At 50.1% G+C, this 57,671-nt stretch carries 49 protein-coding genes and 3 pseudogenes (2 of these 52 running past the window's edge); 43 read left to right on the top strand and 9 right to left on the bottom strand.

Annotation, left to right across the window (positions count from 1 at the left end):
- A protein-coding gene (locus tag NQU17_07250; GenBank protein UUM13345.1) for a hypothetical protein crosses the window boundary here: on the bottom strand, positions 1-716 show its 5' portion. It extends 247 nt beyond the left edge of the window; 716 of the gene's 963 nt are visible here — the first part of the coding sequence; its start codon is at positions 714-716; the stop codon falls past the left edge of the window.
- 331 nt (positions 717-1,047) lie between these two features.
- Here NQU17_07250 and NQU17_07245 point away from each other — a divergent pair, with 331 nt between their 5' ends.
- The 15 genes and pseudogenes from NQU17_07245 to NQU17_07175 all read left to right on the top strand — a co-directional run bounded on the left by NQU17_07245 (position 1,048) and on the right by NQU17_07175 (position 18,754).
- Positions 1,048-1,497, top strand: a complete 450-nt coding sequence (locus tag NQU17_07245) for a GNAT family N-acetyltransferase (GenBank protein ID UUM13344.1) — start codon at positions 1,048-1,050, stop codon at positions 1,495-1,497.
- A gap of 336 nt (positions 1,498-1,833) precedes the next feature.
- The gene (queD, locus tag NQU17_07240) at positions 1,834-2,271 is read left to right on the top strand and encodes a 6-carboxytetrahydropterin synthase QueD (GenBank protein ID UUM13343.1); all 438 of its coding nucleotides are present in this window, start codon (positions 1,834-1,836) and stop codon (positions 2,269-2,271) included.
- Positions 2,258-2,925, top strand: a pseudogene (queE, locus tag NQU17_07235) (putative 7-carboxy-7-deazaguanine synthase QueE). Before queD ends, queE begins: the two are co-directional and overlap by 14 nt.
- Positions 2,926-2,968: 43 nt before the next feature.
- Positions 2,969-3,691, top strand: a complete 723-nt coding sequence (gene queC / locus NQU17_07230) for a 7-cyano-7-deazaguanine synthase QueC (GenBank protein ID UUM13342.1) — start codon at positions 2,969-2,971, stop codon at positions 3,689-3,691.
- Positions 3,688-4,185: a preQ(1) synthase gene (gene queF, locus NQU17_07225; protein ID UUM13341.1), complete on the top strand. Its 498-nt coding sequence runs from the start codon at positions 3,688-3,690 to the stop codon at positions 4,183-4,185. Before queC ends, queF begins: the two co-directional genes overlap by 4 nt.
- A 386-nt stretch (positions 4,186-4,571) precedes the next feature.
- Positions 4,572-5,656 (top strand): annotated as a pseudogene (locus NQU17_07220) (IS3 family transposase).
- Positions 5,657-5,871: 215 nt separating this feature from the next.
- Positions 5,872-7,122, top strand: coding sequence for an MFS transporter (locus tag NQU17_07215; GenBank protein UUM13340.1), 1,251 nt, complete (start codon positions 5,872-5,874; stop codon positions 7,120-7,122).
- A gap of 4 nt (positions 7,123-7,126) precedes the next feature.
- On the top strand, positions 7,127-7,564 hold the full coding sequence (locus NQU17_07210) for a hypothetical protein (GenBank protein UUM13339.1): 438 nt from the start codon (positions 7,127-7,129) through the stop codon (positions 7,562-7,564).
- Positions 7,565-7,994: 430 nt separating this feature from the next.
- Positions 7,995-8,686 (top strand): annotated as a pseudogene (locus NQU17_07205) (response regulator transcription factor).
- On the top strand, positions 8,683-10,059 hold the full coding sequence (locus NQU17_07200) for a HAMP domain-containing histidine kinase (protein ID UUM13338.1): 1,377 nt from the start codon (positions 8,683-8,685) through the stop codon (positions 10,057-10,059). Before NQU17_07205 ends, NQU17_07200 begins: the two are co-directional and overlap by 4 nt.
- 119 nt (positions 10,060-10,178) lie before the next feature.
- Positions 10,179-11,030, top strand: a complete 852-nt coding sequence (locus NQU17_07195; GenBank protein ID UUM13337.1) for a 4Fe-4S binding protein — start codon at positions 10,179-10,181, stop codon at positions 11,028-11,030.
- Positions 11,027-11,818, top strand: coding sequence for a hypothetical protein (locus NQU17_07190; GenBank protein UUM13336.1), 792 nt, complete (start codon positions 11,027-11,029; stop codon positions 11,816-11,818). The genes NQU17_07195 and NQU17_07190 overlap by 4 nt, the downstream gene beginning before the upstream one ends.
- Before the next feature lie 225 nt (positions 11,819-12,043).
- Positions 12,044-12,760 (top strand): DUF554 domain-containing protein, encoded by a 717-nt coding sequence (locus NQU17_07185; protein ID UUM13335.1) that lies wholly within the window; start codon positions 12,044-12,046, stop codon positions 12,758-12,760.
- Positions 12,761-13,489: 729 nt separating this feature from the next.
- Entirely contained in the window at positions 13,490-16,924 is a 3,435-nt protein-coding gene (locus NQU17_07180; GenBank protein ID UUM13334.1) for a [FeFe] hydrogenase, group A, read from the top strand.
- Between the two features lie 561 nt (positions 16,925-17,485).
- Positions 17,486-18,754, top strand: a complete 1,269-nt coding sequence (locus tag NQU17_07175) for a DEAD/DEAH box helicase (protein UUM13333.1) — start codon at positions 17,486-17,488, stop codon at positions 18,752-18,754.
- A gap of 86 nt (positions 18,755-18,840) precedes the next feature.
- Here the strand turns inward: NQU17_07175 and NQU17_07170 are convergent, their stop codons facing one another.
- Positions 18,841-19,050, bottom strand: coding sequence for a hypothetical protein (locus NQU17_07170; protein UUM13332.1), 210 nt, complete (start codon positions 19,048-19,050; stop codon positions 18,841-18,843).
- A gap of 49 nt (positions 19,051-19,099) precedes the next feature.
- On the opposite strand from NQU17_07170, the gene NQU17_07165 reads away from it, so the two are divergent.
- The 16 genes from NQU17_07165 to NQU17_07090 all read left to right on the top strand — a co-directional run bounded on the left by NQU17_07165 (position 19,100) and on the right by NQU17_07090 (position 35,881).
- Positions 19,100-19,936 carry an ADP-ribosylglycohydrolase family protein gene (locus NQU17_07165; GenBank protein UUM13331.1) on the top strand — a complete coding sequence of 279 codons (837 nt, stop codon included), beginning with the start codon at positions 19,100-19,102 and terminating at the stop codon, positions 19,934-19,936.
- A 243-nt stretch (positions 19,937-20,179) separates the two neighbouring features.
- The gene (locus NQU17_07160) at positions 20,180-20,815 is read left to right on the top strand and encodes a flavodoxin family protein (protein UUM13330.1); all 636 of its coding nucleotides are present in this window, start codon (positions 20,180-20,182) and stop codon (positions 20,813-20,815) included.
- A gap of 101 nt (positions 20,816-20,916) precedes the next feature.
- Complete coding sequence (locus tag NQU17_07155; protein ID UUM13329.1) at positions 20,917-21,999, top strand: beta-lactamase family protein; 1,083 nt, start codon at positions 20,917-20,919, stop codon at positions 21,997-21,999.
- A gap of 70 nt (positions 22,000-22,069) precedes the next feature.
- The gene (locus NQU17_07150; protein UUM13328.1) at positions 22,070-22,669 is read left to right on the top strand and encodes a GNAT family N-acetyltransferase; all 600 of its coding nucleotides are present in this window, start codon (positions 22,070-22,072) and stop codon (positions 22,667-22,669) included.
- Between the two features lie 98 nt (positions 22,670-22,767).
- Positions 22,768-24,012 carry a polysaccharide deacetylase family protein gene (locus NQU17_07145; GenBank protein UUM13327.1) on the top strand — a complete coding sequence of 415 codons (1,245 nt, stop codon included), beginning with the start codon at positions 22,768-22,770 and terminating at the stop codon, positions 24,010-24,012.
- A gap of 415 nt (positions 24,013-24,427) precedes the next feature.
- Positions 24,428-25,204: a GNAT family N-acetyltransferase gene (locus NQU17_07140; protein ID UUM13326.1), complete on the top strand. Its 777-nt coding sequence runs from the start codon at positions 24,428-24,430 to the stop codon at positions 25,202-25,204.
- A 44-nt stretch (positions 25,205-25,248) separates the two neighbouring features.
- Entirely contained in the window at positions 25,249-25,620 is a 372-nt protein-coding gene (locus NQU17_07135; protein UUM13325.1) for a DUF5655 domain-containing protein, read from the top strand.
- Between the two features lie 26 nt (positions 25,621-25,646).
- Positions 25,647-27,593, top strand: a complete 1,947-nt coding sequence (locus tag NQU17_07130; protein ID UUM13324.1) for an amylo-alpha-1,6-glucosidase — start codon at positions 25,647-25,649, stop codon at positions 27,591-27,593.
- 226 nt (positions 27,594-27,819) lie between these two features.
- On the top strand, positions 27,820-28,470 hold the full coding sequence (locus NQU17_07125) for a phosphoribosyltransferase family protein (protein UUM13323.1): 651 nt from the start codon (positions 27,820-27,822) through the stop codon (positions 28,468-28,470).
- Between the two features lie 320 nt (positions 28,471-28,790).
- The gene (locus NQU17_07120; GenBank protein ID UUM13322.1) at positions 28,791-29,525 is read left to right on the top strand and encodes a hypothetical protein; all 735 of its coding nucleotides are present in this window, start codon (positions 28,791-28,793) and stop codon (positions 29,523-29,525) included.
- The gene (gene ppsA / locus NQU17_07115; protein ID UUM13321.1) at positions 29,522-31,153 is read left to right on the top strand and encodes a phosphoenolpyruvate synthase; all 1,632 of its coding nucleotides are present in this window, start codon (positions 29,522-29,524) and stop codon (positions 31,151-31,153) included. Before NQU17_07120 ends, ppsA begins: the two co-directional genes overlap by 4 nt.
- A 443-nt stretch (positions 31,154-31,596) precedes the next feature.
- Entirely contained in the window at positions 31,597-32,298 is a 702-nt protein-coding gene (locus tag NQU17_07110; protein ID UUM13320.1) for a hypothetical protein, read from the top strand.
- A 133-nt stretch (positions 32,299-32,431) separates the two neighbouring features.
- Positions 32,432-32,686, top strand: coding sequence for a hypothetical protein (locus NQU17_07105; protein ID UUM13319.1), 255 nt, complete (start codon positions 32,432-32,434; stop codon positions 32,684-32,686).
- 12 nt (positions 32,687-32,698) lie between these two features.
- Positions 32,699-34,561: a DUF4153 domain-containing protein gene (locus tag NQU17_07100; GenBank protein ID UUM13318.1), complete on the top strand. Its 1,863-nt coding sequence runs from the start codon at positions 32,699-32,701 to the stop codon at positions 34,559-34,561.
- Positions 34,562-34,687: 126 nt separating this feature from the next.
- Positions 34,688-35,446, top strand: a complete 759-nt coding sequence (locus tag NQU17_07095) for a SagB/ThcOx family dehydrogenase (protein UUM13317.1) — start codon at positions 34,688-34,690, stop codon at positions 35,444-35,446.
- 114 nt (positions 35,447-35,560) lie between these two features.
- Positions 35,561-35,881, top strand: coding sequence for an antibiotic biosynthesis monooxygenase (locus NQU17_07090; GenBank protein UUM13316.1), 321 nt, complete (start codon positions 35,561-35,563; stop codon positions 35,879-35,881).
- Between the two features lie 370 nt (positions 35,882-36,251).
- Here the strand turns inward: NQU17_07090 and NQU17_07085 are convergent, their stop codons facing one another.
- Positions 36,252-36,860 carry a 5-formyltetrahydrofolate cyclo-ligase gene (locus NQU17_07085; GenBank protein UUM13315.1) on the bottom strand — a complete coding sequence of 203 codons (609 nt, stop codon included), beginning with the start codon at positions 36,858-36,860 and terminating at the stop codon, positions 36,252-36,254.
- A 225-nt stretch (positions 36,861-37,085) separates the two neighbouring features.
- Here NQU17_07085 and NQU17_07080 point away from each other — a divergent pair, with 225 nt between their 5' ends.
- Both NQU17_07080 and rsmH read left to right on the top strand, forming a co-directional pair.
- Positions 37,086-37,781 carry a hypothetical protein gene (locus tag NQU17_07080; GenBank protein UUM13314.1) on the top strand — a complete coding sequence of 232 codons (696 nt, stop codon included), beginning with the start codon at positions 37,086-37,088 and terminating at the stop codon, positions 37,779-37,781.
- Between the two features lie 311 nt (positions 37,782-38,092).
- A complete protein-coding gene (gene rsmH / locus NQU17_07075) occupies positions 38,093-39,196 on the top strand; it encodes a 16S rRNA (cytosine(1402)-N(4))-methyltransferase RsmH (protein ID UUM13313.1) in 1,104 nt (367 codons plus the stop codon).
- Between the two features lie 392 nt (positions 39,197-39,588).
- On the opposite strand, the gene NQU17_07070 is transcribed toward rsmH, so the two are convergent.
- Positions 39,589-41,946, bottom strand: coding sequence for a hypothetical protein (locus NQU17_07070; GenBank protein ID UUM13312.1), 2,358 nt, complete (start codon positions 41,944-41,946; stop codon positions 39,589-39,591).
- A gap of 1,146 nt (positions 41,947-43,092) precedes the next feature.
- Between NQU17_07070 and NQU17_07065 the strand changes: the two genes are divergently transcribed.
- Positions 43,093-43,452 carry a hypothetical protein gene (locus tag NQU17_07065; protein UUM13311.1) on the top strand — a complete coding sequence of 120 codons (360 nt, stop codon included), beginning with the start codon at positions 43,093-43,095 and terminating at the stop codon, positions 43,450-43,452.
- Positions 43,453-43,598: 146 nt separating this feature from the next.
- Here the strand turns inward: NQU17_07065 and NQU17_07060 are convergent, their stop codons facing one another.
- Complete coding sequence (locus tag NQU17_07060) at positions 43,599-44,306, bottom strand: hypothetical protein (GenBank protein UUM13310.1); 708 nt, start codon at positions 44,304-44,306, stop codon at positions 43,599-43,601.
- 201 nt (positions 44,307-44,507) lie between these two features.
- Here NQU17_07060 and NQU17_07055 point away from each other — a divergent pair, with 201 nt between their 5' ends.
- Positions 44,508-45,347 (top strand): zinc ribbon domain-containing protein, encoded by an 840-nt coding sequence (locus tag NQU17_07055; protein UUM13309.1) that lies wholly within the window; start codon positions 44,508-44,510, stop codon positions 45,345-45,347.
- Between the two features lie 11 nt (positions 45,348-45,358).
- Complete coding sequence (locus NQU17_07050; protein ID UUM13308.1) at positions 45,359-45,589, top strand: hypothetical protein; 231 nt, start codon at positions 45,359-45,361, stop codon at positions 45,587-45,589.
- A 115-nt stretch (positions 45,590-45,704) separates the two neighbouring features.
- On the opposite strand, the gene ligD is transcribed toward NQU17_07050, so the two are convergent.
- The 4 genes from ligD to NQU17_07030 all read right to left on the bottom strand — a co-directional run bounded on the left by ligD (position 45,705) and on the right by NQU17_07030 (position 50,846).
- Positions 45,705-48,683 carry a DNA ligase D gene (ligD, locus tag NQU17_07045; GenBank protein UUM13307.1) on the bottom strand — a complete coding sequence of 993 codons (2,979 nt, stop codon included), beginning with the start codon at positions 48,681-48,683 and terminating at the stop codon, positions 45,705-45,707.
- A complete protein-coding gene (locus NQU17_07040; protein ID UUM13306.1) occupies positions 48,683-49,573 on the bottom strand; it encodes a Ku protein in 891 nt (296 codons plus the stop codon). Before NQU17_07040 ends, ligD begins: the two co-directional genes overlap by 1 nt.
- Before the next feature lie 302 nt (positions 49,574-49,875).
- Positions 49,876-50,457, bottom strand: coding sequence for a HutD family protein (locus NQU17_07035; GenBank protein ID UUM13305.1), 582 nt, complete (start codon positions 50,455-50,457; stop codon positions 49,876-49,878).
- Between the two features lie 128 nt (positions 50,458-50,585).
- A complete protein-coding gene (locus NQU17_07030; protein ID UUM13304.1) occupies positions 50,586-50,846 on the bottom strand; it encodes an HPr family phosphocarrier protein in 261 nt (86 codons plus the stop codon).
- 330 nt (positions 50,847-51,176) lie between these two features.
- Here NQU17_07030 and NQU17_07025 point away from each other — a divergent pair, with 330 nt between their 5' ends.
- From NQU17_07025 to lipA, 7 genes are all read left to right on the top strand, one after another.
- Positions 51,177-52,304 (top strand): aminotransferase class V-fold PLP-dependent enzyme, encoded by a 1,128-nt coding sequence (locus NQU17_07025; protein ID UUM13303.1) that lies wholly within the window; start codon positions 51,177-51,179, stop codon positions 52,302-52,304.
- Positions 52,305-52,343: 39 nt separating this feature from the next.
- Positions 52,344-52,880, top strand: coding sequence for a hypothetical protein (locus NQU17_07020; GenBank protein ID UUM13302.1), 537 nt, complete (start codon positions 52,344-52,346; stop codon positions 52,878-52,880).
- A 636-nt stretch (positions 52,881-53,516) separates the two neighbouring features.
- A complete protein-coding gene (locus tag NQU17_07015) occupies positions 53,517-55,007 on the top strand; it encodes a DUF1538 domain-containing protein (GenBank protein ID UUM13301.1) in 1,491 nt (496 codons plus the stop codon).
- Positions 54,997-55,689 carry a P-II family nitrogen regulator gene (locus NQU17_07010; protein ID UUM13300.1) on the top strand — a complete coding sequence of 231 codons (693 nt, stop codon included), beginning with the start codon at positions 54,997-54,999 and terminating at the stop codon, positions 55,687-55,689. The genes NQU17_07015 and NQU17_07010 overlap by 11 nt, the downstream gene beginning before the upstream one ends.
- A gap of 232 nt (positions 55,690-55,921) precedes the next feature.
- Positions 55,922-56,848, top strand: coding sequence for a lipoate--protein ligase (locus NQU17_07005; GenBank protein UUM13299.1), 927 nt, complete (start codon positions 55,922-55,924; stop codon positions 56,846-56,848).
- Between the two features lie 170 nt (positions 56,849-57,018).
- Complete coding sequence (locus NQU17_07000) at positions 57,019-57,213, top strand: lipoyl domain-containing protein (protein UUM13298.1); 195 nt, start codon at positions 57,019-57,021, stop codon at positions 57,211-57,213.
- A gap of 2 nt (positions 57,214-57,215) precedes the next feature.
- On the top strand, positions 57,216-57,671 hold the 5' portion of the coding sequence (lipA, locus tag NQU17_06995) for a lipoyl synthase (GenBank protein ID UUM13297.1). 420 nt of this gene lie beyond the right edge of the window; 456 of the gene's 876 nt are visible here — the first part of the coding sequence; its start codon is at positions 57,216-57,218; its stop codon lies off the right edge, out of view.

The following is a 57,671-nucleotide window of genomic DNA, read 5'->3' as shown; positions in this document are numbered from 1 at the left end:
TTCCCAAGAATGACACCGAACACTGAGGTGATGATGACAATCGCGATTTTTCCTTTGCCATATCGGCCTCCTGCCAGGTCATAACCCTTCTGAGCCAAAAATCCAATGACAAAGCCGAGCATGGAGACAAAGAATCCGAAAAAGAGAGCTACTGCCCAGGGGATGGCACCCAGAATAGCACCGGCCAAAGCTCCGAGAAAGCCCCGGCCATAGCTGCCGGTATCTTCTGAAATGAATTGCTCAACCAGGTTGGCAGACTGCATTTCCGCAGCAGATGAACAGCCTGGATGGACGTGGTGTGCCACCATCTCATCCAGTTTCCAGGGATCGGAGGGGCTGATGGAAGATCCGCATAACGGACAATACCCACTGCCAGTAAAACCATAGGATTTCAGCTGGGGCAGGATCCAGTTCAGAGCATCACGGAACTTATTCATGGTACCCGGATTATCGTGAAAGTTCACGACGACCGCGTCCTCATGAATATTCAGTGCGTTGATTCGGAAATTTTTCAAAAGCGAATCATCGTCCGGCAGGCTCGCCAGGAATGCATCAACCTTCTCAGCGTCAGGGGACTTGGTTGAGATACCAAGCAGCTTGTAGCCCATTCCTTCGGAAAACGTCACATTAAATCCAAGATATTCGCCATAGGCAACACCCTGATCGGTTTTTAAACCGAGTTCTTCTGCCAGCTTTTTTAAACCAGTTCCTACCATCAGTAACCTCACATAAAATAATTTCGATGTTCTCGTTTACTTCCAATCAATCCAGCGACTCATTGTGTTTTCATGTGTATATTATAACTGAAAATAAGCTTAATAAGTCTGATGAAATCCAATTATCATTTATTCTTCCTCATTAAACTGAAAAGATAGTAATCCAGAAGTTCAGGTTCTGATCCTCGAGCATGATATTGGACGGGAATAAGATGTCCGTTTCTGCAGAATGTTTCCTAACAATGAATTTATAATAGTGATAGAATGTTGGAGGAATCAGAGAACGATAGTAGGATGAGAATTATGCTGAGAAATTGTGGGAGGAATTCATTTGAACGTCTTTAACCTTATCGACGAGCATGTGCCTGCATGTGCTGAAATGATGTGCGATGTATACAATAACGAAATGTGGCAATGCCATTGGGACCTGGAAACCGCCTCTGAGTATCTGATGGATCTGGTGGAGTCGAACAAGTTTGTCGGCTTTGTGGTCGAGGATCAGAATGAGATTGTGGGCGCGATGTTCTGTAAGGAAAAGATCTGGTGGAATGCCAGTGAGCTGTATATTGAAGAAATGTTTGTCACTCCCAAACTGCAGCGGCAGGGGATTGGAACCATACTGATCCAGGAAGCAGAAAAATATGCGGTAGAACACAGTCTGGCCGGATTTACTCTGAATACCAATCGATTCGCACCTGCTCCGAAATTTTATGAAAAGAATAGATTTCAAACGAATGAAGCAGTTATTCTGATGTACAAGGAGTGCTCCCCTGAGGCGTAATCCCGTTTGATCCTTCGGTAAGTCGAATGCGATGGCTTGACACCTACATTCCCTGTAACTTATACTTCCATAGAATAAATAAGACAGTTCATTTGCACCATCCTGTCTCAAATCAAAACTAGGGCTTATGAGGATCTTAGGTGGCTGGTCGGTTTTTGGATCGATCAAATCACAGTTCGGATTTTTGAGGCGTAGTTTTTGCGCCTCTTTTTTATTAGGTTTTAGTTTTTGACATTTGCAGTCAGATGTCGGCGGGCAGATGACAGCGGGCAGATGACAGCAGGCAGATAAACTGTAGGATGGCAAGGGACTGTCAAGCGAAAGGAACAAATTAAGATGTATTATCTGAAGTCTGAGGAAAGTTTTGATTCAGCCCATTTTCTGGCAAATTACGAGGGCAAATGTAAAAATATCCATGGGCATCGCTGGCGCGTCCAGGTGGAGATCATGGAGGGTTTACTGCACACCGGAAATCACTTGGATGGCATGGTGGTGGATTTTAGAACGCTAAAGAGGGATCTCAAGAAAGTTGTGGAGGGCCTGGATCATGCCCTGATTATTGAAAAAGGATCGCTGAAGCCCTTAACCCTGTCAGCTTTACGAGAAGAAGGCTTCTGCGTCGCAGAGCTGGACTTTCGTCCCACGGCGGAGCGGTTGGCCAAATACTTCTTTGATCAGATGGCTGGCAGCGGATACCGCGTCAAGTCGGTCACGGTCTTCGAGACACCCAATAACTGCGCATCCTATGAGGAGAATCCGAATGACAAGATATAGAGTGGTCGAAAAGTTTGTCAGTATCAACGGGGAAGGACCCCGAGCCGGCCAGCTGGCAGTCTTTATCCGATTTCAGGGCTGCATCTGAACTGCACGTATTGCGATACCGCGTGGGCAAACCATGCAGAGGTTCCGTGTACACTGATGAATACAGAGGAGATCTGCCGGTATATCAAAGAAACCGGCATCCATCATGTAACACTGACCGGAGGGGAGCCGCTGCTCCATTCCGATCGACGAGAACTCATCGAAGCGATGTCAAGAGACCGCGAACTGTCTGTTGAGATTGAAACCAATGGGAGTATGGATCTGTCAGAAATTTCCCGGATCGACAATCCACCGGCCTTTACCATGGACTATAAGCTCCCGGGAAGCGGGATGGAGGGAAAGATGCTGGTTTCGAATTTTTCATGGCTGACAGCCAAAGATACCGTGAAATTCGTTGCCGGAAGTAGATTGGATCTGGACCGAGCCAGGGAAATCATCGATCAATACCAGTTGACCAGCCGGTGTCAGGTCCATATCAGTACCGTTTTTGGGCAGATTGAATGGTCAGAAGTTGTGGATTACATGAAAAACCACTTGATGAATAATGTTGTGCTCCAGATCCAGATGCATAAGGTGATCTGGCCGCCGGATCAACGAGGAGTCTGAAGCTGTGAAGGATTGTGAACCGATCATTTTTGGGGGGATTTGAATGAAAGCGTTGATTTTAATGAGCGGTGGCGTTGACAGTGCGACCTGCCTTGGGCTGGCCATCAGGGAATATGGCAGGGAGAATGTGCTGTGCCTGTCAATCTTCTATGGCCAGAAGCATACCAGAGAGAATGAAGCGGCTTTCCGTATAGCCAAGCACTATCAGGTGGAACTGATTCAGCTGGATCTGGCCAGAATATTCGAGTACAGCGACTGTTCCCTGCTCCGTCATTCTGATGGGGTAATACCTCATGAGTCCTATTCAGCTCAATTAGACAGAACCGGAGGCGCGCCGGTTTCCACTTATGTACCCTTCCGGAACGGTCTGTTTTTGTCGGTGGCTGCCAGTCTCGCCTTGTCCAGAGGCTGCAGCGTCATCTATTACGGAGCCCATGGAGATGATGCCGCCGGTAATGCTTACCCGGATTGCAGCCAGGCATTTAACCAGTCAATGAATCAGGCCATTGTGGCTGGCAGCGGGGAACAGGTAGAAATCATCGCTCCCTTCGTTTCCTGGAATAAGGCTGAAGTGGTTCAGAAAGGACTGGAACTGGGCGTACCCTTCGAATTGACCTGGAGCTGCTATGAGGGAGGAGAGGAACCCTGCGGAAGCTGCGGAACCTGCCGGGATCGGCAGAAAGCTTTTGAGAGCAACGGCGTGCCGGATCCGGCAATGAAAGGGAATAGCCAAGAAAAACAATTGAAGGAGGCAGCAGGCCAATGACAGGCAGAAGCGAATCTGATATGAATGGGATAACATTGCTGGGAAATCAGGGGACAAAGTACAGCATGGATTATATCCCCTCAGTCCTGGAAGTCTTCGACAACAAACACCCGGGGAATGATTATTTCGTTAAGTTCAATTGTCCGGAATTTACCAGCCTTTGTCCAATTACCGGACAGCCTGACTTCGCGACCATTACCATTTCCTATGTTCCGGATTTAAAAATGGTGGAGAGCAAGTCGCTGAAGCTCTATCTATTCAGCTTCCGCAACCATGGAGACTTCCATGAAGACTGCATCAACATCATTATGAAAGATCTGATCAATCGGATGGATCCCAAATATATTGAGGTCTGGGGTAAATTTACGCCGCGCGGCGGCATATCCATTGACCCCTACTGCAATTACGGCAAAGCGGATACCAGGTGGGAGGAAGTTGCCTGGAACCGACTGGTCAACCACGACCTTTACCCGGAAAAAGTTGACAACCGATAAGTCAAAGATACCAGCGCAAGTTTTTTCACTCGCCAGCATTTATGGGATTGCCCTGATCGACCGACCGCTCGCACTCACACAGAAAGAGAAATCTCCATGAATCAACCTGCAGCTCAGGATTTTCTGCTGAACTGCAGGTTGCTCCATTTCGTGAGAGAATCATTTGATTGAATCTGAGCTCTTTCAGCGATGAAACGCAGGATGTATAGTTAAATTAAACTGGAAACAATGTTCAGTGACAGCAGCAGTGACAGCAGCGGTGACAGCAGCGGTGACAGCAGCGGTGATGGCAGCGGTGATGGCAGTATATAATGGTCCCAGGAATTGAGACACGACAAACCGGTTCCATCCGAATTGAATGGAGAGTATGAGTAAGAAGAAAAAAAATCTATTGCCCTGATTTTAAAGCAAAGGTTGTGCTGGAGCTCTTAAGCGGACAGCATTCGCTCAATGAACTAGCCCAGATCCATCAAATCGCACCTGCCACGTTGAGCAGCTGGCACCGCCAGTTCCAGGAACGGGCAGCCCAGATCTTCCAGAGCAGACCGTCCGATCAGGAAGAGGCGCTCGCCCAAAAAGAGGAAGAGATCGCGGTCCTGCAGCAAAAAAGTCGGTCAGCTCAGCATCGAGTGTGACTGGCTAAAAAAAAATATCTGACGAAGTCTTTGGACCACAAGGAGCGCACCGAACTCGTAACCTCAGAAAATGAGACCCTGACCGTCAAGCGTCAGTGCGAATTGCATGACGTTAACAGGACCAGCGTCTACCGTACAAAGGAGGACCGGATAGACCACGGGGAATCAGAAGAGAATCTTACCCTCATGACGATCATCGACAAGATCCATCTGGAGCACCCGGCCTGGGGTTACCGCAAGATAGCCCACTATCTGCGCAATTCCGGCCACGACATCAACCGTAAGCGGTTTCGGCGCCTGATGCGCCTGATGGACATCCAGGCCCTGTATCATGGCCCGAACCTCTCCCGACGTTACCACTTGCAATACGTCCGGCCCTACCTTTTGAGGAACCTGGTTATCGAGCGAATCGACCAGGTATGGGGGATCGACATCACCTATGTTCCCCTCAAGAAAGGCTTCTTATACCTGTTCGTCATCATCGACTGGTTCAGCCGCAGGATCGTCGACTATGAGATCAGCTATAGCCTCGAGAAGGAGTTTGTCCTGCGCTGCCTTAGGCGTGCCTTGTGCGAGCGAAAGCCCGAGATCATGAACTCGGATCAGGGGAGCCACTTCACCTGTCCCGCCTACCTTAAGCTCCTGGACTCCTGCGGTGTTAAGGTCTCCATGGATGGCAAAGGACAGGCACTGGATAATGTACGGACCGAGCGGTTCTGATCACAGGGATCAGAAAGTACATCCACACCTACAACACCATTCGTCCGCATGCATCCCTGGGGGGCCTTACCCACTATGCTTTCTGCCAGAACCAATCAACCTATCACGCAGCCTGAACAAGGTGTTCGGATGAAATCAAAATCCGTGTCTTGACAATAGGGGGGCACTTTAGTAGTCATCACATCGGTGATCTCTGTGATGGAAAACCGGAAGGGGCTAACATCGATTTGCAGCGGAAGAATCTGTTCTGCTGCGAATGGAATCCAAACCTGAAAGGGTTGTTTCGAATACATTAGCTGCGATCATGCAGGTCAAGCAGCAAAGGGGACTTATGAAAGACAAAAAATCACTCTCAGTCAATGTCGTTGTTCTAGGAATCGTCAGCTTTTTTAATGATGTGGCATCAGAGATGGTTTATCCCATCATCCCCATATTCCTTACTTCCGTTTTGGGAGCCCCGGTTGAGCTGGTAGGGCTCATCGAAGGAATTGCAGAATCCACCGCCAGCTTTCTTAAGGTTGTATCCGGCTGGCTGTCAGATCGATTCCAAAAGCGAAAGATCTTTACAGTATTGGGCTACTCACTGTCCACGATCTCCAAGCTGGTTCTCGGACTAGCGCTGGGCTGGCCGATGATCCTGCTTGGGCGATTTCTGGACCGATTCGGAAAGGGCATCAGAACGTCAGCCAGGGATGCACTGATCGCGGAAAGTTCAGCCAGGGAGAATGTGGGAAAGGCTTTTGGATTTCACCGTGCGCTGGACACCGCCGGGGCTGCGATCGGTCCGTTGGCGGCAATCCTGCTGATGAATCGCTTCGGTGGGAATAACCTGCGGTCCATCTTCATTCTTGCCCTGATCCCAGGAATCATTGGGGTGATTCTGCTGGTGATATTTGTTCGAGAGAAGGCACCGGCCTCCTGTCAACATCCGCCTCAGTTCAGACTTTCGAATCTGACTTTTGAATATAAGGTGTTTCTGATTGTCAGCGCGGTGTTCGCCATCGGAAATAGCTCAGACGTTTTTTTAATCCTGCGGGCACAATCCTTGGGCATGTCCACCACTTCAACCATTCTGGCGTATGTCGTATTTAACCTGGTTTATTCGCTCCTGTCTTATTTCACCGGATCATTAAGCGATGCGCTGGGGGCTGGGAAATTGCTGGCAGGAGGCTTCTTCCTGTTTGCGGTCACTTATTTCCTGTTGGGAATCAATCAGTCCACCACGATGATCTGGTTCCTCTTTGCATTGTATGGTGTCTATATGGCCCTGACCGAAGGGATCAGCAAGGCTTATATCACTCAGACAGCCAGTCAAGAGGTGATTGCCACATCCTTTGGGGCCTACCAGACAATCATGGGCATCTGCACATTCTTTTCCTCATTGCTTGCGGGACTTTTAAGGACCCATATAGATCCCAGTGCCCCGTTTCTCTTTGGGGCGATTCTGGCAGTCTGCGCCGGTTTCCTGTTTATCTTCTTTGGGAAGGTGAAGGGATCCGGGAACAGGGATCACCACAGCGGATCAGGCGCTGGGTTGTCTGCAAATGAAGCTGAGCACATTAAACGAAACAGAAAGGAATGATCTGATGAAAGAACTTCAACTCACAATTCATATACAGGCTTCCAAAGAAAGCGTCTGGGCAGTTCTCTGGAACGACGAGACGTTCCGGGACTGGGCAAATATCATCGACGAAGGGACGTATCTGGAAGGAGAGATGGAGCTGGGAAATCAAATCCAGTTCATTTCCTCTGTGAATGGCTATGGGGTAACCAGTTTGATTGAACAGCTCCGTCCTTTTGAATATGTCCTGTTCCAGCATGCGGCAGACACCCAGGGAAACGGGATCGAAGATCGCGAGAAAGAATGGACCGGAGGGAAAGAAAGCTACTCATTGACAGAACATCATGGAATAACCACATTGGTTCTGAGGACTGATGTTCCTGAGGAGCTGGTGGAAATTTTTGAGACCAGACTTCCACTGGTGATGGAGCGGATTAAGCAGCTGGCAGAATCCAGGGCATAATTGATTCAGTCGAATGAAAGATCATTTGATCATCCCCACCTTCTGATCATTGCTCACTGATCAGGAGTTGGGGATTCTTAATTTGACTATTTATGGATTCATCGGCTGTTGGAGGAGGCCGTATTTCCATTGGTTAAACGAATAAGACTCTCAGTTTGATTATGAAGCGATCACTTAGAATCACAGTAGATCGATAAAACAGATGGAACGCCCTGAATGAAGCGATTTTCTGGGTTATCACTTGTTCCGGGCGATGAGGGGAAATCCTGGAACCCATGAAATGGTCTGCCGGATGATTTGCAATGAAATCCACCGAGAGTAGAGCAAATGATGGGCTGAGCCATTCGTATAAGAATGGCATCTTCCGGAGCAGGGTACTGATGATTTGAGGGGAAAGTGGTGTTATCATCAGGAGAAAGGGGGAAGGGATATGGCTGGTTTGAAAGTTCTGCTGGTGGATGATGAGGCGGGGATCCGGGATCTGATCAGGGAATATATGGCGTCAGGAGACTATCAGGCGCGGATGAAGCGTCAGATGGGGTCATGGCATTGGAAATGCTGACATTGAAAGACTACGACATCGTGGTTCTGGATATCATGATGCCCGGGATGGATGGCTGGTCCGCAACCAGAAGCATTCGAAGCATCTCGGATGTCCCTATCATCATGCTGTCGGCTCGGGGAGAGGAATACGACAAACTGCTAGGCTTTGAGATGGGCATTGATGACTATATGGTCAAGCCCTTCAGCCCCCGTGAGCTCCTGGCCCGGATCCGGGCTATTACTTCCAGGAAAGCGCAGGCAGGCCTGTCCTGGGGCTCATGGCTTGCCATTGGTGAGCTCAGGATTGATCCGGATAGTCGCAGGGTGCTCCTGGGCGGAGAGGCTGTTTCGCTGACACCGAAAGAGTTTGATCTCCTTTATTTTTTAGCAAAGCACCCAGGAAAGGCATTTTCCAGAGAGCATCTCCTGACGGCTGTCTGGGGGGTGGATTTTCAGGGGGACAGCCGGACAGTTGACACTCACATCAAACAGCTCCGCGAGCGTCTGCAGGAGGAGCGAAGGCTCATCGTCACCGTCTGGGGCCATGGTTATCGGCTGGATCCGGAGGTGAAACCATGAAGGGCATCTCGCTGAAGCTTTTTCAGGGCATGATGATTCTGGTCACGATCATGCTGGCCTGCCTGTGGCTCTTCCAGATCGTATTTCTGGAGGACTTTTACAGCACCCGACAGATCCGGCTGATGCAGGATAAGGTATCCGCCGTCGCGGCTCGAATCAATACCGTGGGGTGGGAGGAACCGGGACTGACCATAGAAATTCAGGAGATAGCCGAGGTCTACCATTCAGTGCTCGGTCTCTATGACAGCCAGGGAACGGTAATCTTGGAGGCTGGCCGCGAGTCAGGCGAAGGAACCGGTAAGTTTTACGATAAACACATGAGAGAACTGGCCGAGCAAACCATCCAGACCAAAACCGTGACGGTAAAGGAAGAGCGGACGCGGACCGGGGCTCACTTTCTGGTAGTGGCCTGTCCCTCTGGCGACGGGGTCCTGGCCGCCGCTGTTCCTCTGGCTCCGGTGGCAGACACCGTATCCATCCTGAAAAGTCAGCTCGCCTATGTCACCGGTATTTTGCTGGTCATAGCTTTTCTCCTGTCACTGGTTCTTTCCAGACGTTTTGTCAGGCCGATTCAGAACCTGTCAACCTATACCCGGGCCATTGCTCAGGGGGGCTTCGCTCAGGATTTCGCAGTGACAGGAAACGACGAGATCGCTGCTCTGTCCCGCGATATCAGGGAGATGGGGCATGAGCTGGGACGAACTGAGCAGCTCCGGAAGGAGCTGATCGGCAACATCTCGCATGAACTTCGCACACCGCTGAGCCTGATTAAAGGGTATGCCGAAACCTTGCGGGACGTCACCGGTCATGATTCAGACAAGCGAACCAGGCAGCTGGGGATCATCATCCAGGAGACTGACCGGCTGTCCCGGCTGGTGGATGACATTCTCAGCATGTCACGTCTGGATTCCGGTGTTGTGACGCTCTCGCTTGACCGGGTGGATCTGTCGGAACTGGCCCGTCAGATATCAGAGCGCTTCATGGATCTCTCGGACCGTTCCGGAATCCGTCTGACGCTCGAACTGGAGACTGGCTGCACCATTCGAGCTGACCGGCGGTATATGGAACAGGTTTTAGTCAACTTGCTGAGCAATGCCATTCGCTATGCCCGCGAGACGGTCACAATTTCGGTTTCTAAGAAGGAGGATCAGGTCGAACTGCGGGTAGCAGATGACGGTCCGGGGATCCCGCCGGAAGAACTTGCCCGGATCTGGGAAAGATATTACAAAGGTGCCAAATCCACGAACATCGGAACCGGCCTTGGCCTGGCCATCGTGAAAAGCATCCTGGAGTCCCATGGATTCTCCTATGGTGCACAGAATCTGGATACCGGCGGAGCCAGCCTGTTCTTTGCTGCCCGCATAGCCCGCTGATCCCGCCGGCTGACATCACAATCGCTCAGTTTTGACGAAAACACCTCACAGATCCATCACATATTCGCGATATGATTTGAATGTAAAAGAAACGGATTCGATCATGTGGGGGAATCATTATGAAACGAAAACCAAAACTCAGACTTTATGTCCAGATCTTCTTTTTCACGCTCATCGGCCTCATCGCCGTCAATCACACCCTGGCAGAAGCCGGCCGGGGAATTCCATTGTTAGCCGATGCTTCGCTGCATGCCCTTTGTCCCTTCGGCGGCGTGGTGACCCTGTATAATCTGGGTACCCTCGGAACCTTCGTCCAGAAAATCCATATGTCCTCCGTGATCCTGATGGTGCTAGTCTTTCTCCTGGCGATCCTGTTCGGGCCTGTCTTCTGTGGTTGGGTCTGCCCCCTGGGATCCTTTCAGGAGTGGATCGGCAAGCTTGGAAAAAAACTCCTTGGGAAACACTTCAGTCAGGTGATCCCGGCAAGCGTCGACAAGGTTTTAAAATATGCCCGCTACCTCGTGCTCATCTGGGTCGTTTATGTTACCGCCCGGTCGGGATACCTTATGTTTGCGGAGATTGATCCCTACAATGCGCTCTTCTCGTTCTGGTCCTCGGAAGCAGCGATCCCCGGACTTATCATTCTGCTCATTACCATGGCGGCTTCACTGGCCGTATCCAGGCCCTGGTGCCGGTATGCCTGCCCCTATGGGGCTTTGCTGGGGCTGTCCAATAAAGTCAGGATCTTCAGCATCCGGCGGAACGATTCGACCTGCATCAGCTGCCACCAGTGCGACAAAAGCTGCCCCATGGGAATCGTGGTATCGAACAAGGGAAAGGTCACAGATCTCCACTGCATCAGCTGTCTGGAGTGCACCTCGGAGCAGGCTTGTCCAGTCCCTGACACCGTAAATCTGATGAATGGCATCTTCATGATCCAGCCAGACACGAAGGGGGAGGAAAAAGCATGAAAAAGATCACTTCAAGATTTCTCGCGCTGACTGTATTCCTGCTGATCTTTGGCGGGATTGGGGCAACCATCCTGACAGATCTCTGGACCACGAAATCCACGAAAACCCCGGTGACCTTTCCGGACGGGGAGTTTAAGGGACAGTATAATCCCGCCGATATCCGAGGCTCCTACACCTTTACGGAAGTAACGGAGCTGTTCCAAGTCAAACTTTCGGATCTTTATGACGCCTTTGGCATACCGGCAGGGACGGACGGTACCACCATACAGACCAAGGTTCTCGAAGAAATGTATCCGGATCTCCCCCATGAGATCGGCAATGGGTCGGTTCAGCTGTTCGTTGCACTGTATAAAGGACTGCCAGCGGAACTGGATGGCGATACGTATCTGCCCGCACCGGCCCGGGAGATTCTCCTGAAGTCCAACAGCAGGCTCACCAGTGAGCAAAAGGAATACATCGACGCTCATCTCCAGGACCTTTCCCAACCGACTGTTGATGGGACGGACACCACACCATTGAGTGGGTCCGGCATTTCCACCACATCACCCAGTGGGTCGGGCAGTTCCACGACACCAAAAACCACGGCGGCGGATCATGTGGAACCTTTAGTAAAGGGAGCCACGACATTCCAGCAAGTCCTGGATGCAGGCATCACCCAAGTTCAGATTGAAACGATCCTTGGGGCTGCGATGCCCCCCGGCAATACCACAATCAAGGCTTACTGCCTGGAACAGGGGATTTCCTTCTCGGAAATCAAAGACCAGCTGAACGCCCTGGCTGACCGATAATCAGACCCCAGCCGAACCGGGAGACCCGGAGCGGCTGGGTTTCCTTAATTCTGTGGCTGAACTGACGAAATCGGGTTGCGTCTGAATTTTTCACTGAGCTTCAGAATTTTGTTCTGACCTTGTTGTCGACAACGGCATTAATGATATCATGGATTATAAAACGGTAAGAAATCGGATTGCGATCCTTGAAAATCGCAAAATAACAGCTTAAGGCGAGGACCACAGGTGAGAGGGTTAGGAACACTGTTTAATGTCATAGGCATCATGGCAGGGGGAATTGTCGGAAATTTGATCGGACACCGCTTAAAGTCCAAAATGCAGGAAACATTACTGACGATGACCGGAATCGGAGTTGTCATCCTGGGGATCGGTGGCGCGTTGAGTCAGATGCTTTCAGTGGTTGACGGGAAGCTGACCTCCAGCGGTTCGATGATGATGATCATCAGCTTAGCCGGCGGAGCCGTCATGGGAGAGCTCCTGCAAATTGAGAATAAGGTATTCCAGTTCGGTGACTGGCTGAAGCGAATCAGTCACAGTGGTGAAGACAATCGATTTATGTCCGGCTTTGTTTCCGCCTCCTGTACCGTGTGTATCGGAGCCATGGCGGTGATAGGTTCGATCCAGGACGGGGTCAGCGGTGATTACTCGGTGCTTGTCGCCAAGGGAGTCATTGACGCGATCATAATTTTCGTCATGACAGCAGCTCAGGGGAAAGGGAGTATTTTCTCGGCGGTACCAGTCGGCCTGTTCCAGGGGAGCATCACGCTACTGGCATATTTTGCAGGTGATTTTCTGCCGGCTCAGGCCATCAGCAACCTGTCCTTCGTCGGTTCCATCCTGATCCTCTGCGTCGGTTTGAACCTGGTTCGCGAGAAGCAAATTCGCGTAGCCAATACATTGCCGGCTGTGGTCATTGCAGTGGTCTTTGGGTATTTCCAATAGCCGGTGCCATGTTTCAGGCCTGACCTGACCCACAGGAATCCAGGGCAGCCATGCAAACCGGGAGCGTCCGGCGTCGACGGATCATTTCACGAACCGCAATCGTCATGTCCGGAGCTTCCTCGCGCCACAGGTGTGGAGTCAGACAGCGAACGGAGTTAGCCAGAGCATCCCTCGATAAGAACGGATGCTCTGGCTAACTCCGTTCCAGTTCTCTTCCCGGAGGATCATATTCGCTGCAGCTTGACTGGCATAGACAGAACCAAGGATTTTAAGAGGTGTGTCATAAAAGGTCTGTTTCTTAATTAACAATTGCAGGAGCTGATCGTTGGACTTTTGGATTGTGGAGAAAGCTTTGAAAAAGGTGAACGTTCACTGGAACGCTCAAATAATGGTTGAAGAGGGTTTAACAAGGGAGTAACATATAGAAAATATCATCACAAAAAAGAGGTGATAACAAGACAAATTTCCTTTTATGTGCTTCCGCCGCGGAAGCTGAATGGAGTAAATTAAGTCAAGTTCACGAAAGATTAAGCACCAGTTTTGCCAAACTGTGAAAACGTTGACATGGAGAAAATACTAACAAGCATTGAAAACACTAAAAAATAAGGGTGTCGTTTCAAAGTTCTGTTTGATTCGTGTAGTGTGCCGGGACAGGATTTAATCACTGCAAGACCTGCTGTTTATTGCATTTCCCATTTTTGAATTATCTTTACGGGGGGATCGTATTTCATGAAATCAATTGTAAATAGAAATCGAATCAAAGTGAATGTCAACGGAAGAGAAGTAGAAGTCTATGAGGATCTGACCATCCTGCAGGCGCTGACCCAGGAGGATATCTATGTGCCGCACCTTTGTTACGACATCCGTCTGGAGCGTGCCAACGGCAACTGTGGGCTGTGTGTCGTGGAACTGGGGGAAGGGGAGGATAAAGTTGAAGTGAAATCCTGCCAGACGCCGGTGAAAGAAGGCATGGTGATTCATACAACCAGCGAGAAACTAACCGCATACCGGAAAATTCGTCTGGAACAGCTGCTGTCAGACCATAACGCGGACTGCGTTGCTCCCTGCGTCAATACGTGTCCGGACAACGTTGATATTCAGAAGTATCTGCGCCATGCTCAAACCGGCAACTTTGCGGATGCCCTGAGAACGATCAAGACCACGAATCCATTTCCGGTGGTCTGCGGCCGTGTCTGTCCTCACCCCTGCGAGGCAGAATGCCGGAGAAATCTGGTCGATACACCGGTAGCCATTAATAATGTCAAACGGTTTGTCGCAGATCTGGACCTGGATGGTTTAAGCCCTTATATGCCCAAAGTCAAACCCGCGACGGGCAAGCGAATCGCGATCATCGGCGCCGGTCCATCCGGAATGACGGCCGCTTATTACAGTGCGATCAACGGTCATGATGTCACGATCTTCGAGCGTCAGCCCCATGCCGGCGGCATGATGCGGTATGGCATCCCGGAATATCGGCTGCCCAAGGCAACCCTCGACAAGGAAATCAACATGATCCGGAACCTCGGGGTCAAAATCATTACGGGAAAGGAAGTCGGAACCCATATTACCCTGACGGATCTCCAGAAGGATTTTGACGCGGTGTATCTGGCGATCGGTTCCTGGGGTGCCACTCCGATTCAGTATGAAGGTGTCTGGATGGGCATCCAGTATCTGGAGAAAACCACCAAGGGTCTGGATACGAAAACCGGCAAGAACGTGGTGGTCATCGGCGGAGGTAATACAGCCATCGACTGTTCCAGAACCGCGATCCGAAGCGGAGCGGAAAATGTCACGGTTCTGTACCGCAGAAGCCGCGAAGAAATGCCGGCTGAGCCCTATGAGATTGAAGAAGCTCTCGAAGAGGGCGTCAAGATGGAATTCCTGATTTCCCCGGAGAAAATCGTTGCCAAAGACGATAAAATGCTGCTGCACTGTATCCGGATGGAGCTGGGTGAACCGGATCGTTCGGGAAGAAGGCGCCCCATCCGCATTGAAGGCAGTGAAACCATCATTGAAGCGGATACCGTCATCGGTGCCATCGGCCAGACCACGGATACCAGATTCCTGTACAATGACCTCCCGGTCCGGTTGAATAACTGGGGTGATGTGGATGTTAACGGCAGAACCTTTGAGACATCCGAGCGCAAGATCTTTGCCGGCGGTGACTGCGTTACCGGTCCGGCAACGGTGATTCAGGCCATTGCGGCCGGCCGTCACGCCGCGGAATCCATCGACTGCTTCCTGGAGAAAGGCTACGTGAAACCCCATGACGTGGATTTCAGCTGCAGCCGCGGAACCCTGGAAGACCTGCCCAAGTGGGAATTTGAGGAAATGCCCCGGCTGAACCGGACTCAGGGCGCGACCATCGATCTGGAACGGAGAAAGTCCAGCTACACCGAGGTTGAACTGGGACTGACAAAAGAACAGGCTATGGAAGAAGCTGCCCGCTGTCTGCAGTGCGGCTGCAAGGAGCGGTATGACTGCAACCTTCGGAATACCGCAACCGAGCATGGCATTCACTATAAGAAACCCGCACACGTACGGCCATACTTCCCGATTGTGGAGGATCATCCCTTCATCACCAGAGATCATAATAAATGCATATCCTGCGGGCGCTGCATTGCTGCCTGTGCAGAAGTTGAAGGTCCGGACATTCTGACCTTCTACATTCGGGACGGCCGTCAGATCGTTGGCACCAAGAGCGGCCTGCCGCTGCAGGAAACGGACTGCATCAGCTGCGGCCACTGCGTCAATGCCTGCCCCTGCGGCGCGCTGAGCTACAAGACGGAAAAAGACCAGGTATTCTCCGCGCTGAATGATCCCACCAAGACGGTGGTTGGCTTTGTCGCCCCGGCGGTTCGAGCCATTGTCGCCGAACACTACGGTTTAACGGCAGAGCAGGCAACCCCCTTTATGGCAGGCATGCTGAAACGGATGGGCTTCAAGAAAGTATTCGATAATGCCTTCGCCGCCGATCTGACCATTCTGGAAGAAACTAATGAGTTCCTGACTCGTGTAACCAGCGGCGGTGTCATGCCTCAGTTCACCTCCTGCTGTCCGGGCTGGGTAAACTTCGTGGAACGCCGCTATCCGGAAATCATCCCGCATCTGTCCACCTGCAAATCTCCTCAAATGATGATGGGAGCGACGATCAAGAGCCACTTTGCCAAAGTAAGCGGCATTGACAAAAAAGACTTGTTCGTTGTTTCCGTGGTCCCATGCATTGCCAAGAAGTATGAAGCCAAACGCCCCGAATTCGCCCCGGATGGCGTTCCGGATGTGGATGCGGTCATCAATTCCCTGGAACTGCTCGAAATGCTTGAAATGAAAGGCATTGAAAAAGAGGACATCTCCGCACAGGACTATGATGATCCGTATAAGATCGGAACAGGAGCCGGCATCCTCTTCGGAAATTCCGGCGGCGTTGCGGAAGCTGCCTTGAGACTGGCAGTGGAGAAACTGTCGGGGGTTCCCCTGGGGGATCATGTCGATTTTACGGAGATCAGAGGTTTTGACGGCGTCAAGGAAACGACCATCGAGGCCAACGGCATGAAGGTCCGGGTAGCCGTCATCAGCGGCTTGAACAATGCCGAACCGATCCTTCAGAAAATGGCTGACGGTGAAGAAATCGGCTATGATCTCATTGAAATCATGGCATGCCCCGGCGGCTGCATTTCCGGTGCCGGGCATCCGGTCCCGAAAAAAGTCGGAACTCTGGAACAGCGCGGTCAGGTGATTGTGGATGCGGATAAAGGTTCGAAATTCCGGAAGTCGCAGGACAACCCGGACATCCTGAAGCTGTATCATGATTTCTTTGGAGATCCCAATTCTCATCTGGCTCATGAGCTGCTGCACACTCATTACACTCAGGTCAAAGGGGATACGCTGGGACGCAATGTGGTTCGCAAGAGCAACTCCGCGTTCATCACCCGTGAGTTTGACATCTGTGTCTGCGACAAATGCGCTGCCTTAGGCTCCAGAGAACTGTATGAGCATACGGCAAAGAAAATAAAGGAAGAGAACAAGGAAGCCTTTGCCCGAGTCAGAACCATCCGACTGAAAGAGAATCATCCCGGTGATGGGATTTATGTGACTTTGGACGGAAAGGTCATCGAGTCCGGAAAACTGAGCAATATCTATCGGACCATTAAAGAGAATCTTTAAAGATCTCAGAAAATAATGCCAGACCAAGATCCCGCCGGGCAATCCCCGGCGGGATTATTTCTTCTGTTTCATGGCCCGCTTCATTTTGGATGGTTCGGACTGAATCTCCAGGACTGAATCTCCAGGACTGAATCTCCAGGACTGAATCTCCAGGACTGAATCTCCAGGACTGATTCTCCAGGACCGAATCTCTGCGACGGAATCTCTGCAAGCGGATCGTCTGAAGCGCTTATTGAATCTTGCGATGTGCGATGAGATATTGTGAAACCAAAGCTGACGGACATCAGCAGTCAAAACGGAATTGGACCAGAAAGCGATACAGAAGAAATGCGGTCTGAAAGGGATGATAGAGGTTGGGCAATTCCAGACTAAGCGCAATGAGGGACGTTCAAAAAATAAAAAAGAATAAGTATCCTGTAAATGTGGTATACTACCTTAGTCTATATCCTCGGTGAACTTCACCGGAGGAGGTTTACCAGCAAACAACAACATCTCTCTGCCGTCACCGGAAGCTTGTTTGTCAATTAATACTATGTGTCGGCGGAGGAAATGTGAGATCAGATGAATTTTAAAGAGTTAAATGTAATAGGGCCGATTTTGAAAGCCCTGGAAAAAGAAAAGTACGAGTCGCCCACTCCGATTCAGGAACAGGCGATACCCCATATCTTAAAGCAGCGTGACCTTCTGGGCTGTGCTCAGACCGGTACCGGCAAAACAGCAGCATTCGCGGTACCCATGCTTCAGCTGCTGTCAAAGAAAGGCGGATCCGGCAAAGGAAACCGTTCGATCAAAGCCCTGGTGCTGACGCCTACCAGAGAACTGGCCATCCAGATCTATGACAGCTTCAGAACCTACGGCCAGTTTACGAACCTCACCTATGGCGTGATTTTTGGCGGTGTGTCTCAGGTTCCCCAGGAACAGGTGCTTCGAACAGGAATTGATATCCTGGTAGCGACCCCAGGGCGGCTCAACGACCTCATTGGTCAGGGGCTGATTAATCTGAAGGCGCTGGAGATCTTTGTATTGGATGAAGCTGACCGCATGCTGGACATGGGCTTTCTGAACGATGTGAAGAAAGTCATTCGACAGTTGCCGGCAAAAAAGCAAACCCTTCTGTTTTCGGCAACGATGTCTCCGGATATCATGGAAATTGCCAACTCCATCCTGGTCAAGCCAGAAAAGGTGTCTGTCACCCCGGTATCATCCGCCGTTGATACGGTCCAGCAGGTTTTATACCATGTTGACAAGGGAAATAAGAAAGAACTTCTGAAACTCCTGCTGCAGGATCCAACCATTGATTCTGCGCTGGTATTCAGCCGGACCAAGCATGGTGCGGATAAAATCGTGAAAGATCTGGAGCGGGCTAATATCAAAGCCGCTGCGATTCATGGCAATAAATCCCAGGGGAACCGCCAGACGGCGTTAAGCAATTTCAAGAACCGGGTCACCCGGGTCCTGGTAGCCACTGACATTGCGGCTCGCGGAATTGATATCGATGAGCTGTCCCATGTCTTCAATTATGATTTGCCCAATGTTCCGGAGACCTATATCCATCGCATCGGCCGAACCGGAAGAGCAGGTCTGGAAGGCACAGCCATTTCTTTCTGTGATTTCGACGAAAAGCCGCTTTTGAAAGATATTGAAAAGTTGATGGGCAAAAAGGTTCCTGAAGTGAAGAACCACCCCTATCCGATGGTTGTTCTGACCCCTGCGGTCAAAGCAGAGCCCCAGAGGCCGGCTAACCCAAGAAAGAACTCGAAAGCACCGGTTCAGAATCAGCCCAGAGCTGCAGGAACTCGGAAACAACAGCAGAAAACGCACTGCCAATAGAACATTCGGAAGAATACACCCCAGTGGAGTGCATAACCCAGAACCAAAATGGAATAATGACCTGAAAAGGGCTCTTCTGACTGGTGTCAGAAGAGCCCTTTTTCAATACAAGGCAGCCCTAATGTTTTTTGATAAGGATGATAAGGATGATAAGGGTTATTTGGATTAATCGGATTGAACGGCTTTACGAAACGGATCTTTTGGGTAGCCGCAAGAGTTGACACATTGGCGAGTTCGTGATTTTCTAAGGGTATAGCCGCCAGTCGGGCTCGATCAGCCTGCTCAGTCAGACTCATAAGAATCAGGCTGTGCCAAAGACCAGGCGAACGATACGGAGGTAGGAGAATGATTGGAGCAATCATCGGAGATATTGTCGGGTCAAGGTTTGAGCGCAACAACCACCGGAGCAAGGAATTTGAGCTGTTTACTCCGGAGTGCCAGGCAACGGATGACAGCATCATGACCCTGGCAGTAGCCCGGGCAATCATGGAAGCGCAGAAATATATTGAGGCAGGAGCAGAGCCAATGAGTGATTCTTATCTGGAACTGCTTAGTAATCTAACGGTGAAATCGATGCAGTCCCTGGGACGCAAATACCCCAACTGCGGCTTCGGCGGTCGGTTCATCTACTGGGTCTTTAGTTTGAATCCGCAACCCTATTATAGTTTTGGCAATGGCTCCGCCATGAGGATCAGTCCAGTGGGGGATCTTGCACATACTGAATCCGAGGTCATCGCCTGGTCCAATGCGGCCACCCGAGTGACTCATAATCACCCCGAAGGGTTAAAGGGAGCGGAAGCCACCGCGCTGGCGATTTATTTGGCCCGACAGGGCGCTTCAAAAGAGGAGATTCGCAGCAAGATCACCCAGCGGTATTATCCCCTGGATTTCACGATTGATGGGATCCGCAGCAGCTACAAGTTCGATGTAACCTGCCAGAATTCGGTTCCCCAGGCGATCCAGGCATTTCTGGAATCTTCTTCCTTTGAGGATGCCATTCGCCTGGCAATTTCTGTGGGAGGGGACAGTGACACCTTGGCTGCCATTGCGGGAGGGATTGCTGAAGCTCATTATGGAGTACCGGAACCCCTCAGACAAAACGCCTTGAGCTATTTGGATGAGGAACTAAGGGGCATCTATGACGACTGGATGGCATTTATGGGCGGAGAGAGACGGAACTAACATGTGCACTGATCTGTGGGATTGGCAGCTGCTGTAGCCCCATCAGCTGAATCAGTGATATGAAACAGACACGGAGTATCCTGTTCTCATCATCGGTAGAGTCATTCAGACAAAGAAATAGTACGAAGAATCGTTCGGTGGATCGTCTCTTTTTGATCGGATGCGATATGATAGAATCATAAGATTATTGCGAAAGAACTGTTAGAAGCAATCAGATGAAAAATAAATATTTCGGGAGGAACTATGAAAGTTGTAGCGTTTAACGGAAGTCCAAAACGGGAAGGAAATACTTATGAAGCGTTGAACCTGACACTGGCCGAACTGTCCAGTCAGGGAATTGAAACAGAACTGATCCATGTGGGGGCTCAGCAAATCGCGGAATGCACCGCCTGCGGCATGTGCGCGAAAAACAGGGATGAACGCTGTGTTCTGACCGGAGATGATGTCAATCTCTGGATTCAGAAGATGAAAGAAGCCGATGGGATTTTGTTTGGATCACCGACGCATTTTTCGGGGATTTCCAGCAAGATGAAATCGTTCATGGATCGTGCGTTTTATGTTTCCGGGAATAACGGCGGCCTGTTCCGGCATAAAGTGGGAGCGCCGGTCATTGCGGTCCGCCGGTCCGGCGGAGTTCCCGCCTATGACATGATCAACCGCTACCTGCTCTACTCAGAGATGCTGGTTCCAGGAGCTAACTACTGGAACGTGATTCATGGAGCCGTTCCGGGCGAGGCCGGACAGGATGCGGAAGGAAGTCAGACTCTGCAGATCCTGGGCCGGAACATGGCCTGGCTGCTCCAGGTGGTTGAAGAAGGCAAGAAGACGATACCGGCTCCGGAGCCGGTCAAGAAAGTTCGCATGAACTTTATTCGCTGATCCCAGACCAGCCACGAAGTGAGAACTGTCGCAGCCGGTTTGACGCAGATATTGAGCTGGCCCCAGGGCCAGTTCTTTGCATGGAGGGAAGGAGAAACAACTTGGAACATACAATTCGCAGCTATTGTGAGGCAGCTGCACAGGACGAGCTTTTTTCGGGGGCTTGTCTGGTCAAGCAGGGAAACCAGGTAATTTATCAGGGATCCTTTGGACTGGCTCATCGGGGATATGGCATTCCTAACCGGCTGGATACCCGGTTTGATATTGCTTCGGTAACCAAGCTGTTTACGGCAGCAGCGGTCCTGCGTCTGGCGCAGGAGGGAACCCTTCGTTTGGAAGACCGGATATCGGATTTGATTTCGTTGGAAGGGACGGAAATTCCGAATAACGTCACCCTTTACCATCTTCTGACTCATACCTCCGGCATCGCGGATGATGCGGATGAAGAGGCGGGAGAAAGCTATTCAGATCTGTTCATCACCAAACCGAATTATTCCATCCGAACAACCAGGGACTTCCTGCCGCAGTTTGCCTATAAACCACCTGTGTTCCCAGCCGGCACGGCGGTTCGGTACAACAACTGCGCCTTTGTCCTGCTGGGACTGGCCATCGAAGCGGTGACCGGCCGGACCTACCGTGACTTTGTTCAGACCGAGATTTTTGATCGTCTCGGAATGGATCGGTCCGGTTTCTTCGCGATGGACGGGATCGACCCGGATGTAGCGGAAGGATACATTGACCTGCGGGATGAACAGGGGATGATCATAGGCTGGAAGAAAAATATCTATTCCTATCCGCCCATCGGCTCACCGGATGGCGGAGCCTATTCCACCGTCACGGATCTGGACCGCTTTCTGCGCAAGGTACACTTCGGGGAACTGCTGAATCCGACATATACCGATTTATTTCAAACACCCCGGATTATTCAGTCCAGGCCCTACCGTTGGAGCCGATTCCCCGATGCGACGATTCGCAATGGATTTGGCTTTGAATTCATTGAAAGCGGAGAAACGATTCTTTGCCTGCGAAAAGATGGGATGAATGAAGGGGTTGCGGCCATGGCAGCCTATTACCCGCAAGCTGACCGGAGCATTGTCCTTCTGGCCAATCAGGGAGCGGATGTCTGGGCTCTGCATCGAAAGATTCAGGATCTGCTGTTTGATCAATCGGGAACCGGAATATAGCAGAAGCGAATCTCATCCCGGGGAGGAACGATCCTGGTGAAATTAACTTGAAAGAGGAGACTACCAAACATTGAGTGATTTACGCATTAAGCCGACTTTGCGAGGGGATCGGGTGATCCTGCGCCCCTTTGAACCAGGCGACGGGGAGCTCATGCTGAAGATTCTAGCCGACCCGGAACTGCAAAAACTGACCGGATCCTGTACTTCGGATGAAGAAGGCGCCCAGGCGTTATCCCATGAGGAAACCCGGCGGGTCAGCCAATGGTATGAGACCAGGAACGAACAGACCGACCGTCTGGATTTGGCCATCGTAGACCGCGCCACCGGTCAGCTGGTGGGGGAAGTTGTCTTTAATGACTGGGACGAAAAAGCCCGGTGCGTCAACTTTCGGATTCTGATCGGAGCACCTGGGCGAAATCGCGGACTGGGACAGGAAGCCATTCGCCTGTTTGTGCGCTATGGTTTTGAAGCCCTGAACCTGAACCGAATTCAGCTGGAAGTGTTTGATTTCAATCCCAGAGCCCTGGCGGTATACCGGAAAACCGGCTTTGTCTTGGAAGGAACCAGCCGGGAGGCATTTTATTTTAATGGAAGGCCGGTGGATGTCCACCAGATGGCCATCCTCAGGAGAGAATACAGGCCAGAGCCTGAATGCGAAAGCAAAGAGTGAACGGATTTCAGATCGAACATCCGGGTGTTGTTCCGGGGTTCGGCTGTATCCTGGCAGGTTGTTGATTGGATTAAGTACCGCAGAAGGAAGGTGTCTGTGTGGATTGGATTATCGTTGGAATCATCATTGCACTCATCCTGCTGTATACTGTGATTTCGGATTTTTTCCCGCATCGAATGGGAATCGGAGCATGGAAGCGGCATTATCGAGCGGGCGTGGTACTCACTTTTGATGATGGCCCGGACCCGGATCATACTGGGAAATTTCTGGATTTGCTGAAAGAGAATGAAACTCAAGGAGTGTTTTTTCTTGTGGCGGAACAGGCTCAGCGCCATCCGGAGATTGTCAAGGAAATTCTGGAGCAGGGTCATCAGATTGGCCTGCACGGGATGGTTCATCAGCATGGCTGGCGGATGGGACCATTCCGGACATGGCAGAACTGGACCAAGGGAAAACAGGTGCTGGAGGCAATCACCGGAGGTCCGGTGGTATGGATGCGGCCGCCCTGGGGCGTGTTTAATCTGATCAGCCTGATCTGGGTGAAAACCCATGGCATAAAAGCAATTCACTGGAGCCTGGAAGGTCATGACTGGAACGCGTCCTCAGAGCAGGAGATACTGGAACGGATTCGTCCGGGACTGCGCGATGGAAGCATCCTGCTGCTCCATGACGGAGACCGGACTGGGAAAGCACGCCAGACACTCAAAGCCACGGAGCAGCTGATTCATCTGATTACCAGGGAGGCCAGACTTCCCATCGTTCCACTGGAATTGCCGGACTGGACCTGGTCCAGGCGACTGATGTACCGGCTGTGGGAAACCTGGGAGCGCTTTTACGCCAGGCAGATGGGTATTATCAACATTGATGATGTCAATATTTATCGAATCAATCCCATTCAGTATGACGGACCGGATCTGGTGAATGAAGCAGGCGATCTGATTGCCCAAGCAGGCGACCGGGTACTGGAGCTTCATGTGAACAGCCCCCGGCTGCAGACCGCAGAAACGGACCCTGTTCGGATTGCGATCGGAGTTCTGCGCCAGACAAAAAATTCCCTGCCGGTGCTTGCCCGCTATATCCAACAGCAGCCGGAGTATCAGGATATCCAGGTTCTGGTCAGCAAAACACTGCTCAATCGGGGACTGAAAGGGTTGGGGTTTGAGGTGACCGAACTGGAAGATACTCTTCACAATCGCTGGATTGGATTCATGCAGAGACTGATTCTGAAAGTCTACCATCCCCAAAATGAAGGCACACATATGGGTCAGCCCAAGATGGTCTGGATGACCCGAGATGTCTTAATGACAAAATGGCTGCCGAAAGCTCAAAACCATACAGAGTAAACACCCGAGCTCCCGTGATACAATGAAATCACGGGAGCTCGATGCAAAAAAAGCGCCGGGGGCGGCTGCCCATTTTTGAAAAAACAGAATTTCATGAGATTAATTGATGAACAGAAACACAGCATGATCCTGCTGAATAAAGTGGACCCAAAAGAACGGATTATTATGAGCTGCTCCTGCTTCCGTCCGGATCATCAATGCTGGTTGTATGAGGCAAGTCAAGTCAGAAAGACAAGCTTCATCGCTCATCCGTCTCGAGAGTTATTTTGTGACCGACAAATGGACAGACCGACACGCAGGCAGACAGACTTCCACATAGACAGACAGACATCCACATAGACAGACAGACATTTACATAGACAGACAGCCGGACTGGCAGTCTGACAAATAAGTAATATTGGAGGATTAATAATTAATGATGATTGAGGAATGGATTCCAAGAATGCACCAGCTGGAAGAGGAATATTATGAGGAATTCTGCGAGCGGACGGATGACCAGGGGGTCAGTCGATACCAGGATGACTTGATCCATGATATGTATTCCCATAACTTCACACTGATTCGAGAACCGCTTGCCAAGGATGAACTGGCGAGTTTCATCGAACGGGAAATCGAACGGAGAAAGCAGGGGGGCAAGGATTTCCTGATGCTGAAGTTTCCTGCGGCGGTGGATCACACGGACATTCCGGAGCGATACCGCGACGGAGCCACCGATATTGAGTATTACCGGCTGCCGCTTGTAGTCGTGCAGCGCCTGCCTGAACGGGAGGATCTGGAGATCATTCGTGTATCCGAACTGCTGCTGGATGAGGCTGCGGAACTGGATGAACTGTGTGAAGACGGAGAGTCCCTGGATTTCACGCAGCGGCGGTTTCAGCGGCGAAGCCAGGTTTATCTGAGCGATTCAGGTCCGGATCAGTATTTGGCCCTCCTGGACTGGGAGGCGGTGGGATCCTGCGATTTTTACTCGAATGGGACGACCTGTACTTTGGAAGACTTCACGGTCGACCCGGAGTATCGCAGACAGGGCATTGGGACCTCGCTCCTGAAATCTCTGGCACTGAGAGCTTATCACCAGGGATGTGATCTGGTGTTTCTGACAGCAGACGCCAAGGAAACCGCCCGGGAAATGTACCAGAAGCTGGGATTTGAAAAAATGACAGAATCGACAGAACTGCTGATTAAGTTTTAGCTATTCCGGCTCAGCTGAGGAACGGATCGAAGGAGACTGAGGATATGGAGAAAGAGCGATTCTTTGAGAACCATCGGGAAGTCATGGATCTCTATCAGAGCCTGGAACAGGCATTGATCGAGCGTCATCCGGACATCACCGCCAGGGTATCCCGCTCCCAAATTGCCTTTTGGAATGACCGGCCCTTTGCCTGGGCCTGGCTTCCGATTCGTTCCGGGATCAAAGGCCGACCGGAGCACTATCTGATCGTGAGCTTTGGCCTGAACCGGGAAATCAGACATTCGCGGCTGATCGATACGACAGAGCCCTATCCAGGCCGGTGGACGCACCACACCATTTTGGGCAGCCGGGAAGAGCTGGATGAGAAGCTGATGGGCTGGCTGGAAGAGGCTTATCGCTGGAAAAAGAAAAAATAGATCTTGGGAAGGGCAAGGAGAAGAATATGAAATTCAGCTATGGGAAACATGACTGGAAGGATCTGAGACGGGGTCAGGAGAACTGTTATCTGCTGACGAATCGGCTGGGAGGCTATTCCAGTGTCACTATGATCGATTCTTTGGCCCGAAATGAACACGGGCTGCTGATGGGGGCCGTGAAAGCTCCGAATGAATGGGTGCAGTTTGTGACAAAACTGGAAGCTGTGGTCCGAATTGACGGAACGGATGTGGAGCTGACCAGTCAGGAATATCTGGATCCGGCAAAAAACCAGTATGGCTGCCGCTGGCTCAACAGCTTCTCAGTGGGTGCCTGGCCCGAATGGGATTACCAGGTTGAGGGCGTTCGGGTGAAGCGATCCATCCTGATGAAGTATGAATCGAACCTGGTCATGGCAAGGTTTGTCCTCGAAAATCAGAATCAGTCCCAGGTGCAGATTCGCCTGCGGCCCTGGTTTCGATTCACGCCGAAAGGAGTCATGCCGGAGGCCGCGCAGGAATTTCTGATCGGCGATGGTCAGATCAGCAGCAACGGCTACAAGCTGTATTTCAAATCCGATCTCCCCTTAACCCAGGAGGAACCGTTCTTCGTGGAGAATCTCTATTTTGAGCAGGATGAACGGGATGGCCGGGAGTTTGTGGGCTCCATGCACTCCAGCCACTACTTTGCCTGTGAACTGGAGCCGGGCGAAGTCCGCACCGCTTATCTCATTTACAGCATGGATCCGATTCATGAGACCCCGGATGAGCTGGCCGCAGCAATTCTGAGACGTCGGGATCAGCTGGCTGACACGGCCGGACTGACCTCAGAGCTGGGACGCACGTTCACTCAGGCAGCGGATGCTTTTATTGTCGACCGGGCTTCCACGGGCTCTCGTACCATCATTGCCGGGTATCCCTTTTTCGGAGATTGGGGGCGTGATACCATGATCGCGGTCATGGGATGCTGTGTGGCCACCGGTCGGGCAGAGGATGCCAAAAGCATCTTCCGGACATTCATGAAGTATATCCGCAAAGGCATCATGCCGAACATGTTCCCTGACGGGGCGGAGGACCCCCGGTACAACACGGTGGATGCTTCACTGCTGTTTATCTGTGCCGTCTATGAGTATTACCTCCGGTTTCTGGATGAGGACTTTGTCCGTGAAGCAATGCCCGTCATGCAGGAGATCATTGACTGGTATGAAACGGGGACGGATTTCGATATCCGAATGAATGAGGATGGCCTGATTTCAGCCGGTTCCGGCTATGACCAGGTGACCTGGATGGACGTTCGGATCCAGGATATTCTGCCAACCCCCAGGCACGGCAAGCCCGTTGAAATCAATGCCTACTGGTACAACGATCTCAGGATCATGGCCCGATTTGCTGAATTAACCGGACAGGGGAATCCGGAGCGGTTCCTGAATCTGGCGGAACGGGTCAGACAGTCATTCCGCCAGCAATTCTGGAATTCCAAAGAGGGTTGCCTGAAGGATGTTGTGTCCGGTCAGCCCTGCGATGACCAGATCCGCTGCAATCAGATCTGGGCGCTGTCCCTGCCCTTCGGCATGCTGGATCAGACGGAGGAGCTTCAGGTGCTTCATGCAGTTTACCGGCATCTGCATACTCCTTACGGGCTCAGATCGTTGTCCCCGAAGGATCCCGAGTTTAAGCCCAATTACGGCGGATCCCTCTGGGACCGGGACAATGCTTATCATCAGGGAACGGTCTGGACTTTCCCGCTGGGTGCCTATTATCTGGCATACTTGAAAGTCCATCGGTACAGCGACCAGTCCAGACAGATCGTCATAGAACAGCTGGATCAGCTCAGCAGCGCGCTGAGGGAAGGCTGTGTCGGTCAGCTCCCGGAAATCTACGACGGACTGAACCCCAATGTTTCCCGTGGCTGCTTTGCCCAGGCCTGGAGTGTGGGAGAACTGCTCCGGGCAGTCCGGGCCGTCGAGAGCGAATAGAATCACTGGTTGGAAGTCGTTCGGATCGGATCGGATCCGGGCGGCTTCTTTGCACGTTCAGGCAGTTCAATGCAAGTGGAATCAAGGCTTCCATCAACCAGTATGGAGATATAGCACTTCCCCTGTTCGGGCAGATTGGGGCGTCTGTTTATTTACTTTTCTTCATCAAAAGAATACTATTAAGATAACAAATTCAGAATATTCAAGTAAAACGGAGATGGTGAATATGCTGTTTCAGGATCGGAAAGACGCGGGACAACGGTTGGCCCAGGTTCTGAAAAAATACCGTGAGGCAGACGTCATCGTATTTGCGCTGCCCCGGGGCGGAGTCGTGCTGGGAGCTGAGATTGCCAGAGAGCTGAGCGCGCCGCTGGATCTGATTATTACAAAGAAAATCGGTCACCCGATGAATCCCGAATATGCCATTGGGGACATTGCCGAAGATGGGGAGCCGGTCTGCAACACCAGAGAAGTGGAGCGAATCAATGAAGCGTGGTTTCAGGGAGAAGTCGAACGGATCCGGAAGGAGATCCGGCGGCGTCGGCAAAAATATCTCGGAGATGACAGCCGGCCGGATGTAACCGCCAAGACGGCAATCATCGTGGATGACGGAATCGCTACCGGACTGACCATGATGGCCGCTGTAGAGGAACTGAAGAGCCGCAGCCCGGCAAAAGTAGTAGTGGCGATTCCGGTTGCACCGGAGGATGTCGCCGCAACCCTGATGACAATGGCTGATGAGCTCGTTTCGTTGGAGATTGATCCTTATTATCTGGGCGCGGTGGGGGCGTATTATCGGATGTTTGATCAGGTGGACGATGCGGAAGTCATCGCGATCCTGAAAAAATCTCGAACCAGTCATCGATCCTCCGAATAGGGAACTGCCTGAACAGCAAAAAACAAAGCTTGGCGAAACGGCAGTGAATCATCGCAGGGAACATCACCGATTGAATTGGAACAAGGCATCAGGATACATCGGAACTCACCGGGAAATGATCACGGATCGAGCAGCAAAGACAGTATTTCAGCCTCGGATCAGCAGTTGACGGAAAACATCCGAATCATCACCGCAGTACGTTCATTCAAGGATACGGGAAACACAAATCGACTCTTGTTCATAACAGGAGGGTAGACCAATGAAATATTCTGAAATATATTCGCTGGTTTGAAGAAATCAGGATTGAGAATATCCCGCTGGTGGGAGGGAAGAACGCTTCCCTGGGGGAGATGTACCATGAACTGACGCCGAAGGGGATCAAGATTCCCAATGACTTTGCCGTAACCGCAGCGGCCTACTGGGACCTGGTGGGAACCGATGGCTTGATGAAGGAACTGAAGGATCTGATGGGCGGGATCGATAAGAAGGATTTAACGGACTTTGCCTTGCGGGCGAAGAAAGCCAGAGATCTCATCATCGGAGCCGGATTGCCGGATCCTGTCTGGACAGAAATTCAAGAAGCTTACCGGACACTTTGCGAGGAGTATGGCGAGGCAGCGGATGTAGCCGTGCGCAGTTCCGCAACGGCCGTGGATCTGCCGACGGCCTCCTTTGCCGGTCAGCAGGAAACGTATTTGAACATAAGGGGAGAACAGGCTCTCCGAGAAGCCTGCGCCAAGTGCTTTGCCTCCCTGTTTACGGATCGGGCGATCTCCTATCGGATCGATCATGGATTCGATCATTTTAAAGTGGCACTGTCAATCGGCATCATGAAAATGGTTCGGTTCGATCTGGCCACCAGTGGGGTTCTGTTTACGATTGACACCGAAACCGGCTTTCGGGATGTGGTTATGATCACCGCCTGTTATGGATTGGGAGAAACCATCGTTCAGGGAGCCGTGAACCCGGATGAGTATTATGTCTTCAAGCCAACATTCCGTGAGGGTTGTCGGGCGATTATTCGAAAAAATCTGGGCGATAAAAAAACAAAATGATATACAGTCAGGGTGATTCCAAACACCTGACCCGCACCGTGAATGTTTCGGAGCCTGAACGAAAGGCCTTCTGTGTGTCGGAAGACGCCATTCTGGAGCTGGCGGGCTATGGCCCGACGATCGAGGAGCATTATTCGGCAAAAGCCGGCATGAATGTCCCGATGGACATCGAGTGGGCAAAGGATGGCCTGACCGGCGAACTGTATATTGTGCAGGCGCGGCCGGAAACGGTTCAGTCGGCCAAAGCCAAAGATTATCTTGAAACCTTCCATTTGGATGGCAAAGGGACTATTCTCGCAGCCGGAAAAAGCATCGGAGAGAAAATTGGCAGCGGCAGGGCACGAACCATTAAAGATGTGAAGGAACTGAGGGAGTTTGTCCCAGGTGAAATCCTGGTGGCGGACTCGACCTCACCAGACTGGGAACCCGTTATGAAAACCGCAGCCGCCATCGTAACCAATAAAGGCGGCAGAACCTGCCATGCAGCGATCGTGAGTCGCGAACTTGGCATCCCCGCTGTCGTTGGTACGACAAAGGTGACAGAAACGGTCCAGACGGGGGATGAAATCACAGTCTGCTGCGCCCAGGGCGATGAAGGAAAGGTATATCAGGGAATGATTCCGTTCCATGTGGAAACATTCCAGCTGACGGACTTGAAACGACCTCAGACCAAAATCATGATGAATCTGGGGAATCCGGATCAGGCATTTTCCTGCTCGATGATCCCCAATGACGGAGTGGGCCTGGCGAGAATGGAATTCATCATCAATGATTTCATCAAAATCCATCCCATGGCGCTGGTTCATCCGGAACGAGTGACGGATCAAGCGGATTTTGCAACGATTGAAGAGCTGACCTATGGTTATTCCTCCAAAGCGGATTATTTTATCGACAAGCTGGCTTACGGGGTTGGTACCATTGCCGCCGCGTTCTACCCCAAACCGGTCATCGTGCGCATGAGTGACTTCAAGACAAATGAATATGCCAGCCTGATCGGGGGACAGTCCTTTGAACCGAAGGAAGAAAACCCGATGATCGGATTCCGGGGCGCGGCCCGTTACTATGATGATAAGTACCGGGAAGGATTCGCACTGGAGTGCCGCGCCATGAAAAAGGTACGGGAAGAAATGGGTCTGACCAATGTCATCCTGATGATTCCGTTTTGCCGCAGAGTCGAAGAAGCTGAAAAAGTACTGGCGGAAATGGCCGATAATGGTTTGCGCCGAGGCGAGAACGGCCTGGAAGTCTATGTCATGTGTGAAATCCCGAATAATGTCATTCTGGCCGATGACTTCAGCCGGGTCTTTGATGGTTTCTCCATTGGCTCCAATGACCTGACGCAGCTGACACTTGGCGTGGACCGGGACTCAGTCCTGGTAGCTCACGATTTTGACGAGCGGGATCCAGGAGTCTATCAGATGATATCAATGGCCATCAAAGGCTCGCAGCGAAACCACAGCCACATTGGGATCTGCGGTCAGGCTCCCAGTGATTACCCGGAGTTCGCGGAATTCCTGGTTGAAAACCACATTGATTCCATGTCCCTGAACCCGGACTCGGTGATTAAAATAACACTGCGCGTCCTGGAAATGGAAAAAAAGCTGGACCTGAAACGTTATCCAGACTAACATAGCCCAAGTGCTCCTTAAAGATGCTGTGCAATCCACAGATCATCGGTAAGGAGCTTTTTCAATGTCAATCAGAGGGTGAATCGAGATTCAGAAAGAAAGCCTCTCAGTACCCAATCCTCTTCTTCAAATAAGAACTGATCAATTTAACCTAAAATCGATTCAACAAGTATATCTATTATGACAAATATAGTGTAAAATTACACTTAACGATTGATCGGATCATTGAATGAACTGAATGGATGATATGCGAGACGTTAATCCAGGCAAATATCTAACTTAGGTAATATCCAACCAGGGCTGGCATCAAACCAAGGCAGGCATCAAAGTACTGCAGACATTAATGCGAGGCAGATAGCTAATCGAGGCAGACATTGAAACAAGGCAGAAAATGGGAGAAGAAGAATTGAATTAAGCAATCGGATGAAACGGAGTTGATTTTGATGAAAAACACTCAAAGAATCCTGCTGGCGGTGTATCTATTTCTGACGCTGGGAATGCTTTGGTTCAACTGGGTTTATGGCGGGGGGATTCCTTCTCTTCAGGTGACCTACATGGTTCGCCTGAGTATGTTTTTCACCATTCTGGTTATGAGAAAAAAGTACTGGGAACAGAAGATGCTTGTGCTTGCCTTTGCTTTTACGGTGTTGTCTGATTTCTTCTTTGTGTTTGTCAATACGTTGGATCAGCCCGTTGCAAACAGTCCGTTGTATGGCATGCTTGGGTTTGTGGGAGCATATGCCACACTGATATTCATCTTTGGCCGGCATCTGAATTTCAATAAGAACACCATACTCACACTGATTCCGTTTGTCCTGCTCTTTGGGTTTATGTTTCTGAATCTGAGAAAGTATGCCACGGGTTACATGTTTCCCGCTGCCATTGTTCTTGGAATCATCCTGTGTGTTACGGCTGCCGTGATGGTTTCAACCATAAACTCCGGGTATTTCTCGAAAAAGAGTGCCTATCTGATCGCATTGACTGGCTGCCTGATGTTCTTCAGTGATATTTTTGTAGCCTATACTTTATTTCATCCCGACTATGCCAAATTTATCCTTTGGAAAGACAACCTGATTGCTGCCACTTATGTTCCTGCCTGGACCATCCTTTTGCTGATCGCATCGGAAGAAGAGCTTTATCAGTGAACTTCGCAAAAGATGAAAATGAAAGGGCAGGCTGACGCATCCCGGTGACTGAAGATCCTCACGGAATCCAACCTGACGATGTGATCAAACGAGGCAGGTTGAACGGATCAATCAAAGAGAATGAGTCAGTCAGATGTTGCTGACCAATGAAAGGAGGCAAAGCCTGCGCCATGAAAGACAAGCCAGGGTTTGCCTGACCCCGGAGTTTTCAGCCGCCGAGATTTGCATAACCCGCTGGGGAGAAAGAAATGCTGTTATAACAATGCGTTTTGTTACCGATTTCACCTATTTTCCCCTGAAAAAAACAGATATAATGAAAGCACACAAATATTGGGAAATCCCGATTGAGTGCACACCAGCCTCGATACTAGAAAATACAACAATATAACGGAGGTGTATGATGAGTAATTTCACTCAATCCATACGAAAAGTATTTCAAAACGCAGGAAAGTCCTTTAAGACCTTCCCAGCTGTTATGGTCAATGCAGTCCTGTTTACTCTCGTCTCCCTGGTCCGAATCGCAATGGACTGGCAGACGCAGCAGCCCTACAATTTCCTGTTCAATACTCTTCATGCTTCACTGGCTCTCGGAGCAGTTTTCAGCCTGGCTGCCATCACCTATGCCAAGAGTCGGAGCAATACCAAACAATCGTTCCTGATGGCTAATCTGGCCGGCCTGATTGTTCCGGCCGTGACCTTCCTGCTGCTCTATTTCTTCGGTGGATATTACCCGAAGTATGAATTCCAGGAAGGCACCATCTACAAGGCGATAACGGTTCTTGCCGGTACCAGGGTCCTGGTCGGAGGCCTCATCTCCCTGTTGGGATTCCTCCTGTTTGCGGGACGGACCAAAGATGGTTCGGATTTTTCCGGTTCTCTGTTCATGACGCTGAAGGCATTTTTCCTGGCCCTGATCTACGGACTTGTGATCCTGATCGGCGTGTCCGGAGTGTTCGGCGCAATTCAGGCTCTGCTCTATAACAACATGAGGGGCGAAGTATATCAGGTGGTTGCTACCCTCAGCGGATTTGTCGGATTCAGCATCTTTATTGGCTATTTCCCAGACTTCCGCAAGGATGCCGAGGACGAGCACCGGCTGATCGCTCAGCAGCAGCCCCGCTTCATCACCATTTTGCTCGAATACATCCTGGTGCCCATCATGCTGGCCCTGACGGTGGTGTTGATCCTGTGGGCCGGACAGACCATCCTGGGTGGAATGAATACCCGGTTCATCAATCTGTACAGCATCGCTACGGCCTTTGCCATTGGCGGATTGCTGCTCCATATCCTGATTACGAAAAATGATTCTGCTTTGGCAAAATTCTATAAAAAAGTATTTCCCATTGCCGCTCTCTTTATTCTGCTTTTTGAAGCCTGGGCATTGATCACACAGTTCAATAAGTATGGGCTCAAGACCGCGGAATACCTGTTCACCATAGTCTGGATCATCGCATTTGCCTCCTTCATCCTGCTGATCCTGAAACAGGAGAAAGCCCATCGCTATATGGTGTATGTCACCTCGGTCCTGGCAGTGATTGCAGTCCTTCCGCTGGTTGGATTCACGGACTTGCCCTTCATGGAACAGATCAACCGGCTGGAATCGACCCTGAAACGCGAGAATATGCTGCAGAACGATACGATCGTTCCGGCATCCAAAGAGCCGGCTCGAGAAACAAAAGAAGTGATCACGGAAACGGTGGACTATCTGATCAATGCAGAAGGTGCCATCTACCCAACCTGGCTTGATCCGGTCAAGCTCAATTACAATAATTTCCGGACAACCATGGGCTTCGAGCGGCTGAGCGCCGGGGAAGAACCCCAGACGCCGGATGGCAGTCAGTCACTGTCTCTGATGCTGGATACTCAAATTCTGGATATCAAGGGTTATGAATGGGCGCTGAACTCCGCCTACTTTATGAAGGAAGCCGCAGGCACGATTCAGTTTAACGGAAGAAATGGCAAGTATGATCTGATCTGGACTCAGCAGCCCCAGTCCATTCCGGTACTGGAAGTGAAAAAGGACGGAGTGACCATTCTGAAGGGTGATTTAAAGCCATTCATCGATCAGACGCTTCAGAAGTATCCTTTGGGATCAAAAACCGGGATTCCTGAAACAACTGCTGATATGACTTACCTGATGGAATCAGATCAGGTGGCAGTGCTGGTGGTGCTGCAAAATTTGGAGATCAATGCTGGTCCGGAAAATGCAAAGCCTGTTTACTTCATCAACCTGAATTCGATGTATGTGAAGGAAAAACCTTAATCAGCCAGATGCTACTCGGAGCGACACATTGGGCGCGATGAAAAACCTTTTGGTTAGTCCTCGAGCACGAACGAAAAGACTACCTGGCCGGATCCCTGGATCCGGCCAAACTTCAGGAGGGAAACAATGGATTGGATCAAAATTAATGAATGGAGAGAATTTTTACGGGACAACGTTCGGGAAGAAGTAGATTTTTCTACTACGGACCAGAACAATGATATTCCAATGCCCCCGGTGGAAAAACCCTGGGTCGGCGGAGAGGTCATTTCATTGCCGGGAGAAGAAACCTTCGACTTTCAATTCAAGAGTTTTCTGGATATCATCCGGGATCGGGAGTCCCGGCGTGTGTTTGATCAAACGGAAATGAAGCTGAAGGAACTGTCATTCCTGCTCTGGGCAACTCAGGGCGTTCGCTCCAATAAACCCAACCGCATTCTGCGGCATGTCCCGTCGGCCGGGAATCGCCATTCAGCAGAAACCTACTTGGCCGTCTTTCGGGTGGAGGGACTGAAGCAGGGTATTTATCGGTACTTGCCGCTTGAACATCAGATTGGCCTGGTGCGGGAGTTGCCGGATCTCTGGGACCACGTCAACAAGGCAGCCCATATGCAGCTGTTTGCCTCCCGCTGCAACGTTCTGTTCCTTTGGACCAGCCTGCCGTATCGTACGGAATGGCGCTATGGTCATGCGTCCGCCAAAGTGATCGCTCTGGATCTGGGCCATATTTGCCAGAACCTTTATCTGGCCTGTGAAGCCATAGGATACGGCACCTGTGCCATCGCAGCCTACGACCAGAAAGCATCGGATCAGCTGCTGGGTGTCGATGGCAAAGATGAATTCACGGTATATCTGGCTCCGGTGGGTAAACAGAAAACCAGAAGCTAAATCGGCGGTCAAGCCGAAACTTGATCTTTTGAACCAGCAGCATGCAAAAAAAATAGCCCGATCCTCCAAGTGATAGTATAATAAAAACAATTGACAACGGGAGGATCAAAGCCAATGTATACAAAAATCAGCCGATATATGGTGCAGCCTGAAAAGAAAGAAGAATTTCTGGACATCCAGCAGGAGATCTCTGATCTGTATCTGAACAGCATGGGGGGAAGAATGCAGTTCCTCAGAAACGAAAACAATTCGGAAGAATGGATCGTTTTGCAGCAGTTTGAATCAAGGGATCTGTTTGACCGCAGAATCCATGAAGTATTGGAAAACCTGGCAGAAACTGATCTGGAGGATCGCCTGCGTGATCTTCTTACGGCACCTGTAGAAGAAAATACTCAGGATTACTATATGTTCATGGAAGTAATTTCTGAGGATTAAATACTCAAGGATAAATCTCAAGGATAAATCTCAAGGATAAATCTCAAGGATAAATCTCAATGGTCATCTCAAGGATTTCATTTTAAAGATTGATTTGAAAGATTGATTTGAAAGATTGATTTGAAAGATTGATTTGAAAGATTGATTTGAAAGATTCATTTTAGAGATAGATCTGAAAGATAGACCTCAAAGATTGAATCGAAGAAGGTGAATCTCCAGAGGTCTCATCTCAGAAAATAAATCAGGTCAGTTCAACAAAAAAACTGGTTTCGTGGGAAACCAGTTTTTTTGTGTTTATGGTGAGCCATCATCCACGATGAAATGGATCCATTGAGAGCGGCAGTTTTAGCCAACCGGATCAACGTAACATCTAGAATATGGTGATGCCTTTTTCCGTAATGAGCTTGTTGACCGGGATATCAAATTCATCAGTGGGTACTTCTTCTGTCTGCTGCAGGCTGAAGGCAATGGCGATCTTTGGTACTGAGGGCTCAATTTGCGAGAAGAACCGATCGTAGAAGCCGGCACCATAGCCAATCCGATAACCATTTTTGTCGAATAGGACACCAGGTGTGACTACCAGATCGATTTCAGCCTTGTCCTTCAATCGCAGCTGATCCTCCCTGGGACTAAGGATTCCATAATAGCCGGGGACCAGGTCTTCGTCAAAATTCAGGATCTGAGCAGGCACCATGATGCGCTCTTCGCGGATGATGTAAGGTACATAAACTTGCTTCCCTTCGGTCAGGGCATCCTTGATGAACTGGTGCGTTTCGACCTCGTCCTCGAAGGATACAAAGCACATCAGGATCCGGGCATTCTGGTATTCAGGCGTTTGCTTCAAAGTATCTATGATTCGGCTGGAATACTCATGGAAACGTTCCGGGGACTCTTCGGCCAGTTGTTTTCTTTTGGACAGGGTTTCACGTCGCAGGGCTTTTTTAAATTCTTTCAGCTCCTGGCGTTGATTAAGGTCCATGTTTCATTCCTCCTGTATTAATGATTGTCTTGTCACCATTAGTATATCAGGAGCAGGGGGGATATGCCCCGTACCCTGGTTATTTTTCCAAATAGATACAAGTTATTCACAGGCGAGGCGCCAACTCCTGGATAGAACGCTATATAATAAAAGAAACGGCCACATCCATGAACGAATCTTCTGATTGGCGGAAGCTTCGCATTGGCACCGTTCCGGAGGAGTTGAATGAATTTGCAGCAGCATTCCCTGGGGAAACCTGACATGATCTTGTCTGATCTGAAAAAGCCCGTGATCCTTACTGTCATTGCGAACTGGCTGATGGGAGACCGGGTTCTGGCCCTTGCTTCACTGCATGCCTATCAGACAGCGTTCGTCAGCCCGGGGCGGGGAACGGTACGTAAAGCATTCTTGAGGCAGGCGGGGCTGTCCGATCTGCGCAAGGAAATTGTGACGATCGTGACGGAGGAGGACCAGGCTTACCGAATTCTGGAGGATCTCAAAACCGAGATGCATCTGGAAGACGAGCACTCGGGCATTGCCTTTGTGCGCAGGGGACTAGAGCCAGTGGAACTGAGTACGGCAATGACGCCGGATAAGGAGGTTCATGAAATGGAACAGGAAAAACTCAGAGCAATCTATGTAGTGGTGAACAAGGGCTTTGCCGAAGATGTTATACTGGCGGGGGAACGTGCCGGAACTAGGGGAGCCACGGTCATCCCTGCCCATGGGGAAGCTAGGGAAGAACACATCAAGGGATTAAAAGTATCAGCTGACAAAGAATTGATTCTCATCATTACCAGCCCGGAGAAGGCGTCCCGGTTCATGGACATCATCCACCAGGATCCGGCAATTATCGAACAAGGTCAGGGACAGGCCTTTGTCATGGAAGTGGTCGATTCTGTCGGAATCAAGTTCTATTAAAGAATGATAATCAGCAGGTGGATTCGCTGACCGGAAGTGGACCATTGAGAATTCTTGTGCAGCAGGTATCCATATTTTGGATGCCTGTCATTTTTACCTGCGACTCTTTGAAGGATTACATCAGTTCTTTTACAGAATGGGCAAGGAATGATAGACTTGGTTCAGCAGCCTAATCGTTTAAAGCAATCGCTCAGGCAGACAAAGACCCAGACATTCCAGGAATAAAAAAATCAAAGGAGAATGAGGAAGCTCATCCGATTTGAGATGATGGGATCTGCGTATTAACCAGATCCACGCTTCTTTAACATCATATGGATCAATCAAGAAAAGACAATAAGGGTACAGTGGATCAGCACAGTACCCTCAATCCCGAAGAACAGCCCAAGCATCAACGACGTAAGCGATATAAGGGGACTCATCCCAAATCGTACAGTGAGAAGTACAAGGAACTGCAGCCGGAAAAATATGCGGAGACGATAGCCCGGGTCATTCAAAAGGGAAGCACCCCCGCCGGTATGCATATCTCCATTTGCGTCAATGAAATCCTCGAGTTCCTCCAGATCAGACCCGGGCAGATTGGTCTGGACGCAACTCTGGGTTATGGCGGACATACCTTGGAAATGCTGCGGCAAATGGAATCTCAAGGACATCTGTACGCCCTCGATGTGGATCCCATCGAATTGCCGCGGACCAGGGAACGTCTGGCCGCTCAGGGATTTGGACCTGAGATTCTAACCATCCGTCAAATGAATTTCAGCAATATCGATCTCCTTGCCCAGGAGTCCGGTCCCATTGATTTCATTCTGGCTGATCTGGGCGTATCCTCGATGCAGATAGACAACCCTGAGCGGGGATTTTCGTTCAAGACAGAAGGGCCGCTGGATCTGCGGCTCAACCCCGAAAAAGGCCTGTCAGCAGCGCAGCGCCTGCGCGACTTGCGGGTAGATCAACTCACTGAACTGTTCGTGGAAAATTCCGATGAACCGCATGCTGAAGTCATTGCCCGCTCGATCATGGCAGCCAGAAAACGCGGAGCAAAAATCGATACGACCACTGAACTTCGGGAGATTATTGCCCAGGCTTTGATGTTTTTGCCAAAAGCGACCCGCGATGAGGAAATCAAAAAGTCCTGTCAGCGATGCTTTCAGGCTCTTCGCATTGATGTCAATCAGGAGTTCGAAGTTCTCTATCAGTTTCTTGAGAAACTGCCCCAAGTACTAGCTCCGGGCGGGCGCGTCGCCATTCTTTCCTTTCATTCCGGAGAGGATCGCCTCGTAAAAAAATCCTTCCAGCGATTCTTTCGGGAAGGAATATACCGGGAAATTGCAACCGGGCCGATCCGGCCTTCCGCGGAAGAATGCAGTACCAACAGCCGAGCTCGCTCTGCGAAACTCAGATGGGCTATTAAGGCATAATTTATTGGCAAGTCGTCACGGTCAAGCCGCTGCAGGAAGGGATTCAGTTCAACAACATATTAATCTCAGACTTTTCCTCTGTCCCAATCTGCACGACTGGATTGCGACTGGGCAGGCATTCCTGCATATGATATTCAAAGCAAGCCAGATCTAACAGCCACTCGGATCATATGCTGTTTTGGCTATAATTCACTCTGCGGGTCGGACTCATTGAGTCAGGATCAAGTGATCTGGCAATAAAAAATGGCAGTCATAAATCCAGTTTGGATTACTGACTGCCATTTTTTGGCTGTTCACCAAATAACGCTGGTAAGACCACTTCAGCTGGAGATGACCTGCAGCGTTTCAAGCTGGGGGGTGAGTTCAGGTGGGGCGTCCTGGCGGTGAGATTTTTATTTCTTGTACCAGGAGAGAGGGTGGACCTTTACTGCGGCAAATTCATAATCAGCATTATGATCCTCCCAGCTTCCGTCGTGCTCATCCGGATCGCGAATCATGATTTTTCCGACGACAGCTTCTTTCCCATCCAACTTCTGGAAGGAAATGGCGTAAACGGTGGTTTCACCGGCTTTGGTCCCACTCTTTTTGCCGATCCAGGCTTTTTCCGTTGCGTCCCAGGTGCAGGCCATGACCAGATCCTTAGAATAACTACCATTGTCCTTGCATGGAACAACATACAGGGTATCGCCCTTCAACTCCGCTCTGATCCAGTAATTCGATTGCTGCTGCGGGATACCATCCGAATAGGTGAATCTAACATCACCCGCATAGTAACCCGAGTTGTCCTGTGCGGGAAGACGAAGGATGACTTCCGGCGATTGATAGCTGAACTTGACTGTCAGGTCTGGTTTTTTTGCTTTGAGTTGCTTCTTGTCTTTATAGAATGCCAGTCGGGTCGGAGCCCCGGCTTCCAAATAGTGGTAAAGATTGTACGAAAACACCGTGTTGGAGCGCTCATTGGCTGATGGCCTGGCGGTCCAGTCAGCCACTTTGGTGCCTTCCTTCAGGGGTTCAAATTGCATGATATCTGAAGCATGGTCGGAGCTGGGGAAAAACCCGCTCGGGGCGGTCGGGTCTTCAACGGAGACATCAGTCAATTCATTCAGGACAGGCCAGGCTGCCAGAACCTGACGGAAAACTTCCTTGCGCAGTTCCTCGTAGGCGGTTCGGCTCATTTCGCGGAACAGGGGCGCCAGATCATGAATCACTTCTGCTTTAAAGCGCTGATGCCAGGCTTGGGTTTCTGCGGTGTCGGGCCAGTTGAACTCTTCCAGATTGTCCTTGAACAGGACTCCGGTTTCATACTTGGCGGCATGGTCTAATACTTCCTTGCCATCCACGTCCCAGAATGCGTCGCAGAACTGATTAATGATGGAATCGATGGTTTTGGCCATTCCTTTGGGATCAAATTTATGCTCATCTTCGATTTGTCGGAAAATCTTCGCCCACGTATGGGGGAGATTGTGACTCATCAGTTGTTTTGCGTAGTCTGGCTCGTAGTCCGTGTAGCTCTTGTCAAACTGTTCTCTTGAGTAAACCCACTTGCGGCTGTCTTGAAGCCATACCATGTTTGCATCAGTAAAGAATCGATAGAACCCCTCTTCATTCGACTCAGCTGCTGCCACTGGCTGATCAGGGTTCATGTACTGGGCGTAGTCCTGCAAGCCCCAGATCCAGAAGCCAGTAGCAATGGAACCCCAGACCGGCGAGGAATAGTAGATGGCAAGACCTGTAGCAGCCGCTTCACATAGATTCACCATATTATCCCAAAGGACTGCTTGCGGTTCGTCATTGTTTTTAAGCTGATACCCGACTTTGGATACCGTCAGCAGGATGCCCAGTCCGCCAAGGACTTTTCCATGGAGCTCAAAAGGTTTCTTCTTAATGAAATCGTCAATATAGGGCGGATCAACCAAAGTACCCACGCCGTTTATCGAATCTGCTGTGACGCTGAACCAGAAGCGGTGGGTCGGATTGCTGACAATCTTAGGATCCTTGATGAATGGCCGGAGGGATTCCTGATCCAGAGCGCCCACCACCTGATCAATGCGATTGCTTGTGGTATAGACCTGTGCAGCGGGACCTTTGCTGTTTTTGAAGGGCATGAAGAGTTTGATCAGTTCTGATTCCGCAAACCCGCCCTTGGCATCCTTGAGCACACCGTAGGGAGAAAAGTGAGTTGTAGAAAAGGTTACGAGATCTTTATCATTGTCAACGGTGCTGGGATAAGCCAGCCAGGTCTGCTGTTCTTTGTCATAGTATGCAATTGAAATTCGATCCGCTTCCTCTTCCTCAGGGATATCTTTGCCGTCATAGGGCAATGTGATGTCGACGACCACTGGGAATTCACTGTGGTCTGCGCCATTCAGTTGGAAATTATAGATAGCGAAGGACGTTCCGGATTTTTGGTCGACTTTTTCGGGCAACCGGGATACCTTCAACGAGGATTTCTTTTCAAGGGCATAGGCCCCAAAATCAACCGTGGCACCTTTGATCGCGGCCACGGGGGCCTCTGGAGACACCTCGGTGGTTTCGCCGGGGGTGGCCAGTTCAGCCTCGGTCAGAATCACAGATTCGTATACGGATCCTTCGGCAGTAGACTTGATCGGTTTTGAAGCGGTAGTCTGCGTGCTGCCCGGGTCATTTGACCAGGGAGGGTTTTCCAAAAAATCAGGGAAGCACTGAACCAGAAGAATACCACTCAATCCCAGGGCTGCGAGGCCCTTGAGCAAGGAGCCTTTTTTCCGCACAGGTTGGGGAGCAAGTGCTTTCTTGGTGACAGGATCTGGCAGATTCTTTGCGGATTTTTTTGAAGGCTTTGCAGAACTGGTGGTATCAGTCTGCGGGGGCTTCTCCGCAGCTTTTGTCGTCTTTTTTCGCGACGACTTCGGCTGCTGTTGAGGTGTTTCTCGGGACGGAGAATCAGTCGCTGGTTTCTCTTCTAATTCGAGGCTTTTTGTGGACTGGTGTTCCGGCATGGCAGGGGCTGGTGACAACTGATTTCCGCAGGCTCGACAGAAGCTGGCACCAGGCTGTGCTTCGTAACCGCATTGATCACAGATCAAACTTAAAGAAGTCGGCTCCCGAACTGGTTCCCCGCAATCGGGGCAGAATTTAGCATGGTTGGACAAGTCCTTTCCGCAGGATGAACACTTCATATTGGTCTACTCCTTTTGCAGGTTTCTTCGGGCTTAACGGCTTTATTAAAGAATTAATTGATTTTTAGTGGATATTCGGTCATTGCAGAGAGTTTGGGATCTGATCTTGAAGATTGAACAGGAATTTTGATTTAATTATAGGATGTCCCAAGGTTCTCTGCAATTCCCAAAGTGCCCTTCCATTCAGACAGCCCAGCGACTATGGGGACTCACTCTCAGAACAATCCGCTGATATTGGGCCTTCGGGCAGCCGACTTCGAACGACACCCTGTGCTACCGGGAAATTCACCACAGTAGATTTTTATGTCAAGAGTATGAGAATCGTCAAGCCACTGTCATTCACCTCGTTTTCACCAGCTCACTGGGCAGTTCCGCGCCTCAACGGAAGTGATGCGGCTGCTCCATTGTTCCGTTGCTTTTCCTGACAGATATTTCTTGTGAGGTTCTTTGATCGATTGTTGTATATGGACGGTCGTGTTAAAATTATCATTAATAATCATTCTTTCCTAATGATTCACAAGATACTTGCAAACCATTGATATCAGAGCATTCTGGTTGAGAAGAAATCAGATCCGATCTCCGGGCAGCGCTCAATTGCAAACTTACCTGCAGGGGGTTGAATCAGATCGAAGTCATTGGAATTCACCAGTGGATCGTCCGGCAGGTTCTGAGCAGAACTGGTTCAATGATTTTAATAGAATCCATCAGCCCAATGAATAACCAGGGGAGGGATCCGGAATGGTTAAGATCTCAAAAAGGCGAACGCTAAGCCTTCTGATCAGTCTGTTCGTATTGATTGCCGCCGGCGGCTGTTTTCTTCCGCCAAAACCATCCAATGATCAAATCAGACAGGCGATCCAATTATTCAATGACACTTCCTCTGACCCAATTGACCTTGATTACACCGTCATGGAAGTTCCGCAGCGGTTTTATGGTCAGGCTGCCGCTGTCATGTGGACCCCGAACCGGGTGATCCAGAGAAATTATCGTATTCGATATGATAAGAGGCGGGGACAGTTTGAAGTAGAAAGTTATATCACGCTGAAGCTGGATGAAACCGGAACGTATCGACAGATGGGGGAGTCGGATGCTGATTGACGGTTGATCTCAGGCTGACGGATTAATGGGCAAAGGGGCCTTTCGGGAGCGAATCATGCCGACTAAGGATTCAGTGCTCTGCTTAAGACTAGCCTGGTGAACATTCTCTTCTCAGACATACCCCTGCATCAGCAGGCCAGGATCCATCAGATCCTTGACTTTGAATCCAAAGAGGTCTCTTTTCCCTTGAACAGTGGGGAACCGCAAGCCCGGCAGAATTCAGCCCTTGCGTCATTCTGGGCAGCACAAGATGCACAATAGAGATACAGATCCCGGCGTTTGTCATATTTTTCTAAAAAGCGCAGATCAGCCCGTTGATGGTTCTTGACCCGATCCCCGGGCAGGATGCTTTGGAACAGGATGGGATCGGAGATTGAATGGCAAATGGTCTCTCCGCTGTCCAGCGCAATGATCAGCGCCATGGACTGTCGCTTGTATTTTCCGCCTGGATCCCCTTGTTTTCTGATCACGGTGCCAATCCACTGCTGACTGTATCGACGAGTGCCTTGGACCGCATAGAATGCAATAAACAAAAATAGAATCAACAGCATGCCCAGGACCAGGAGACCTTCCTGATCCAACTGCAAATCCCCGCTGGCAATCAACATGGCAGCAATACCATTGAAGAGCAAGAAGGTGAAGAAACTGATATAGATGCGGCGGCTCCTCTGATATTTTGCCAGTCTTGAATCATTTGCCGCTTCGGACCAACCGATGCCGCCAGCCCCGGCCTGCGGCTCTTCCCCAAAGGGAAATTCTGCCGCGATGTCGAAACCGCATAAGCTGCAGGCCGTCTGACTGCGGGAGAGCCTTGACCCGCACCGGCTGCAGTAAAAGATCTTATCAAAAGCCATTAGTGTACACCTGCCTGATGAGATTTCTGAATGAATTCATTATAACCAAACCGAACCTTATTAAAAAGCAGTGATTGCTTAAGAATTTTCTGAGAAATGAGGAGTTGCGGGTAATCAGATGTCATCAGCTGTTGATGACTGAATCAAGATTGAGAATGAAAACATAGAAAAACATATGCCGACGGCATGGGAGGTTGACACATGTACTGTGAGAAATGCGGAAAAGAACGAATCGATGATGCCAGGTTCTGCGAACAATGCGGAACGCAGTTTCTCCCTGAGGAGATAACAGATCCGGGTGAACAGGGACTGGATGCAGAAAAAAAACCAACCCTTCGAGATTTACCGGCTGAAGGGGCAGAACCTGACAGCGAACACGCTGAGAATGAAACAGCAGACTGCTCATCCCACCAAGAAAAATCGATTATTGACAAAGTAGATGCTTCGCAGGACGGCGTCGAGGAAATGCAATGGATCTATGAATATTCCTTTTGGAAGAATCCGACGATCCTTATTACCACTGCCAAAGTGATGCTGCTGGGGCTTCTGGCACCGACGCTTCTGATGTTCCTGCTGACTCTTGAAGAAGGTCTGGGTGAAGCTTTGCAGGTTACGGGCACGATTCTGAGCTATGGCTTACTATTGCTGGCGGGTCTTTTAGCGCTGGGGTATGTGCTCGTGGGAGTGATTTATGGAAAGTATATTGTACTGTTTAAAATGAATAGTCAGGGAATCGATCACATCCAGCTTCAAAAACAGGTCAAGCGAGCACAGGCTTTAGGGCTCCTGACTGCACTTGCCGGAATGGCCAGCGGCAATCTCTCAGCAGCCGGAGCGGGACTGTTAGCGGCTTCGCGGCATAACCTCCATACCAGGTTCAATAAAATAAAGTCGATAAAGGCCGTTCGGTCTCGCAATACGATTTTTCTCAATGAAGCCCTGACCAAAAATCAGATTTATCCGGAACAAGGTGAGTTTGATCAGGTGCTTGATTTCATCATCAAACATGCCCCGAAAAATGTACGGATCAGCGGCCGGTAATTTAGCAGGACATGCGTAAAAGTTCGACTCAAACAGGAAAAATGCAAGACAGCCAGTTTTTCCATCCGACCGAAGAGCCGATCTTCAGGCCTATGTTCGCTTTCCCTCCATGGGAATGTCATGGATTTCGCTGGACGAATTATGAAACCTCCATGCCTTCTGATTCAGGTCGTCATTTGTCAGATTCCGGTGATCCCGGAACTACCGGCATCCATATGATTGCTGATGGGATGCAGACATAATGCAGGATCCTCAGGACCACTTGTAAAGAATAAAAGTTGTTGCTCATCTCCACATCGGAGTGAGCAACAACTTTTTCATTAAGGCATTGGTTCAAAGTGTTGTATTTGACATAAGCTACTTCAACTTCTGACTGGTCTGAAAGAAATCAGCCCACTCCTGAATGGTAGCAGTGTATTCCTGCCAGTTGCGGATCGTCACGGTGGCGGGATCAAATTGATCCAGATCAGCCCATCCGATGGGCCAGGAAATGGGGGCTCCCTTGCGGGCGCGAAGTGAAAAGATACTAACCGAAGTGGCACTGCGTCCGTTGCGAACCCAGTCCACATAGATTCTGTCTTTGCGTTTGTCTTTTCGCATATTGGCTGTATACCGATCGGGCCACCTTGCCTCCATTCCTTGTGCCATCAGTTTGGCAAAAGCTCGAACAGCTTCCCAGTCAGCGGAAGGAACCAAAGGAATGACAATATGGTAGCCTTTTCCGCCGCTGGTTTTCAGATAAGCCTGAAGATTCATCTCATCCAGCAGTGTTTTCAGATCTCGAACGCCTTGTCGAACCTTCTCCGCTCCCAGGCCTTCCGCCGGATCCAGATCAAACACCAGCCAGTCCGGTTGTTCCAAGTGGTCCAGTTGCGAACCCCAGCCATGAAATTCCAGCGCACCCATCTGGACTGCGCCCATCAGGCTGGTCGTGTCGTTCATGATCATGACCTGGGTTTCGTCCCCGTCATTATCCGGTACAGTGACGGTATCCATCCCCGGGATCGGGTGAGTCTGATGCTTTTGAAAGAAGCAATCTTCGCCAATCTGCTTGGGACAGCGGATCAAAGTCATGGGGCGGCTGATCAGATAGGGCAGGATATATTCCCTGACGGACCAGTAATAGTCGGCAACATCCTGTTTGGTAATCTGATCCTCTGGAAACAGGACCTTATCCGGCGAGGATAATGTGACGCCGTCATACTCAACTGAATCACTATTTCGGGAAGCTGATGCACTGCCTGCTGCAGCAGTGTCTTTATTCTTTGGTCTTGAAGCCCTCAGGGATTCTTTGGATTGAGACTTGTGAGAGGAGTCTTTGGACTGAGACACGTCAGAGGATTCCCTGGATCCGAGTGGATTTTTCGGAGCAGATGAGCTGACCGGTCTGCTTTTGGTTTTTCTCTTAGAAGGAGGTTCTGGTAAATCACGTTCCATCACCGGTTCACTCACCGTCTCTTCAGGCGTTACCTGACTTGCCGCTTTATCAAGCCGCAGCCCCTTATAGGAAGCCTGACGGAGCAGACCATCATCGGTCAACTCTGCAAACTGGATGTCAGCGACCAGTTCGGGCTTCAGGAAATAAAAATATTCACCCGTTCGAGATTCCGGCGTGTTGGTGAACGGCGATGTTTTCCGCTGCAGACGGCGAAATTGAGCCAGGAGTTCCTGAGTGTTTTTCTGATGAAAGCCCGTTCCGGCACGACCGCTGTATATGAGCTGGTCCTTCTGGTAATAGCCCAGCAGAAGGGAAGAAATCCCGGAAGTGTTTTTGTCAGATACTGTATAGCCACCGATGACAAATTCACGTCGATTGGTACATTTGACCTTGAGCCAGTCCATGCTTCGGGTTCCTCGATAAAGGGAGGCTTTCTTCTTGGAAATTATGCCTTCCAGTGCTTCATCACAGGCTTGACCAAACACTTTGGATCCACCCTCCGTGTGATAACTGTAGTGAATTCCCTCCGGCGCGTTTTTCAGGAGTGTTTCCAGTCGGCTTTTCCTTTCTAGAAGGGGAATCCCGCGCAAATCCTCACTGCCCTGAGCTAACAGATCAAATACCACGTAATCCAGTGACTTGCTTCCAGGAGTCTTGAAGTAGGACTGCAGGGCCTGGAAATCACTTTTTCCTTTTGAATCAAAGACCACCAGCTCACCATCCAGAATCAGATTGTCCGGCGCCCACCCTGCCAGTGCTTCGGTAAGCTCCGGAGCTTTCTTCGACCAGTCCAGGCCATTGCGAGTGAGCAGGCGGGCGGTTCTGTTTTCGATCACCGCCAGAATGCGATACCCGTCGAATTTCAGTTCATGAATCCACTCTGACCCTTGAGGCACTTTCTTTGTCAAAACAGCCAGCATCGGTTTCACTTCATGAAACGGCAGGGAATGAAGGGGAGTTTGTTCGGATATTTCTCTGTCCATTTCCTTGTCCTTGTCTATCTCCATGTCCTTGCTCTGGTCTTTCTGATCGGAAGCCTTGGCGTCATTCGAGGTTGTCGAGTCTGATGCTGCTTTCAGCTTCGCTGACTTATGATTCTTTGTAACCTCTTTTTCGGTAGTGGTCTGCTTCTCGTTGGATCTCGCGGCGGATGCCGTTTTTTCTTTTGATGTCTTGTTATCATTCGTCGATTTTTTCTTTTTAGGTGCAGCTGACTGATCAGCTTTCGATTTTGTCTTGGTGCTGTCTTTTGGCTGTTTTGCCTCCGGTTTTGGATTTTTCCCGGTTCCCTCTGCCGACAAACCTTTTGTCGCAGGAGAGGGAGTGACAGACGGATCCTGGGCGGCGATTTCCTCAAGAGTTCGGCCGGATCTGACTGAGGTAAGGAGGGAGGTAACTCCGTCTTCTGTTTGAACGTAGCTGTCCTTCTCTTTGATTAACAGCCAGTTTTTATCTTCTTCACCAGCCCTGGGTTTCATCCGAATCAGCGTCCACCGACCTTTGAGTCGATTGCCTTCCAGGGTAAATTTCAAGGATCCCTTTTGCAGGTCATCCATTGGATTTCCTTCCGGAATCCAGTATCCTTCATCAAAGAGCTGAACGGTTCCGCCGCCATACTCGCCTTCGGGAATGGTCCCTTCAAAATGGCGGTATTCCAACGGATGATCTTCCACCATGACAGCCAGCCGCTTGTCCCTGGGATTATAGCTGGGTCCCTTAGGGACTGCCCAGGACCAGAGCACACCATCATATTCCAGCCGAAAATCGTAATGAAGCCTGCTGGCGTCATGTCGCTGGACAACAAATCGCAAGGTACTGTCGGTAGAAGCCTTTTTTCCTTCCGGTTCACTGGTTCGGGCAAAATCCCGTTTTCGATTGTATTCTTCCAATTTCGCCATTAGGATGACTTCCTTTTCCGGGGAGCGGCTTTTTCATCGGACTTGCCTGAGGATTTGGAGGTCTTCGATTTATCCACCGGAGCAGCCTTGTCGGCTGGATCGCTCCGTTTCCGGGATTTTGTTTCGATGCTTTTCTTCAGCAGGTCCATAATGTCCACCACCTTGGAGGGGGTGACTTCTTCTTCCTCGGGTTCCTCCGGCAGGTCTTTGCCTTTCAGTTTTGCCTTGGCTTCAATCCGCTTCATCAGGGCAGATGTGTATTCATCCTGGAATTCCTCCGGATTCCAGGAGGCAGTCAGCCCATCAATCAGCGAGATTGCCAGATCCATTTCCTTATCGGTTATTTTTTCGCTCTCCGGAAGATTCAAGGTTTCCGTAGTCCGGATTTCGTCAGAATAACGCAGCAGGTTTAAAACCAGAGCATCACCAACGGGCAGTATTGCTCCCATACTCTGCTTGGTGCGAATCGTTACCCGTCCGATGGCGACTTTGCCGGATTCCTTCATGGCATCGCGCAGCAGACTGTAAGGTTTCTCGCCGCCTTTGACAGGAGCCACATAATACGGCTTTTCCAGATACATGGGATTCAGCTCTTTGGCCTCAATGAACTGTTCAATTTCAATGGTTTTGCTGGCCTTGGGGTCAGCTTTTTCGAAATCCTCATCGGTGACGACCACATAGCTGCCATCCTCAAATTCGTACATTTTGACGATATTTTCCCAGGGTACTTCTTTCCCTGTTTCTGCATTGATTCGTTGATATTTGATTCGGGCGTGGTCCCGCTGGTCAATCATATTGAAATTCAGCTCTGTCCGTTCTTCCGCGCTAAGCAGCTGGACAGGAATATTTACCAGTCCAAAGGAAATGGCGCCTTTCCAGATTGGCTTCATACTGATTCCTCCTGTTCATGAAAATCTAAGATCAGTTTACAAGGTGGTGATGTCCCAGCTCTGAACACGATGTAAATCTTTCATTATCATGAATAATCTCCGGTGAATTCATCGCGTCCACCAGCAGATCTCCACTTGGACACCGGACGGGACCTCCGTCCATGAACAAAGGCAGTCAGAAATCCACAGAAGATTACTGACTGCCTTTATTCAGTTCGTCTGCTGGATTCGGGACAGCTGACATCAAAGCGGTATCGGCTTGAACTCGCCTGGAACCAGGACGTTCGGATCAAATCGGGTCTCTATTCCAACGCTTCTTCCATCGGACCTTCCGCAGGGTCGGGAAGCTGCATCACGACTGCCAGTTCCTGTTCGGACAGAACGGGGCCAGACAGCACTCGACCTCTGGGCACGTACATTGCGTCTTTGATCTCCGTAAAGTGACCGGATGCATCCGTCTTCAACCGCACGATGATGTGATCAAACTCCAGATCCAGCTCATCCCATTCCGAGGGTTTGACAATGCGCACGTCCGCTGGATAGTTTTTTAAAACCATCAGATTGAGATCCTGGAGATTCTGGCGGGACAGTGAGGTGGTACTGGCGCCACCGTCAAAGTGAAATACCGACAATGGTTCGATGATGTGGCGGACCTGATCGATTGATAAATGGAGTTCTCCGTTCAATGGGATAATGAAGCGGTTATAGGCCGGGAGGTCTGTAAACACTGATTCTCGGGACTCCACAATGGCTGTACTGACGCGGTATAGGAAATTACGACGGCCATATTCTGCTCCGGGGGGATAAATCAGGATTTCCCGTGTTACTCCGCCGGACCAGGCTGTAGTTTTAAACTGTTCTGGTTTTAATACTTGGATTTCCATATTCATTCCTCCGAAATCTTGGGTTTGCTCGCGGATCAAGGGAATGTGCCCCATGATGACGGGACACTTGTAACTGCTGTGTCAGATCCTCCTCCAACGGCGGTTGAACCACTTGGCTGTAGTTCGGTTTACCCTTCCAGGCTTGAGATGAAGTTCACCAGGCGATCCGCAAACTGCTCTTCGTCTTCACCTTCGATATCCAGAACCAGGGCGGATCCTTTTCTCATTCCGAGTGACATAATTGAAATAATGCTTTTCAGGTTTCCCCTCTTGTTGTTGTGGGTGACGTCCACGGTGCCCTTGAAGCTTTTGACAAAATTGACTACGGCCGCGGCAGGGCGTGCATGAATTCCTGACTCATTCACAACGATAACTTCTCTTTGGACCAAAATGCTCCTCCTTGCTCGAACGCTTTATGTTAAATTCAGAATAAAGCAAAAGAAAATGAAGTTCAAGGATTTTCACTCCGATCCCAAAATTACCTGGACGGATCAAGGAATTGTGCCGAACGGTGCGGTTTCATGCACTTCTCAGACGTTGTCGGTATGCTATAATTAATCCATCCAATGAGCTTGCGTCCCTTGGCGGTTGCCGCACCGGTCGCAGTCCTTTATGAATCATACACTGGAACAGTCGAGCTTTCGAGCAATTGAGCTGTGAACAATGGAACGGCAATCCTTGGACAAGTAAATAAACAAAAGAAAAATGGAGGGGAATCTATGAAAATCATGAGTGCCGGCCCCACATCCATCGCGGAACGGGTGCAACAGGCCTTAGTGCGCGATTTTACCAATACGGATCTGGACCGGAATTACCCGGAAATTCAACATGAGGCTGAACGAAAGGTTTCCAGTCTGCTGAACACAAAAGCCGCCACCTTCCTGATGCTGGCTGAACCCATGGCCGGTCTTGATGGTGCGTGTGCGTCCTTTGTGGAACCTGGCAGCCGCGCCCTGTGTCTGGTCAATGGTCCGTTCTCACAATTTTTGGCCGATTTCGTCAAGCTATATGGGGGAGATCCGGTCTGCTGGAACCTGAATCAGAGGACTGGGGTTGACCTGGAAGAGCTGAAATCGTACCTCGAATCCGACCATGATTTCCAGCTTGCAACACTGGTTCATTGTGAAACGCCCACCGGTGTCAGTCAGGATATTCATGCCATCGGCGCCTTGTTAAGATCCTACGGAATTATGACGATTGTCGATTCCGTTTCCGGACTGGGCGGAGAAGCCATCGACTTTGATCGCTCCCAGATCGACTGTCTGATCAGCGGCTCCCAAAAGTGCCTGTCTGCGCCCGTTGGACTGACTACGATCACTTTATCAGAACGTGCCACGCAATTTCTGATCAACCGACAAAGCCCGGTCCGCACCTACTACACGAATTTTAGGACCTACCTTCTGGAAGAAGAATTTGAATTTCCCTATACTCAAAGCGGGAATCTGGTCTATGCCCTGAGTGAAGCCCTTGATATGACTCTGTCTCATGATTATGCCGCTCATCATGCCAGCTATGCTCAAAGAACCCGCCGGGCCATCGAGATGGCCGGTCTGGAGATCTTCGCCCAAAAGAACCGTTCGAACACCGTGACGGCAATTCTGCTGCCCGATGGAGTCGATGGAGACCGGATTTTGGATCGGATGCAGGATCACGGCTATATTTTATCTGGCGGTCTGAATCAGTGGCATGGTCATATTGTCCGAATTGCCCATATGGGCAATAATATTGCCGAAGAAAGTGAATTCATAAAAATGCTGGCGCAGCTTAGTGTCATACTCCGGGAGGAGGGAGTCTCTTTATCCATCGATCTGGATGAGGCATTCCGTCAATCCGGACAAGAGTTATAATCGCGGCTGCCCGTATCAATGCAAGAAAGGAAGAAACTGATGGTAAATCACCCCAATCAACTGTTCAAACGAAACAGGTTCTGGCTTTTGAGTCTGATGATGCTTCTGCTTCTGACCTCCTGTCAGAAAACCACCCAGTTCAGCTATGATCCGAAGGCGGATCCCATCCAGCAAGTGGAGCAAACCATGAACGATCTCAAGATCGACTATAATCCTCCGGTAGAACGAATGGTTGTCGTTGCTGCAGCCTTAAAGGATGGCGTTGGATTTCTCCAGGAACATCATCTCTATGATTTCTCGAACATTAACCTGCAAACCTCCCCCGGTGGTAAAATCATCATTTCTGTCCCGCAGGATCCAAGTCAGAAAGGTTCCTGGAAGCTGGTTAAGAATGTCAACCAGACATCGTCCCGGCCCTTTCTCCCGGAAGTATTCAAATCTCTGCCAGGTGTTCAGTATGATCGACTGAATTTTCTGCTTGAACCCACCTTGGACTCGGATACCACCTTTGTGTTCGAGGATGAAGTCGGCAACCGAAAAATGACCTTCCGGGTTAACATCAGCGGCCTGGACTAAAACGCTGAAGAAGGATCGGCTGAAGATGACGTACAATCATTCTTGAAAGCATACCCTGTATTCAACAGCCCCTGCTAATCAAATTATTTGATTTGCAGGGGCTTATTGGGTTCCTGCGCAAATGCAAAAGAGGGTAATTTCATGACCAGGCACTCTTCTTTCAGTGTTTCAATGGCATTTTCTTGAAGTGGATTTTGAAAGGCATCTTAAAAAAAGACATCTAAAGAAAGTCATCCGAAGGCGGATTCTGGGTTGAACTCTGAAGGAGTCTTCTGGCATGACATCTCTGGAAGTGGAGTCTGCTGAAGTGGAGTCTGCTGGTAGGAGTGACTGTTGAACCATTCGATTTAACCGTTTGAAACAACCGAAAGTATAAGGGAATGACCGATCTGCCCGACTTGATTATAAAAATATAGCTATATAGTTGACATAATAAAAGTGAAATGATAAAATAGTACAGTCAAGTATTCTGTTTTAATTTCATTGAATCTCCCGGGGAATAAGAAATTAAGATTTACTCTTCAACCCAGGATTTCGTGAATTTATATCCATGAGGGAAACAGACAGAATCAAAAATAATGTGTTCCATAGCTGAGATTTTTTGAAAAAAATCGTGAGAAGAAGGGAAGTGGTCATTTGAGTGTAATCGGAGCTAAATTGAAAGAGGTTCTCATGTCTGTAGCTCCCATCGTGGGAATTGTCCTGCTGCTGAATTTTACGTTAGTGCCCTTGGAAGGTGGCGTACTGATGCGGTTTTTAGTCGGCGCGGTGCTGATCATCCTGGGACTGACTATTTTTCTGTTTGGTGTGGATGTCGGAATTACTCCGATAGGCGAAAGACTAGGTTCCAGTCTGGCAAGATCAAATAAACTGTGGCTCCTGATTACAGGGGGACTGGTTCTCGGCTTTTTCATTTCCATTGCGGAGCCTGATCTGCATATTCTGGCGGATCAGGTGGACCTGGTTACGAGCGGAACCATCTCAAAACTATCAATACTCATTGTAGTATCCGTCGGAATCGCGGTGATGCTGACCTCTGGATTAGTTCGTATCGTCTATAACTTTCCATTGTACCGGCTGTTGACCGGTGTGTATGGGATTATTTTTGTTCTTGCCGTGTTCATGTCACCGGAATTTCTGGCCATTTCCTTTGATGCTTCCGGTGCAACCACGGGAGCTCTCACCGTTCCGTTCATGCTGGGTCTGGCATTGGGTGTTTCACGCCTGAAAAAAGACAGCAAAGCATCCGAAAAAGACAGCTTTGGACTCGTTGGGATAGCATCCACCGGTGCGATCTTGGGGGTCATGGTCATGAGTCTGCTGTTTCAGGTGCGCGAGGCATCCGGTGAAGTGGAGATCGGGACTTCTGTCAGTGGCCCGTTCTATGCAATCTTTCTTGAGAAACTGCCCCTGATTTCAAAAGAAATAGCCTTAGCCCTGGTGCCGGTTCTGCTTATTTTTGTCTTCATGCAGAAAGTATCCTTTCGGATGCACACTTCCGCCTTTCGTAAAATTCTGTTTGGCCTGGTGTTTACATTTATCGGACTGGTCCTGTTCATGCTCGGCGTAAACGGAGGCTTTATGGAAGTGGGGAGAGTCGCAGGATTCGCACTGGCTTCCCTCGATAACCGATTCTATATCATCGGAACCGCCTTTGTGCTTGGTATGGTAACAATCCTGGCGGAGCCTGCTGTCTATGTCCTGACGCATCAGATCGAAGAGGTAACCAGCGGATATGTCCGCCGCAACATCGTCATGGTAACATTAGCCATTGGCGTTGCGCTGGCAGTCGCTCTGTCGATTGTTCGGATCTTGATTCCCCAGGTGCAGCTGTGGCATTATTTACTTCCAGGTTATGTACTGTCGATCATCCTGTCCTATCTTTCGCCCAAGCTGTTCGTTGGCATTGCCTTCGACTCTGGGGGAGTCGCTTCCGGTCCCATGACGGCCACATTCATTCTGGCTTTTGCTCAGGGAGCCGCCCAGGCAGTGCCGGGAGCCAATGTCATGGTCGATGGATTCGGGCTGATTGCCATGGTGGCCATGACGCCCATTGTGGCACTTCAAATTTTGGGCATCATCTTTAAAATCAAGTCGAAGAAGGAGGCGGTGAATAATGCTTCATGATGTTCCGGGCTTGTGCACCGAACTGATGCACATTATTGTCAATGACGGAGAAGGGGAACGGATTCTCAAGTTAGCCCGCGGTCACGGCGTAAAAGGCGGTACCATTGCGCTTGGACGTGGTACTGCCAACAGTCGGATTCTTGATTTCATCGGCTGGGGTGATGTCCGCAAAGACATCGTCTACCTGGTAGCGGAAGAGGACCTGGCCAACAAAATTCTGGCTGAAATGGATGTCCATTTTCAGTTTCATAAACCAAACCACGGCATTGCGTTCACCACCACAGTATGCGAAGTCGTAGGAAGCAGGAATATTGCCTGTGACAGCAGAGAAGGAGATGAGCTTTTGGATTCAGCAAAGTATCATGTAATTAATGTCATCGTCGACAAAGGCAAAGCCGAGGATGTCATTGCGGCCGCGGAACAGGCCGGATCAAAAGGCGGAACCGTCATCAATGCAAGGGGTGCCGGCGTTCATGAAATCAGCCGGGTGTTCTCCATGGATATTGAACCCGAAAAAGAAGTGGTTCTGATTCTGTCAAGAGTCGAGAGGACGGATCAGATCGTGGATCATATCCGAAAGGAGCTGAAAATTGATGAGCCGGGCAATGGGATCATATTTCTGCAAACCGTAAACCGGGCATATGGTGTTCCTGAGGGAACAGAGGATTCGAACGTCCTCTGATCGCGAAGGACCTGACACAGCTAAAAGTCCTGATTGAAGGCAGGTTCTGACTCTTTTTCTTTGAAATGAGTTTCAGAAGTGAGAAATAACGAGGAAAAAGTGACTGACATGTTGTCAGTCACTTTTTTTGAGAAAATTTAAGCAAAGTCATTTTTGCCTGAGAACTATTCACGTTATAGAATAATTAAGACAGTGATACTTTTCAGACATTAATTCCGAACAGGAGGTGCAAATGCTATATTTTGAGAATCAAAGCAGAGATCCCTTCTTTAATCAGGCGCTGGAAGAGTATGTTTTTGAGCAGATAAAAGATGAAGTTCTGCTGCTTTGGCGTAATGAGCCCACGTTAGTCTGCGGAAGGTACCAGAATATATTTGCCGAAGTTGACATCCAGGAAGCACAGCGGCAGGGAGTACGGCTCGTCCGGCGCATGACCGGCGGCGGAACCGTCTTCCATGATCCGGGAAACATCAATTATGCCATCATCCGCAATCATCCCAATCAGATAATAACCTATGATGCTTTTCTGGAACCAATGATACATGTTTTACAATCCATGGGAGTCCCGGCCGAGCTGATTCCCGGGAACGGTCTGGGCATCGGCGGCAAAAAAATATCAGGAAGCGCTCAGCGCTGCTCCGGTCATCGGACGCTCCACCATGGAACGCTTCTCTATGATACGGATCTGAACCGGCTGGCCCGACTGGCCAATGGACACCGCAGATATTTTTCTTCCAGGGGAACGCCATCCGTCCCCTGGCTCGTGACCAATATTCAGAAGTACCTTGCTGGGGATCAACCCGTCGAAACGTTTCAAGAACAGCTGCTGACGGCTCTGAAACAGCATTTTTCAGTCACAGAAGCAGTCTTGATGCCGCAGGAGCAGAGGATCATTCAACAGCTGGCCAAAGAAAAGTATGAGAATTGGGAATGGACCTTTGGCCGGAATCCTGGTTATGGCTTTAGTCGGAACCTGCAAATTCAGGGACAAGATATCCTGGCAGAATATGAGGCGAAGAATGGCCGCATTGCGCGCTGGCAGTCGCCGGACCCTGACAGGCTGGCTCAGCGGCTGGAAGGAAGCAGGCTTCATCCGGCTGATTTGCTCAAAGCGTTGGACGGTACCGGATACGAGGAACTCGTCCCCTGGATGATCTGATTCGCAGAACCTTGACCGTTCTGCAATTCCGATCAGTCCGTTCGGATCCATGAGAAGGAATCTGACCAGGATTGTTCGATCAGTCGTGATGACACTCAAAAATACAACTCAAATTCACAGGAGGATTTCATGATGAAAAAGCAATTAACGATGCCCAGCTAAGACCTGAAATGACGAAAGGGGTTCTGGCTGCCTGGCTGAAAGAACCTGGGGAAGCCTTTGTCAAGGGAGAGCCGATTTTTGAGGTTGAGACCGATAAGGTTGTGAATCAGATTGAAGCTGATTGGGATGGGACAATGAAGTGTCAGCTGGTGGAAGAAGGCGATGAAGTTCAGGTGGGCGATATCCTGGCAGAGGTCGAGTAGCCATGCAGCGAAAAAAACCGGAGTGGCTGAAGGTATCTTTTAACAATGAGGCTGTGGAAGAAGTTGCCTTACTGATGCGCGATATGAAGCTCAATACTGTCTGCAAGGAAGCGAATTGTCCCAATTTGGGCGAATGCTATTCAAAGAAAACGGCCACCTTTATGATTATGGGCAGTCAGTGCACCAGAAACTGTCGATTTTGCAACGTTACCTCCGGCAAGCCTCACCTACTGGATCCAGATGAACCGCTGCATCTGGCAGAAGCGGTGGAACGACTGGGACTGGAGCATGTCGTGATTACCCAGGTAACCAGGGATGACCTGCCGGACGGGGGAGCGGCTCATATGGCTGAAACAGTTCGTCAGGTCAAGAAACGCTGTCCCGGCGTTACCACCGAAGTCTTGATTTCAGATCTGCTGGGAAATCGGGAAGCCTTGGCCGTCCTATTGGATTCCAAA

Source organism: Clostridiaceae bacterium HFYG-1003, from assembly GCA_024579835.1.
Lineage (GTDB): Bacteria > Bacillota > Clostridia > Clostridiales > Clostridiaceae > JG1575.
Note: the sequence above shows the minus strand (reverse complement) of the source record. Positions and strands in the feature narration are given on the sequence as shown.

Excerpts from the sequence above, each read along its gene's own strand:
- NQU17_07040 (UUM13306.1), bottom strand. The coding sequence starts at position 49,573 with ATGAAGCCAATCTGGAAAGGCGCCATTTCCTTTGGACTGGTAAATATT.
- NQU17_07050 (UUM13308.1), top strand. The coding sequence starts at position 45,359 with ATGCGTAAAAGTTCGACTCAAACAGGAAAAATGCAAGACAGCCAGTTT.
- NQU17_07055 (UUM13309.1), top strand. The coding sequence starts at position 44,508 with ATGTACTGTGAGAAATGCGGAAAAGAACGAATCGATGATGCCAGGTTC.
- NQU17_07195 (UUM13337.1), top strand. The coding sequence starts at position 10,179 with ATGAAACGAAAACCAAAACTCAGACTTTATGTCCAGATCTTCTTTTTC.
- NQU17_07200 (UUM13338.1), top strand. The coding sequence starts at position 8,683 with ATGAAGGGCATCTCGCTGAAGCTTTTTCAGGGCATGATGATTCTGGTC.
- NQU17_07125 (UUM13323.1), top strand. The coding sequence starts at position 27,820 with ATGCTGTTTCAGGATCGGAAAGACGCGGGACAACGGTTGGCCCAGGTT.
- NQU17_07100 (UUM13318.1), top strand. The coding sequence starts at position 32,699 with ATGAGTAATTTCACTCAATCCATACGAAAAGTATTTCAAAACGCAGGA.
- queC (UUM13342.1), top strand. The coding sequence starts at position 2,969 with ATGAAAGCGTTGATTTTAATGAGCGGTGGCGTTGACAGTGCGACCTGC.
- NQU17_07005 (UUM13299.1), top strand. The coding sequence starts at position 55,922 with ATGCTATATTTTGAGAATCAAAGCAGAGATCCCTTCTTTAATCAGGCG.
- NQU17_07000 (UUM13298.1), top strand. The coding sequence starts at position 57,019 with ATGACGAAAGGGGTTCTGGCTGCCTGGCTGAAAGAACCTGGGGAAGCC.
- queF (UUM13341.1), top strand. The coding sequence starts at position 3,688 with ATGACAGGCAGAAGCGAATCTGATATGAATGGGATAACATTGCTGGGA.
- NQU17_07180 (UUM13334.1), top strand. The coding sequence starts at position 13,490 with ATGAAATCAATTGTAAATAGAAATCGAATCAAAGTGAATGTCAACGGA.
- NQU17_07105 (UUM13319.1), top strand. The coding sequence starts at position 32,432 with ATGTTGCTGACCAATGAAAGGAGGCAAAGCCTGCGCCATGAAAGACAA.
- NQU17_07190 (UUM13336.1), top strand. The coding sequence starts at position 11,027 with ATGAAAAAGATCACTTCAAGATTTCTCGCGCTGACTGTATTCCTGCTG.
- NQU17_07020 (UUM13302.1), top strand. The coding sequence starts at position 52,344 with ATGGTAAATCACCCCAATCAACTGTTCAAACGAAACAGGTTCTGGCTT.
- NQU17_07160 (UUM13330.1), top strand. The coding sequence starts at position 20,180 with ATGAAAGTTGTAGCGTTTAACGGAAGTCCAAAACGGGAAGGAAATACT.
- NQU17_07170 (UUM13332.1), bottom strand. The coding sequence starts at position 19,050 with ATGAGTCTGACTGAGCAGGCTGATCGAGCCCGACTGGCGGCTATACCC.
- NQU17_07090 (UUM13316.1), top strand. The coding sequence starts at position 35,561 with ATGTATACAAAAATCAGCCGATATATGGTGCAGCCTGAAAAGAAAGAA.
- NQU17_07085 (UUM13315.1), bottom strand. The coding sequence starts at position 36,860 with ATGGACCTTAATCAACGCCAGGAGCTGAAAGAATTTAAAAAAGCCCTG.
- NQU17_07035 (UUM13305.1), bottom strand. The coding sequence starts at position 50,457 with ATGGAAATCCAAGTATTAAAACCAGAACAGTTTAAAACTACAGCCTGG.
- NQU17_07010 (UUM13300.1), top strand. The coding sequence starts at position 54,997 with ATGCTTCATGATGTTCCGGGCTTGTGCACCGAACTGATGCACATTATT.
- NQU17_07095 (UUM13317.1), top strand. The coding sequence starts at position 34,688 with ATGGATTGGATCAAAATTAATGAATGGAGAGAATTTTTACGGGACAAC.
- ligD (UUM13307.1), bottom strand. The coding sequence starts at position 48,683 with ATGGCGAAATTGGAAGAATACAATCGAAAACGGGATTTTGCCCGAACC.
- NQU17_07025 (UUM13303.1), top strand. The coding sequence starts at position 51,177 with ATGAAAATCATGAGTGCCGGCCCCACATCCATCGCGGAACGGGTGCAA.
- NQU17_07140 (UUM13326.1), top strand. The coding sequence starts at position 24,428 with ATGATGATTGAGGAATGGATTCCAAGAATGCACCAGCTGGAAGAGGAA.
- NQU17_07060 (UUM13310.1), bottom strand. The coding sequence starts at position 44,306 with ATGGCTTTTGATAAGATCTTTTACTGCAGCCGGTGCGGGTCAAGGCTC.
- NQU17_07135 (UUM13325.1), top strand. The coding sequence starts at position 25,249 with ATGGAGAAAGAGCGATTCTTTGAGAACCATCGGGAAGTCATGGATCTC.
- NQU17_07210 (UUM13339.1), top strand. The coding sequence starts at position 7,127 with ATGAAAGAACTTCAACTCACAATTCATATACAGGCTTCCAAAGAAAGC.
- rsmH (UUM13313.1), top strand. The coding sequence starts at position 38,093 with ATGGATCAATCAAGAAAAGACAATAAGGGTACAGTGGATCAGCACAGT.
- NQU17_07215 (UUM13340.1), top strand. The coding sequence starts at position 5,872 with ATGAAAGACAAAAAATCACTCTCAGTCAATGTCGTTGTTCTAGGAATC.
- NQU17_07175 (UUM13333.1), top strand. The coding sequence starts at position 17,486 with ATGAATTTTAAAGAGTTAAATGTAATAGGGCCGATTTTGAAAGCCCTG.
- NQU17_07165 (UUM13331.1), top strand. The coding sequence starts at position 19,100 with ATGATTGGAGCAATCATCGGAGATATTGTCGGGTCAAGGTTTGAGCGC.
- queD (UUM13343.1), top strand. The coding sequence starts at position 1,834 with ATGTATTATCTGAAGTCTGAGGAAAGTTTTGATTCAGCCCATTTTCTG.
- NQU17_07130 (UUM13324.1), top strand. The coding sequence starts at position 25,647 with ATGAAATTCAGCTATGGGAAACATGACTGGAAGGATCTGAGACGGGGT.
- ppsA (UUM13321.1), top strand. The coding sequence starts at position 29,522 with ATGATATACAGTCAGGGTGATTCCAAACACCTGACCCGCACCGTGAAT.
- NQU17_07080 (UUM13314.1), top strand. The coding sequence starts at position 37,086 with ATGAATTTGCAGCAGCATTCCCTGGGGAAACCTGACATGATCTTGTCT.
- NQU17_07065 (UUM13311.1), top strand. The coding sequence starts at position 43,093 with ATGGTTAAGATCTCAAAAAGGCGAACGCTAAGCCTTCTGATCAGTCTG.
- NQU17_07110 (UUM13320.1), top strand. The coding sequence starts at position 31,597 with ATGAAAAACACTCAAAGAATCCTGCTGGCGGTGTATCTATTTCTGACG.